General features: G+C 71.5%; 33 protein-coding genes, 1 pseudogene and 1 riboswitch (1 of these 35 only partly in view). Of the genes and pseudogenes, 9 read left to right on the forward strand and 25 right to left on the reverse strand.

Going from position 1 to position 40,943, the window contains the following annotated elements:
• The 5 genes from OP04_RS44495 to OP04_RS54175 form a co-directional block, all read right to left on the reverse strand.
• Positions 1-59, reverse strand: the beginning of a protein-coding gene (locus OP04_RS44495; RefSeq protein WP_063746885.1) for a MinD/ParA family ATP-binding protein. 1,654 nt of this gene lie to the left of the window's left edge; only the first 59 of its 1,713 coding nucleotides appear in the window; its start codon is at positions 57-59; the stop codon falls past the left edge of the window.
• A 285-nt stretch (positions 60-344) separates the two neighbouring features.
• Positions 345-1,190, reverse strand: coding sequence for a hypothetical protein (locus tag OP04_RS44500; RefSeq protein ID WP_051800011.1), 846 nt, complete (start codon positions 1,188-1,190; stop codon positions 345-347).
• Complete coding sequence (locus OP04_RS44505) at positions 1,187-2,128, reverse strand: RluA family pseudouridine synthase (protein WP_033346094.1); 942 nt, start codon at positions 2,126-2,128, stop codon at positions 1,187-1,189. The genes OP04_RS44500 and OP04_RS44505 overlap by 4 nt, the downstream gene beginning before the upstream one ends.
• Positions 2,125-2,886 carry a signal peptidase II gene (lspA, locus tag OP04_RS44510; protein WP_085067271.1) on the reverse strand — a complete coding sequence of 254 codons (762 nt, stop codon included), beginning with the start codon at positions 2,884-2,886 and terminating at the stop codon, positions 2,125-2,127. The genes OP04_RS44505 and lspA overlap by 4 nt, the downstream gene beginning before the upstream one ends.
• Positions 2,768-3,190: a TraR/DksA family transcriptional regulator gene (locus OP04_RS54175; protein ID WP_033346095.1), complete on the reverse strand. Its 423-nt coding sequence runs from the start codon at positions 3,188-3,190 to the stop codon at positions 2,768-2,770. The genes lspA and OP04_RS54175 overlap by 119 nt, the downstream gene beginning before the upstream one ends.
• Before the next feature lie 307 nt (positions 3,191-3,497).
• Between OP04_RS54175 and OP04_RS55120 the strand changes: the two genes are divergently transcribed.
• The gene (locus tag OP04_RS55120) at positions 3,498-4,541 is read left to right on the forward strand and encodes a hypothetical protein (protein ID WP_198154222.1); all 1,044 of its coding nucleotides are present in this window, start codon (positions 3,498-3,500) and stop codon (positions 4,539-4,541) included.
• Positions 4,542-4,660: 119 nt separating this feature from the next.
• Here the strand turns inward: OP04_RS55120 and OP04_RS44525 are convergent, their stop codons facing one another.
• The 19 genes and pseudogenes from OP04_RS44525 to OP04_RS50830 all read right to left on the reverse strand — a co-directional run bounded on the left by OP04_RS44525 (position 4,661) and on the right by OP04_RS50830 (position 24,614).
• Positions 4,661-6,202, reverse strand: coding sequence for a potassium/proton antiporter (locus OP04_RS44525; protein WP_033346097.1), 1,542 nt, complete (start codon positions 6,200-6,202; stop codon positions 4,661-4,663).
• A 22-nt stretch (positions 6,203-6,224) separates the two neighbouring features.
• A complete protein-coding gene (locus tag OP04_RS44530) occupies positions 6,225-6,515 on the reverse strand; it encodes a DUF167 domain-containing protein (protein WP_033346098.1) in 291 nt (96 codons plus the stop codon).
• A 78-nt stretch (positions 6,516-6,593) separates the two neighbouring features.
• Positions 6,594-7,244: a hypothetical protein gene (locus tag OP04_RS44535; protein ID WP_033346099.1), complete on the reverse strand. Its 651-nt coding sequence runs from the start codon at positions 7,242-7,244 to the stop codon at positions 6,594-6,596.
• A gap of 21 nt (positions 7,245-7,265) precedes the next feature.
• On the reverse strand, positions 7,266-8,090 hold the full coding sequence (locus OP04_RS44540; protein WP_033346100.1) for a DivIVA domain-containing protein: 825 nt from the start codon (positions 8,088-8,090) through the stop codon (positions 7,266-7,268).
• A 76-nt stretch (positions 8,091-8,166) separates the two neighbouring features.
• A complete protein-coding gene (locus OP04_RS44545; protein ID WP_033346129.1) occupies positions 8,167-8,460 on the reverse strand; it encodes a YggT family protein in 294 nt (97 codons plus the stop codon).
• A 45-nt stretch (positions 8,461-8,505) separates the two neighbouring features.
• Positions 8,506-9,255, reverse strand: a complete 750-nt coding sequence (locus tag OP04_RS44550; protein WP_033346101.1) for a cell division protein SepF — start codon at positions 9,253-9,255, stop codon at positions 8,506-8,508.
• A 300-nt stretch (positions 9,256-9,555) separates the two neighbouring features.
• On the reverse strand, positions 9,556-10,257 hold the full coding sequence (locus tag OP04_RS44555; protein WP_033346102.1) for a YggS family pyridoxal phosphate-dependent enzyme: 702 nt from the start codon (positions 10,255-10,257) through the stop codon (positions 9,556-9,558).
• 59 nt (positions 10,258-10,316) lie between these two features.
• Positions 10,317-11,420 (reverse strand): cell division protein FtsZ, encoded by a 1,104-nt coding sequence (gene ftsZ, locus OP04_RS44560; protein ID WP_033346103.1) that lies wholly within the window; start codon positions 11,418-11,420, stop codon positions 10,317-10,319.
• Between the two features lie 229 nt (positions 11,421-11,649).
• Positions 11,650-12,426: a cell division protein FtsQ/DivIB gene (locus tag OP04_RS44565; RefSeq protein ID WP_051800012.1), complete on the reverse strand. Its 777-nt coding sequence runs from the start codon at positions 12,424-12,426 to the stop codon at positions 11,650-11,652.
• On the reverse strand, positions 12,423-13,847 hold the full coding sequence (murC, locus tag OP04_RS50825; protein ID WP_051800013.1) for a UDP-N-acetylmuramate--L-alanine ligase: 1,425 nt from the start codon (positions 13,845-13,847) through the stop codon (positions 12,423-12,425). The genes OP04_RS44565 and murC overlap by 4 nt, the downstream gene beginning before the upstream one ends.
• Positions 13,848-13,887: 40 nt before the next feature.
• The gene (locus OP04_RS44570) at positions 13,888-15,363 is read right to left on the reverse strand and encodes an FtsW/RodA/SpoVE family cell cycle protein (RefSeq protein WP_051800014.1); all 1,476 of its coding nucleotides are present in this window, start codon (positions 15,361-15,363) and stop codon (positions 13,888-13,890) included.
• A 138-nt stretch (positions 15,364-15,501) separates the two neighbouring features.
• Entirely contained in the window at positions 15,502-16,635 is a 1,134-nt protein-coding gene (gene mraY / locus OP04_RS44575; protein ID WP_033346105.1) for a phospho-N-acetylmuramoyl-pentapeptide-transferase, read from the reverse strand.
• Positions 16,632-18,062 carry a UDP-N-acetylmuramoyl-tripeptide--D-alanyl-D-alanine ligase gene (locus OP04_RS44580; protein ID WP_033346106.1) on the reverse strand — a complete coding sequence of 477 codons (1,431 nt, stop codon included), beginning with the start codon at positions 18,060-18,062 and terminating at the stop codon, positions 16,632-16,634. The genes mraY and OP04_RS44580 overlap by 4 nt, the downstream gene beginning before the upstream one ends.
• Positions 18,059-18,406, reverse strand: coding sequence for a hypothetical protein (locus tag OP04_RS44585; protein WP_157241181.1), 348 nt, complete (start codon positions 18,404-18,406; stop codon positions 18,059-18,061). Before OP04_RS44585 ends, OP04_RS44580 begins: the two co-directional genes overlap by 4 nt.
• A gap of 94 nt (positions 18,407-18,500) precedes the next feature.
• Complete coding sequence (locus tag OP04_RS44590) at positions 18,501-20,699, reverse strand: peptidoglycan D,D-transpeptidase FtsI family protein (protein WP_085067272.1); 2,199 nt, start codon at positions 20,697-20,699, stop codon at positions 18,501-18,503.
• 5 nt (positions 20,700-20,704) lie between these two features.
• Positions 20,705-21,799, reverse strand: coding sequence for a hypothetical protein (locus tag OP04_RS56215; RefSeq protein ID WP_232323982.1), 1,095 nt, complete (start codon positions 21,797-21,799; stop codon positions 20,705-20,707).
• Positions 21,796-22,963 (reverse strand): annotated as a pseudogene (gene rsmH, locus OP04_RS48870) (16S rRNA (cytosine(1402)-N(4))-methyltransferase RsmH). The gene OP04_RS56215 and the pseudogene rsmH overlap by 4 nt, the downstream one beginning before the upstream one ends.
• A gap of 162 nt (positions 22,964-23,125) precedes the next feature.
• Positions 23,126-23,557, reverse strand: coding sequence for a division/cell wall cluster transcriptional repressor MraZ (mraZ, locus tag OP04_RS44605; RefSeq protein ID WP_033346108.1), 432 nt, complete (start codon positions 23,555-23,557; stop codon positions 23,126-23,128).
• Positions 23,558-24,020: 463 nt separating this feature from the next.
• Positions 24,021-24,614, reverse strand: a complete 594-nt coding sequence (locus tag OP04_RS50830) for a C40 family peptidase (protein ID WP_051800016.1) — start codon at positions 24,612-24,614, stop codon at positions 24,021-24,023.
• Between the two features lie 5 nt (positions 24,615-24,619).
• Positions 24,620-24,785: riboswitch (cyclic di-AMP (ydaO/yuaA leader) on the reverse strand.
• A 370-nt stretch (positions 24,786-25,155) separates the two neighbouring features.
• Between OP04_RS50830 and OP04_RS44615 the strand changes: the two genes are divergently transcribed.
• The 5 genes from OP04_RS44615 to OP04_RS44640 all read left to right on the forward strand — a co-directional run bounded on the left by OP04_RS44615 (position 25,156) and on the right by OP04_RS44640 (position 31,570).
• Positions 25,156-26,376, forward strand: coding sequence for a MurT ligase domain-containing protein (locus tag OP04_RS44615; protein ID WP_033346134.1), 1,221 nt, complete (start codon positions 25,156-25,158; stop codon positions 26,374-26,376).
• Between the two features lie 412 nt (positions 26,377-26,788).
• The gene (locus OP04_RS44620; RefSeq protein ID WP_033346109.1) at positions 26,789-27,496 is read left to right on the forward strand and encodes a type 1 glutamine amidotransferase; all 708 of its coding nucleotides are present in this window, start codon (positions 26,789-26,791) and stop codon (positions 27,494-27,496) included.
• A gap of 439 nt (positions 27,497-27,935) precedes the next feature.
• The gene (locus OP04_RS44630) at positions 27,936-28,571 is read left to right on the forward strand and encodes a TVP38/TMEM64 family protein (RefSeq protein WP_232323983.1); all 636 of its coding nucleotides are present in this window, start codon (positions 27,936-27,938) and stop codon (positions 28,569-28,571) included.
• 1,095 nt (positions 28,572-29,666) lie between these two features.
• Complete coding sequence (locus tag OP04_RS44635) at positions 29,667-30,248, forward strand: ArsR/SmtB family transcription factor (protein WP_033346112.1); 582 nt, start codon at positions 29,667-29,669, stop codon at positions 30,246-30,248.
• Positions 30,245-31,570, forward strand: a complete 1,326-nt coding sequence (locus OP04_RS44640) for an MFS transporter (protein WP_033346113.1) — start codon at positions 30,245-30,247, stop codon at positions 31,568-31,570. Before OP04_RS44635 ends, OP04_RS44640 begins: the two co-directional genes overlap by 4 nt.
• A gap of 1,048 nt (positions 31,571-32,618) precedes the next feature.
• Here OP04_RS44640 and leuS read toward each other — a convergent pair.
• Positions 32,619-35,462 carry a leucine--tRNA ligase gene (gene leuS, locus OP04_RS44645; RefSeq protein WP_033346114.1) on the reverse strand — a complete coding sequence of 948 codons (2,844 nt, stop codon included), beginning with the start codon at positions 35,460-35,462 and terminating at the stop codon, positions 32,619-32,621.
• A gap of 373 nt (positions 35,463-35,835) precedes the next feature.
• On the opposite strand from leuS, the gene OP04_RS44650 reads away from it, so the two are divergent.
• The 3 genes from OP04_RS44650 to OP04_RS44660 are packed head-to-tail and all read left to right on the forward strand — an operon-like array spanning position 35,836 to position 40,658.
• On the forward strand, positions 35,836-36,894 hold the full coding sequence (locus OP04_RS44650; protein ID WP_033346115.1) for an AAA family ATPase: 1,059 nt from the start codon (positions 35,836-35,838) through the stop codon (positions 36,892-36,894).
• A gap of 3 nt (positions 36,895-36,897) precedes the next feature.
• Positions 36,898-38,193 carry a DUF58 domain-containing protein gene (locus OP04_RS44655; RefSeq protein WP_033346116.1) on the forward strand — a complete coding sequence of 432 codons (1,296 nt, stop codon included), beginning with the start codon at positions 36,898-36,900 and terminating at the stop codon, positions 38,191-38,193.
• Entirely contained in the window at positions 38,190-40,658 is a 2,469-nt protein-coding gene (locus tag OP04_RS44660; protein ID WP_033346117.1) for a transglutaminaseTgpA domain-containing protein, read from the forward strand. Before OP04_RS44655 ends, OP04_RS44660 begins: the two co-directional genes overlap by 4 nt.
• Positions 40,659-40,943 lie beyond the last annotated feature (285 nt).

A 40,943-nucleotide genomic window follows, 5' to 3' on the forward strand; every position in this document is an offset into this window, starting at 1 on the left:
GCGCGCCAACGCGGCGGCGGTTCCTGCGCCCGACCCCAGTCGGTATCGGTGCCCTCCACGGATGCATCCTCCCAGCGCCAATGGTCTGTCTGACAGGCTACGAAGGAAACCCGCTTCAGGCCACACCCGCATCCTCATCCCAATCGCCCGGCCGACAACCGAAAACCGCCGGACTCCGCAGACCATAACGATGCGTGCCTGATCGTGCTGCCACCGCCCCGATCGCCGAACCACGCTGTCCGCGCTGTTGCTGTCACACGCCGTGACGTGGTCACGAGTGCTGAGGCTGCCGCGCCGCCGAAGGTTCAACGCGTGGAGCCGCGCCGGGATGCTGTCATTCTCCCCTATCGGCCGCTCGGCGTCACGGGTGCGCCTGCCGGAGCCATGGATTCTGTGAGACCGTCCACAGGAGGCCTGACCACGTCCGTCTGTTCCGGCAGCGGCGGCAGAAGCACGGCCCGGTCCAGGCGAACGAGCTCGGGAGCCGGGTCGACGACCCTGATCCCGGGCCGTTTGGCAAGCTCGGTCATCTCCACCGGCGTGGCCCGAATCACGGCCGCGTAGAAGCACGAACAGCCGTCACGGTACGCGGCCGCCTCGTCCGAGGACACTTTCGCGCCGCTGTCGTACACGGTGCGCAACTCCCGCTCCTGCGCCGAGTCACCGGTCAGCTTCGCGCTCAGCCGCCGGTAGTCGGCAGCCTCCTTGTCCTTGCGCTCCGCGATCACGGCCATGCCGCCCACCAGGTCCGCGGGCAGCCGCTGCACCGCGATCCGGACGATCTCCGTCTGGGTCCTGTCCAGCTGCACACGCCCGACCACCATGGCGACGACCCGGCCGTCCAGCGCGGTGGTCACCCGGTCCGGCGCGAGGTACCCGGTGAACGACACCAGCGCATACATCGCGGTCGGATCGACCAGCACGGCCAGCTCCGAGGCGGAGGCGGCCGCGTACCCCGGGATCGAATCGCCCTCGGCGACACCCACCCGGACCACGTCGCCCACGGTCTGATCGCCGGACGGCGGTCGCCGGTCCGCGGCCCAGACCGCGGTCAGCAGCACCGCCGTGGACGCCGCCACGGCGGCTCCGGTCAACACCTTCAACCGCGCGGGGGTACGCCCGAGGCGTGCCATCCCGCGGCCGAGCGGCGGCAGGAGCCGGTCGTCGAGCCGCCGCAGCAGACCGGTCAACTCGCCGCGCGCAGCACGTCGAGCGAGTTCTGCAGATCGTCCGGGTAAGGGCTGACGAACCGCACCGGCTCGTACGTCCCCGGGTGCACGAAACCCAGCTCGTGCGCGTGCAGCCACTGACGGCCCAGGCCGGCCCGCTGGGAGAGCGTCGGGTCCGCGCCGTAGGTGAGGTCGCCCACGCACGGATGCCGCATCGCGGACATGTGCACGCGGATCTGGTGGGTGCGGCCGGTCTCCAGCTTCACCTCGACCAGGCTCGCCGACCGGAACGCCTCGACCGTGTCGTAGTGCGTGATGCTCGGCTTGCCGCCGGTCATCACGGCCCACTTCCAGTCCGCGGACGGGTGCCGGTCGATCGGCGCGTCGATCGTGCCACGCAGCGGATCCAGGTGGCCCTGCACGACCGCGTGGTAGATCTTGTCCACCTCGCGCTCCTTGAACGCGCGCTTGAGCACCGTGTACGCGTGCTCGCTCTTCGCCACCACCATGAGGCCGGTGGTGCCGACGTCGAGCCGGTGCACCACGCCCTGACGCTCGGCGGCGCCGCTGGTCGCGATCGTGTGACCGAGGCCGGCCAGGCCGCCGATCACGGTCGGGCCGGTCCAGCCGGGGCTCGGGTGGGCCGCGACGCCGACCGGCTTGTCGACCACCACGATGTCGTCGTCGGAGTGGACGACCCGCAGGCCCTCCACGGTCTCCGCGACCACGGTGGGCGGCGCGACCGGGGCCGGCAGCGTCACCTCCAGCCAGGAGCCGCCGGAGACCTTGTCTGATTTGCCGCGCCGGGTGCCGTCGACAAACGCGTCGCCGGCCTCCACGATCGCGGCGGCTGCGGTGCGGGAGAGCCCGAACAGCCGGGAGACGGCCGCGTCGAGACGCAGTCCGTCGAGGCCGTCGGGTACGGGAAGAGATCGGGTGTCACCGGGGGGCTGGGTCACGCGCTCGAGCTGTCCTTTTCGTCACTGCTGCCGGGGGCCGGCTTCTTGCGGCCCTCAGAGGATATCCGGGACCCGTCCCGCTGCCGTCCGGTGAGCTCCAGCAGCACCGCCAGCACCACGCCGATGCTGAGCGAGCTGTCCGCCACGTTGAAGATCGGGAACGCGCCCGCGTTCGGCTGGAAGACGCTGATGAAGTCGACCACGTGGCCGAGGAACGGGCCCGGGTCGCGGAAGAGCCGGTCGCCCAGGTTGCCGAGCGCGCCGCCCAGCACCAGGCCGAGCGAGATCGCCCACGGGACCGACCGCAGGCGGGTCGCCATCCAGCCGATCCAGATCACCACCGCGATGGTGACCAGCGGGAAGATCCACGTGTAGTCGGAGCCGAGGCTGAACGCGGCCCCGCTGTTGCGGGTCAGGCTCCAGTAGAGCACGCCCGGGATCACCGTCACGTCGTCGCGATAGTTCAGCGTCGAGAGCGCCAGCTGCTTCGTCGCCAGGTCCGCCGCGACCATCACGGCCGCGACCGAGACCAGGACGGCGACCGCCCGCCGGACGCTGCCGTACCTGCTGGCCTCGGCCTCTGCGGGCGGCTGCTCAGCCTCCACCGTCACCGGTCCGTCCTCCCCGGCGGCGCCGGAATCAGCGCCGCTCCTCCAGTTGCTTGCACGCCACACACCGGGTGGCGGACGGGAACGCGGCGAGCCGCTCCACCGGGATCGGGTTACCGCACCGCTCGCACCAGCCGTAGTGTCCCTCATCGAGCCGCTCGAGCGCGCGCTCGACCTGGTTGATCCGCTCCAGGAGGTTGTTGGCGAGCGTGATCTCCTGCTCGCGTTCGAACGTCTTGGTGCCGGTGTCAGCCTGGTCGTCGCCCGCCGAGTCACCCAGCCTCTCACGCTGGAGACCGGCGATCTCGATCAGAGTGTGATCGTACTCGTGACGGAGCTCGTCCCGGCGGCCCGCGAGCGCGGCCCGGATCTTCTCGGTCTCGGCCTCGCTGCGGGAGCCCTTCGCGGGCGAGCTCTTGCGGGTCGGGGTCTTGGTCTCGGCTGCCTTCGCCATGGTGGTCGCTCCCTCGGCCGCGCTGTCGGCGGCGGTCGGCGGTGCCTTGTCAGCCCGCGCCGCGCGTGCGGCGGCCGGCCTGGCCCGGTTCGTCTCCGTGCCCTTCGTCCTGCTCCCGGCCCGGGTGGCGCGCTGTCCCTCGCCACTCGGTGCGGTATTACCTCGTGCAGTGCTGCCCTCTTCGGTGGTGCGGGGTGATGCTTTGGTCCTCGGTGCGGCTTTGGTCCTCGGTGCGGCTTTCGCGTCTGTGGCTTTCGCGTCTGTGGCTTTCGCGTCTGTGGCTTTCGCGTCTGTGGCTTTCGCGTCTGTGGCTTTCCTGCCCGGCGTCTTCGCGCGGGACCCGGCGGCGGTCTTCCGCGCCACGACCGGCGTGACCGGTGCTTCTGCGGCCTTGGACGTGACCCCCGGCCGCGTAGCCGTGCCGGCGACGGCGCTCTTCGCCTGCGACTTCGACGCTCGGGAGGTCGAGGGCTTCGCCGCGCCCTCGACATCGTTAACCGGGGTCCTGCCGGTCGCCTCGGCGGCCTTGGTCGCCGGCCTCGCAGTGGTCGTGCTCTTCTTGCCGCTCCCAGTTTTCCCACCGGGAGCAGAAGTCACACCCCTCGCGCCGCCCCCGGCCGCCGCAGCCTTCGCGCCGGTCACGGCCTTCACGCCTGCCGCAGCCTTGACGCCTGCCGCGGCCTTCGTGCCGGTCGCGGCCTTCGCGCTGGTCACGGCCCTCACGCCTGCCGCAGCCTTCGTGCCGGTGGCGGCCTTCGCGCTGGTCACGGCCTTCGCGCTGGCCACGGGCTTCACGCCTGCCGCGGCCTTCGTGCCGGTCGCGGCCTTCGTGCCGGTCGCGGCCTTCGCGCTGGTCACGGCCTTTGTGCCGGTCGCGGACGCTTTCGCGCCGGTTGCGATCTTCGCTGTGGTTTTCTTCGCTGCCGCGCCGGGCGCGGCCTTCGCCGTGCTGCGGCCGGCCGCGCTCGTGTTCCCCGAGCCCTTGCCGCTGCCCGTGACCGCGGCGCCCGCGCCTCCGCCACCCGCGCCCCCACCCGCGGCCGTCGCGCCCCGGGCCGGCCCTCGGCCCGAACCGCGGTCCGGCCCGCGGTTCGGCGAGGTGACCGTGCCCGTGGTGGCGGGTGCGGCCGGCTTCGTCGTGGCGCTCGTGCGCGCCCGGTTCGCGCCCTTGGCGGCAGCCGCCGCCGTGGTCGCGATCCGTCCCGACACCTTACGGCCAGTGGCAGCTTGGTCGCTAGTAGTCACTTTCTCGGCCACGTTCGCCCGCTTGGCCATGACGCCCCCCGCGTGCAAAACGGGTGCACGGCGGGCCGCCATGCACTCCAGAGGTTCGCAAGAATACGGACCGTAAGCGAATCCGACAACAGGGCGCACCGGCGTGAGCGGTTTTCACCACATATGGCCGATAAATTATCGCGATTCCGACAGATGCCTTCTCGAATGCCCTAGGGTCTGAATCGCCGCCTGTGATCACCGGTCCGGGGCGCCGCCGTCCGCGCCGTACTCGTTGAACCAGCGCGCCAGCCGGCCACGCCGGCTCACCGCGCGCAGCCGCCGTTCCGCGACCTCCCGGACGTCCGCGGTCGCCACGATCAGCAGGCTGTCCCCGACGCGCAGCCGCGTGTCCGGTGCCGGCACGAAACCGGCGCCGTTGCGCATCACCAGCGTCACGGACGCGCCGACCGGCAGCCGGAGCTCGTCCACGTGCACGCCGCGCAGCCGTGACTCCGGCGGGATGTCGAGCGTCAGCAGGTCCGCGTGCATCCGGTCCAGCGGCGCGGTCTCCACGGACAGCTCGGTCGGCTCCGGCTCACCCACCACGCCCAGGCGGCGGGCCAGCGGCGCCAGCGTGCCGCCCTGCACCAGCGTGAAGATCACCACGAGCACGAAGACCACGTCGAAGAGCCGGGACGCGCCGGGCAGCGACGCGGAGAGCGGGATCGTGGCCAGCACGATCGGCACCGCGCCGCGCAGCCCGGCCCAGGACAGGAACGTCTGCTCCCGCCAGCCCAGCCGGATCCGCCGGCGCAGCGGCGCGGCCAGCGTGTACGGCAACGCCGAGATCACCACGGACAGCGGCCGTGCCAGCAGCACCAGCGCCAGGCCCGCGACCAGCGCCTCCAGGATCGCGCCGGGCAGCCGGTCCGGCGTGGCCAGCAGCCCGAGCAGCACGAACAGGCCGATCTGCGCGGTCCAGGCCAGCCCGTCCGCGAACCCGAGGATCGCCTGCCGGTGCGGCAGCCGCGCGTTGCCGAGCAGCACACCGGCCACGTAGACCGCGAGGAAGCCGGACGCGTGCGCGACCGCGCCGGCCGCGTAGGCGAGCACGGTCAGCGCCACGGCCGCGATCGGGTAGAGCCCGGCGGACGGGAGCGCGGCGTGCCGGAGCAGCCAGCGGCCACCCGCGCCGACCGTGTAGCCGATCGCGGCGCCGGCGACCAGCTCGTACCCGATGATCGACAGCTCGTGCCACCACGGGTGGACGCCGAAGCCGGTCGTGGAGAGCAGGATCACGACGATGACCACCGGCGCGTCGTTCATGCCGGACTCGGCCTCCAGCGTGGCCACCAGCCGCGGTGGCAGGCGCAGACGGCGCAGCGTGGCGAAGACCGCGGCCGCGTCCGTGGAGGAGAGCACGGCGCCGTAGAGCAGCGCCAGCCGCCAGTCCAGGCCGAGCAGCAGGTGGACGACCACGCCGACGGTGACGATGCTGACCGCGACACCGACCGTGGAGAGCACGGCCGCGAGGCCGAGGACCGGGCGGAGCGTGCTGATCCGCGCGGTCAGGCCGCCCTCCGCGATGATCACGATGAGCGCGCAGAAGCCGAGGACGCGGGTCAGCTCAGCATCGTCGAAGCGGATGCCCAGCCCGTCCTCGCCGATCAGCAGCCCGATCCCGAGATAGGCCAGCAGGCTGGGGAAGCCGAAGCGGGTGGAGATGCGGACCGCCGCGACCGCGAGCAGCACGACCGCGGCGCCGAGCAACAGCGCCAGGTCTATGTTGCCGCTCACCGGCGGGAACCAGCAGCGGCCGTCACGGCGGGCCGTCCCGGAGGGTGTCGACGGTCTCCGCGAGCGCGTCGGGTGCGTCCGTGATGAGGAAGAGCTTGTCGCGGCTGGCGGCGCCGAGCTTGAGCGTGACGGACGCGGCGCGTACGCCGAGCGCGCCGGCCAGCGCCTTACGAGCCGCCTCGGTGGCGCGGCCGTCGACCGGTGGCGCGTTGACGGCGACGACGAGCGCGGGGCCGTGCGGGCCGTCGTGCCGACCGCCGACCCGCGCACGGGACGCACCGGGCTTCACCCGGACGGGCACGGAAAGGTCCATGCCGTCATTCTCCCGAACCGAGGTCCGGGCCGCCGATCACCCGGCTGTGAAGATCATGTCACGCGACGGAGTTCCGCGTCACACGCGGCGGGCGTCCGCGAGGAGCGCGCTGTCCGGCTCGCAGAGGCCGCAGGGGGTGAAGCCGAGTTCGGAGGCCTCGTTGACCGGGAGCGGCTCGGCCTCCTTGTCCATCAGATGGACGCAGCCGGCCAGGTGGTAGCGGGGACGGCCGTCCACCACGTAGACGTCGGCGGTCATCCGGGCGACGCGCGCGGTCTCGGCGGCCGTGACCGGCTGCGGCTCGGGCTCGTCCTCCGGGTCCTCGACCGGCTCGCGCTGCGGCGGCACCGGGTCGCGGTAGACCGGCTGCTCCGGCTCGGACGCGCCGTAGCCGGCGAACTCCTCGTCACGGAACTCCGTGGAGGTGACGGGCGAGGCGCCCTCGTGGCGCTGCCGCCGGCCCTCGTAGTCGCCGAACTCCTCGTCGAGGTACTCCTCGGCGGGGTCGCCGTACTCATCGCGCTTGGCGTCCGCCTCGGACAACACGTCGCGGTTGTCCACCATCTCGGCGCGTGCGGCCTCGGACTGGCGCATGCCCACCACGAGCGTCACCGCGGCCAGGAGGCTGCCCACGATCGAACCGATCAGGAGCAGACTCGATGCGCTCATCAACCCGAGCACGAGCAACGCGATCGCGACGAGGATGAGCAGAATACTGATGACGATCATGGCTCACCCCCGTCGCGTCGACTAACGGCCGGACTCGATCGAGGAGCCGCTGCGACCGCCGCCGTACGACGAGGCCAGCCCCGCCGCGGCGAGACCGCCGGATCCACCCACGGCACGGTTGCCCTCACTCCGGGTCAGTTCCGCCTCGAGGCCCTGGCCGCGACCGTCGAGGTCACGCAGCTGGCTCTCGAGATAGGCCTTCAGGCGGGTGCGGTACTCCCGCTCGAACTGCTTGAGCTCCTCGATGTGCTTCTGCAGCGCGGACCGCTTCGCGTCCAGGCCGCCCATGGCCTCCTGGTGACGCTGGCGGGCGTCGCGCTCGAGCGCGTCGGCCTTCGCCCGCGCCTCGCGGGTGACCTCCTCCGCCTTGGTGCGGGCGTCGGTCAGCAGCTTGTCGGCCTCGCGGCGCGCGTCGGCGACGTGGTCGTCGGCGGTGCGCTGGGCCATCATGAGCACGCGGAGAGCCTGCTGCTCCCCGTCCGGGTTGGCGACGCCGGCGCCGCCCACGGGCCCACCCTGCGCGCGGACCTGGTCGAGCTCGGCCTGCATGGCGCGAGCGGCCTGGTCGGCGGCGGCCTTGTCCCGCTGGACACGGTCCAGCTGTGCCTTGAGGTCGTTGAGCTCGGCGGCCATCCGCGGGTCGGCGCCCGGCCCGGCCGGGGCGACGGGGCGGCCTCCACCGCGCTCGACCTGAGCACGGAGCTCGTTGTTCTCTTCGATCAGACGGGCGAGCTCGCGCTCGACCTCGTCAAGGAAGGCGTCGACCTCCTCCTCGTCGTACCCCCGCTTGCCGATGGGGGGTTTTTTGAAGGCGACGTTGTGGACGTCGGCCGGGGTCAGCGGCATCGAAACTCCTCGGGTCAGTTGCGGCCGCGTGGCGCGCTGGTCGTCAGGTTCTCAACCCTTTGCTGGTTGTTCACCCTTAGATCAACCGCCGTACCACGAGTTCCATCAGCACGATCAGGATAACCAGCAGCACAAGGGAGGCCAGGTCGAAGCTCACGGTACCAATTCGCAGTGGTGGGATCACACGCCTCAACGCCTTGAGGGGTGGATCAGTGACGCTCCACACCGACTCCAGTGCCGCGGCCGCGCCACGACTCGGTTGCCACCGCCGGCCGTACTGCAGGACCGCGCCCAGGACGAACCGTGCCAGCAGTGTCAGGAAGAACACGTACAACAGCAGGTAGACGACTTGCATCACGATCGACAGCAACACGGTGAGCGAGGCCCCTAGTAACGTGGGTGAGACAGCGTCGGGTCAGGTCTGACTGAAAAACCCGCCCTCGGCGATCTTGGCCTTGTCCTCCGCGGTGACCTGAACGTTGGCCGGCGAGAGCAGGAAAACCCGGTTGGTCACTCGCTCGATCGTACCCCGAAGACCGAATGCAAGTCCGGCCGCGAAGTCAACCAGGCGGCGAGCGTCACCCTCATCCATCTCGGTGAGATTGATGATGACGGGGACACCGTCCCGGAAGTGCTCGCCGATCGTCCTGGCCTCGCGATACGTCGTGGGGTGCAGCGTGGTGATCTGGTACCGCTGCTCCTCCTCCGGCTTCGCCATCCGCGCCGGGGCGGGCAGCGGCGGCGCGAGCGCGAGGCTCTCCGACGTGGGGTAGGTCAGCGCGCCGGACACACCCGCACCCGTTCGGGTGATCGGGCGCACGGTCGCGCTCTGCTCCTCGTCCCGCTCGCGCTCGGCGCGCTCGGCCTCGATGCGCTCCATCTCCTCGCGCACGGAGGAGCGGGACGGCCGTTCGTGCCGTTCACGGTCGATCCGGGAGGTACGGTCGCGGAGGTCGGACCGGCCACGGGTGCGGGGCACCGCGGGCGGCTCCTCGATCTCCTCGTCCTCGTCCTCGAAGTCCTCGGAGTAGCGGCGGCGGTCGTGGTCACGCCCGCGGTAGTTCGCGCGGTAGCCGCCGTCGTTGTAGCGGTTGTCCTCGTAGCGGGGGTCGTCGTCCTCCTCCACCAGGCCGAGCCAGACGCCGGCCCTGCGGAGGGCGCTCATCGGGTCACCCCCGCACGCGGGCGGCGGACAGCGCGACGCGTTGCGACGAGCCTCACCGTCGTTCGCCGAGCGTGCTCGCCGAACCTTGTATCGTTACGCCCTCTCATGCCTGCCCCCACCTCGCCTCCGCCGTGACGGCACCGCCCCCTGCCGTGCCGTTGCCCTGCGGTGGAACCGTCGTCCATCAGCGACCGAACGTTCCGCCTCGGGCCGGCGAGGCCGAGTTATACCCCCGCGGAACACTCGTGAATCCGACCAGACGGTTGAATCACACTCATGTAGTTCGGTTCCGCGGTCAGGCTACCGCAGCGGTGCGCGCATACCGAGCAACGCGCCGCCCACCCTCACGTGTGTCGCGCCGTGCGCGATCGCGGCCTCCAGGTCACCGCTCATGCCGGCCGAGATCAGATCCGCGCCCGGGTGCTCCGCCCGCAGCCGCGCCGCCACGCCGGCCAGCCGTGCGAACGCGTCCTCCGGCGCCAGATCCTGCGGCGCGACCGCCATCACGCCGCGCAGCACGAGGCCGGGCAGCGCCGCGATGGAGTCGGCCAGCGCGGCGACGCCGTCCGCCGGCACGCCGCCCCGGTGCGGGTCGCCGTCGATGCTGATCTGCATCAGCACCTCGAGCGGGCGGTCCCGCAGCTTCGAGACCGCGGTGCCGAGCGCCTCGGCCAGCCGGAGGCTGTCCACGGAGTGCACGACGTCGGCGTACCCCACGACGGATCTTGCCTTGTTGCGTTGCAACTGCCCGATGTAGTGCCAGCGGACCGGCGCGGTGACCGCCGCCGCCTTCGGTGCGGCCTCCTGGTCGCGGTTCTCCCCCATGTCGGTGACGCCGAGCGCGGCCAGGTGGTCGACGTCCGACGCCGGGTAGGTCTTGGTGACCGCGATCAGCGTGACCCCGGCGCCGTCCCGCCCGGCCGCGGCGCAGGCGGCGTCGATCCTGGCCCGGACCGCGGTCAGGTTCCCGGCGATCTCGTCCCGCCGCACTGTTCTCCCCACACGGAAACGAAACGAACACCGGCCCGGGAGTGCTCCCGGGCCGGTCGGACAGCGATGGGTCAGGAGCCGTTCTTCAGGAAGTCCGGCACGTCGACGTCGTCGAAGAGCACCTTGCGGCGCTCCTGCGGCGGCGGCGGGAGCGGGTTGGACGGCGCGGCCAGCGGCGCCGCGGTCGGCTGCGGCTTGCGCACGGACTCGACCGGCTTGTACGCCGGCGCACCCCCGTCGAACCCGGCCGCGATCACGGTCACCCGCACCTCGTCGCCGAGCGCGTCGTCGATCACGGCGCCGAAGATGATGTTCGCGTCCGGGTGGGCCGCGTCCGTCACCAGCTGTGCCGCGTCGTTGATCTCGAACAGGCCCAGGTCCGAGCCGCCGGCGATGGAGAGCAGCACGCCGCGTGCGCCGTCCATGCTCTGCTCCAGCAGCGGGCTGCTGATCGCGGCCTCGGCGGCCTCGACCGCGCGGTTGTCGCCGCGCGCGCTGCCGATGCCCATGAGCGCGGAGCCGGCGCCGGACATGACACTCTTCACGTCCGCGAAGTCGAGGTTGATCAGACCCGGCGTGGTGATCAGGTCGGTGATGCCCTGGACACCGGAGAGCAGGACCTGGTCGGCCTGGCGGAACGCGTCCATCATGCTTATTCCGCGGTCGCCCAGCGCGAGGAGCCGGTCGTTCGGGATCACGATGAGCGTGTCGCACTGGTTGCGCAGCTCGTCGATGCCGGACTCGGCCTGCACCTGGCGGCGCTTGCCCTCGAACGAGAACGGCCGGGTGACCACGCCGATGGTGAGCGCGCCGAGCTTGCGGGCGATGTTCGCCACGACGGGCGCGCCGCCGGTGCCGGTGCCGCCGCCCTCGCCGCAGGTCACGAACACCATGTCCGCGCCCTTGAGCACCTCTTCGATCTCGTCGCGGTGGTCCTCGGCCGCGTTCTTGCCGACGTCGGGATTCGCTCCGGCGCCAAGACCACGAGTCAGCTCGCGGCCCACGTCGAGCTTCACGTCCGCGTCACTCATCAGAAGCGCCTGCGCGTCGGTATTGATCGCGATGAACTCGACACCCTTGAGCCCAACCTCGATCATTCGGTTGACGGCGTTCACGCCACCGCCACCGATACCGACGACCTTGATTACCGCCAGGTAGTTGTGCGGAGGTGTCATCGGTCTGCCTTCCCTTCTCCGAGGTTGCCGGGCACCGGCGACCAGCCCTGCTCAGGCCGTGTCGACTCATGCTCTGAAACGTTGGAGGTTGAGGCGGAATCCTCACCCTCTACTAGAGGTCGAGAGTTATGTCAACTACGCGACCTCTCCGGCAACGTAAACGGACGTGAGGCGACATCCAAGAACCGACGCGGCGTGTCGCCGGAGCGGGTTTCCGGGAAAGTCACCCCTATCTGAGCGACACGACCTCCGGCGCACTCACGTCGATCGTCTTCTCCTTGCGGTCCAACAAGGCCGTGGCCACGGAAGACTTGGTCTCGTTCGCCGACGAGTCGCCCCAGATGATGGTCCGTCCGCCGTCCAGATTCAGCCGGATCCGGGCCGGCGCCTCCACCGTGACGGAGATCAACTTTGTGGCCAGCTCCGTGCTGAGCGACGCCAGCACCTCCAGCCCGGCGCGCGTGTTCACGTCGTCCGGGCCGGGCGCGGCCACCTCCAGCAGCGGCAGGTCCGCCGGGCGCTTCGACTCGGTGCGGAAGACCACGCCCTCGTCGTCGACGACGGCGAACGACGTCTCGGCGCGGGGCACCACCGCGACCGCGGTGCGCTCCACCACCTCGATCACCAGCGTGCCGGGCCAGCGGCGGGAGACGACCGCGCGGTCCACCGGCGCCAGCGCCTCCACCCGGGCCGCGACCGCGCCGGTGTCCACCCGGGCCAGCGGCGTGAGGTCGGCCACCTCCGCGGCGGCGCGCACCTCGACCGGCGTGAGCAGCGTGGCGCCGGTCACCTCGATCCGGCGCACGCCGAGCACGCCGGTGCCGTAGACCATCCAGCCGATCGCGACCGCGACCGCGACGATCGCGGCGCCGAGCGCCCAGGGCAGCGCCGCGCGGATCCGGCGCTGGCGGGCGCGGCGCATGAACCGGCGCACGGACGGCGGGACCGCGTCCCGGTCCGCCCGCACCAGCCGCCACCGGCGCTGGCCGCCACCCGGGTCGGTCATTCCGCGGGCGAGGCCAGCGCGGTGAGGAGCTCGTCGCCCAGCATCGACGACGGCGGCGCGCCCATGGTGACCACCACGTCGCCCGGCCGGGCCCGGCGGACGACCTCCGCCGCCACGCCGTCCCACTCCGGCACGAAGACCTTCTGGGCCTCCGGCAGGTCGATCGCGGCGGTCAGCGACACGCCGCCCTCGCCCGGCAGCCGGGTCTCGCCCGGACCGAAGACCTCCATGATGATCGCCTCGTCCGCGAGCGACAGGCCGGCGGCGAGCTCCGCCTCCAGGTCGCGCGTGCGGTAGACGCGGTACGGCTGGAAGACCACGATCAGCCGGCCGTCGCCGGCCACCTCGCGCAGCGTCTCGATCGCGGCCTTCACGGACACCGGGTGGTACGCGTACTCGTCGTACACCAGGACGCCGTTGACCACGCCCTTGCGCTCGAAGCGGCGGCGCACGCCGGGGAACGAGGCCAGCGCCTCGACGACCTTCTCGATCGGCAGGCCCAGGCGCAGCGCGGTGAGCACGGCGGCGGAGCTGTTCAGGCCGAGCAGGCGGCCGGGCGTGGGGAGGAAGATCTCGCCGAGCGAGAGCCCGTCCAGTTCCGCGCGATAGCGCACGCCGGCCGCGGACGAGCTGATGTCGAAGATGCGCAGGTCGGCGTCGTCGGCCTCACCGTACGTATAGACGGTGTGCCCCTCCGCGCGCAGCGTCGTGGCCATCCGGCGGGTGCCCTCGTTGTCCGCGCAGGCGATCACGAAGCCGTCGCCGCGGCCGTTGACCGGCGAGTCGGCCAGCCGGGCGAACTCGCCGAACGCGGCCTCCACGCCGGCCAGGTCGCCGTACGTGTTCAGGTGGTCCGCGTCGATGTTGGTGATCAGCGCGACGTGCGGGCGGTAGCGCAGGAACGACCGGTCGCTCTCGTCCGCCTCGACCACGAAGTATTGCCCGGAGCCGTGGTGCGCGTTCGACCCGACCTCGGAGATCTCGCCGCCGATCACGAACGACGGGTCCTCGCCCGCGTGCTGCAGGATCAGCGTGACCATCGACGTGGTGGTGGTCTTGCCGTGCGTGCCCGCGATCGCGATCGCCTGGCGCCCGTTCATCGCCGCGGCCAGCGCCTCGGAGCGGTGCAGCACGCGCAGCCCGCGCCGGCGCGCCTCGGCCAGCTCCAGGTGGTCCTGCGGGATCGCGGTGGAGTAGACGACCGTGTCGACGCCGTCGAGGTTCGACTCGGTGTGCGTCATGTGGATCGTGCCGCCGAGCGCGCGGAGCGCGGCCAGGTAGGGCCACTCGCGCAGCTCGCTGCCGCTGGTCTTGATGCCGCGCGTGAGCAGCAGGCGGGCCAGGCCGCTCATGCCGACGCCGCCGACGCCGATGAGGTGGACCGATCCCAGCTGCTCGGCAGTGAGCTCCGCGGTGTTCATGTCTCGATCAACCCTCTCGCGCGCGGATCTTTGGTTCGCATCATCCTCTGCGGTCCGGGCCGCCGCGGAGGCGGGTGACCCGGTCCCGGGTGGCGGCGCGGGCCATCCTGGCCGCCTGTCGCTCCTGGCCGGCCGGCGCGCGGGCGGCCGCGCGGCGGGCCACCGGGGCGTCCGCCTTCCGGGTCGCGGGCGGCAGCGGCGGCAGCGGTGCCCAGAGCAGCCGGACCCAGCGGGCCGGTGGGCGGGCGTTGAGCGCGCGGGCCGCGTCCGGCTCCGCGCGGGCGAACGAGGCGAGCACGCCGATCGCGGCCAGCGTGACCACCAGCGCGGAGCCGCCGTCGGAGATGAACGGCAGCGGCAGGCCGGTGATCGGCAGCAGCCCGACCACGCCGCCGACGTTGACCATGGTCTGCACGACCAGCCAGGTGGTGATGGCCGCGGCCGCGAGCCTGCGGAACGGGTCCTGGACGCGGCGGGCGATCCGGTAGCCGGTGTAGGCGATCACGGCGAACAGCGCGAGCACCACGGCGCAGCCGACCACGCCCAGCTCCTCCGCGATGACCGCGAAGATGAAGTCGTTGTGCTCGGACGGCAGCCAGCCCCACTTCATGCTGCTCTTGCCGAGCCCGGCGCCGAACCAGCCGCCGTCCGCGATCGCGTACCGGGCCTGCATCGCCTGGTAGCAGCCGGACTGCGCGCAGTCCTCCGGCGAGCTGAGCCAGGACTCGAACCGGTCCGCCCGGTAGTTGGACGCGCCGGCCACGCCGGAGCCCGCGCCCTGGGACGCGGCCGCGATCAGCAGGCCGAGGCCGCTCAGCCCGACCAGGGAGAGCGCGGCGAACACGCGCAGCCGCACGCCGGCCGTCCAGAGCAGGCCGACCACGATGCCGAGCAGCGGCAGCATGGTGCCGGTGTCGTTGTAGCCGACCAGCACGAAGAGCAGGCCGACCGCGGGGCCGAGCGGCATGGACAGCTCGCGCCACCAGCCCATCGCCGCACCCTTGCGGGCGATCATGTCGGCACCCCAGAGCACCAGGCCGAACTTGGCCAGCTCGGACGGCTGGAACTGGATCGGGCCGATGTAGAGCCAGAGCAGGTTCGCCTCGACCGGGCCGATCTTCGGTTCCGCGATCACGCCGAAGCCGTCCAGCACCACGAGCAGGTCCAGCACCGCGAGCAGGATCAGCGACACCACCATCACCGGGAATCCCACCTGGCGCAGCGTGGTGGCGGGCAGCCGCTGGACCACCCAGAACGCGACCAGGCCGATCAGCGCGAACAACACCTGCTTGCTGATCATGGCGAACGCGTTGCCGTTCTCCGCGTACGCCCGCACGCTGGTGGCCGAGAAGACCATGGTCAGGCCGATCACCAGCAGCAGCCCGGAGCTCGCCAGCAGCAGATAGTAGGAGGCCAGCGGCCGGGCCAGCAGCCCGCGCAGCGCGGCCAGCCCGCCGCCGAAGTCCACCTGCGCCCGTGGTGCGGCCGGTGCCGTCTCGCTCGTACCCTCCGCCATGGCCCCATCATGTGCGCCGGACACGCCCGGAACGTGTTCTCTTCCGGGCGTGTCGACAAGCGAAAAGCTCACATTCCACAAAAACCATCAGGGGGTACGGGACGCAGCCCCGTACCCCCTGATGGGTTATCGCAGTTTCTAACTCGTGGCCGCCAGGAACTCCGTGTAGAAGATGCCCAGGCCGATGGCGACGCCGATGCCCGCGACGATCCAGAAGCGGACCACGATGTTCACCTCGGACCAGCCGGCCAACTCGAAGTGATGTTGGAGCGGTGACATCCGGAACACACGTTTACCCGTGGTCTTGAACGAGATGATCTGGATGACGACCGACATGGTGATGATCAGGAACAGGCCGCCCAGGATCAGCACCAGCAGCATGGTCCGGCTCGACATGGCCAGGCCGCCGATCAGGCCGCCCAGTCCGAGCGCGCCGGTGTCGCCCATGAAGATCCGGGCCGGCGAGGTGTTCCACCAGAGGAAGCCCACACAGGCCCCGGCCGCGGCTCCCGCGATCATCGAGATCTCCAGCGGATCTCGGACCGCGTAGCAGTAGACCTCGGGGCTGGTGTTGTAGGTCGGGTCCGCGCACCAGTGCCGGTACTGCCAGAAGCCGATGATCGAGTACGCACCGAGCACCATCACGGACGCGCCGGTGGCCAGGCCGTCGAGGCCGTCCGTGAGGTTCACCGCGTTCGACATCGACATGATCACGAAGATGAACAGGATGACGGAGCCGGCCTTGCCGATGTTGGCCCAGTCGATGTCCCGCACGAACGAGATGTACGTGCTGCCGACCGTCTCCGCGTTGGTCCGGTTGCCCTGCGGGTCGAACATCGTGCTCGGGAAGTAGAGCGCGACGATGCCGAAGATGCCACCGATGATGATCTGGCCGAGCAGCTTGCCCCGGGCGGACAGGCCCGCGCTGTTGCGCTTGCGGACCTTGATGAAGTCGTCCAGGAAGCCGACCGCGCCGCAGAACACGAACAGGCCGAGCAGCACCAGCGCGGTGATGGTCGGGTTGTCCTGCGCGATCTGCTGGTCGGGCAGCGTGCTCAGCGCGGCGTGACCGGCCACGTAGGCGATCACGGTGGCGAGGATGAAGACCACGCCGCCCATGGTCGGCGTGCCCTTCTTGCCCATGTGCGTCTGCGGGCCGATGGTGCGGATCGGCTGTCCGGCCTTCAGCGCGGTGAAGACGCGGATGCCGATCGGTGTGCAGAGCAGCGACACGATGAACGCGACGCCGATCGCGATGATGACCGCCCTCACGCGGCATCACCCGAGGTCAGCGGCACGCCCTCGGCGTCGGCCGCGCGCAGCGCGTCCGCCACCTTCCACGTCCGGTAGCGGGACGCCTTGACGAGCACCACGTCGCCGGGACGCAGCGCGCCCCGTAACGCCTCGATGGCCGCCTGCTGGTCGGCTAGGAGCACCGACTCTCCCTTCCACATCTGTTCGGATCGGGCGCCGTCGGCGATCGGCGCGGCCTCGGGGTCAACGACGAGCAGTTTCTCCACGCCCAGTTCGGCGGCGAGCCGGCCGACCTCCGCGTGGGCGTCGCGGGAGTGCTCGCCGAGCTCCCGCATCTGTCCGAGCACCGCGATCGCCCGGCGGCTGCCGTCGCCGGCCAGCGTGGCCAGCGCGCGCAGCGCCGCCGCGGTCGAGGAGGGGTTGGCGTTGTAGGAGTCGTCGATCACGGTCACGCCGTCCGCGCGATCGTAGACGTCCATCCGCCGGGTGGACACCGTGCGCATCTCGCCCAGCGCCTCGGCCAGCGCGGCGCCGGTCAGGCCCAGCTCACGCGCGACCGCGGCCGCGGCCAGCGAGTTGCCGACCATGTGCCGGCCGGTCATCCCGAGCGCGACCGGGAACCGGCCCTCCGGCGTGACCAGCGTGTACGACGCCCGGCCGCGCGCGTCCAGCGACACGTCCACGGCCCGCACGTCGGCCGTGTCCCGCTCGCCGAAGAACACCACGCGCGCGGTCGTCCGGGACGCCATCGCGGCCACCCGGTCGTCGTCCGCGTTCAGCACCGCGACGCCGTCGGCCGGGAGATCCTCGACCATCTCGCCCTTGGCCCGCGCGATGCCGTCGACCGAGCCGAAGCCGCCGACGTGCGAGATGCCGACGTTCAGCACCACGCCGATCCGCGGCTGGACAATCTCGTTCAGGTACCGGATGTGGCCGAGACCGCTCGCGCCCATCTCCAGCACCAGGTACTTCGTCTCCGCGGTCGACCGCAGCGCGGTCACCGGGAAGCCCAGCTCGTTGTTGAGCGACCCGGCCGTGGCCACGGTCGGCCCCAGCCGCGCGGTCAGCTGCGCGACCATGTCCTTGGTGGTGGTCTTGCCGGACGAGCCGGTCAGCCCCACCACGCTCAGGCCGGCCGCGATCAGCCGCTTCCCGACCAGGCGGGCCAGCGGGCCGAGCGCGTCCTGCGCGTCGTCCACCAGGATCGCCGGCACCTCCGGGCCCATGTCCCGCGTGGCCAGCACCACGGACGCGCCGGCGGCCACGGCACGTGTGCCGTAGTCGTGGCCGTCCACCTGCTCGCCGGGGAACGCCACGAAGAGCCCGCCCGCCGCGATCTCGCGGGAGTCGTACTCCGCCGGGCCGGTGACCAGCGCGGACGGGTCGGCGTGCACCAGACGGCCGCCCACCGCCTCGGCGATCTCGGCCAGGGTCAGCGGGATCATGCGACCGCCACCTTCCGCAGCGCGTCGGCAAGCACGGCCCGATCGTCGAACGGCAACACCTCGCCGTCCACCTCCTGCCCACGTTCGTGTCCCTTGCCGTGCGGCACGGCCGCGTCGCCCGGGGCGGCCCGCTGGGCCCTCCCGGCGATCGGGGTGCGCCGTCCGGCAACCTCGATGATCTTCACCCCGGCGGCCGCCCCGGCCGGGACGTGCGCGCGGAACACCGCGGGGTCTTCGTCGCGTGGATTATCGTGACGCGGCGGCGCCAGTGCCCCGCGCGGCATCGCCACCTGCGATGGGACCGGCACGAAAGGCCGTGGCGGCGAGGTCGGATTGCCGGGCACGGCGTCAGACCCTACCCGGTCGGCCGGGCCTGCCGACATCGGCCACAAGATTCACTAAAGCCATAACAGTGCGCACAGCAGTCATAACTCCGGTCTACGGAAAGACCTTGAACTCGGGCGCCTCCGTCGTGCTCGGCGGCACCTTGTAGTGGCGCAGCGCGAAGTTCATGATCTCCTTGAACGGCGGGCCCGCGGTCAGGCCGCCGGCACCGTCCGGCACGTGCGCGAGGACCGCCACCACGAACCGCGGGTCGTCCGCGGGCGCCATGCCGATGAACGACGTCACCTGGCCCTCCACGTACTTACCGCCCTCGAGCCGGCTGGACGTGCCGGTCTTGCCGGCCACCCGGTAGCCGTTCACCCGGGCGTTCGCGCCGCTGCCGTCCTTGATCACCATGACCGACTCGAGCTGGGTACGCAGCTGTTCCGCGTGCTCCTCGGTCAGCACCCGGTGCGACTCCACGTCCGTCGTGGCCGTTCTCGTCCCGTCCGGCGCGATCGTGTCCTTGAGCAGGTGCGGCTGCACGTACAGGCCGTCGTTCGCGATCGTGTTGTAGACCGCGGCCATCTGCATCAGCGTGGCGTCGACGCTGTGGCCGATCGGCACCGAGCCGTAGCTGGCGCCGTCCCACTCGTCCGCGTTCATGACCCGGCCGGACGCCTCGCCGGCCACGCCCTCGTTCACGGCCTTGCCGAGCCCGAACCGCCGCTGGTACTCGATCAGCTTCTCCGGGCCGAGCCGGTCCGCGACCTGGATCGCGGCCACGTTCGACGAGTACGCCAGCGCGCCCGCCATGGTGATCTTCGTGCCGTCCGGGTGCGGGTGGGTGTCGTGGTACGTCACGCCGCCCTTCCGCACCGACGGCCCGACCTCGAAGATCGTCTCGGGGGTGATTATCCCCTCCTCGAGCGCGGCGCCGTAGACGATCGCCTTGTGCACGGAACCGGGATCGACCACCACGCCGGACGCCACGTCCTGCCGAACCTCCGGCTTCACCTCGGAGAACTTCACCGGGTCGTACGTCGGGTAGCTGACCTGGGCCAGCACCTCGCCGGTCTTCACGTCCATGACCACGGCCGCGCCCAGACTCGCGCCGACCTTCTGCATGGCCTCGCCTATGATCCGCTGCGCCTCGTACTGCATGTCCCGGTCCAGGGTCAGCGTCAGCGAGGTGCCGTTCTCGGCCGGCGTCTCCTGCGAGTAGCCGCCCGGGATCTCCTTGGCCAGGTCCGTGCCGTCCACCTTCTTGCCGACCTCGTACCGGCGCTCGCCGTTCACACCGCGCAGCAGCTCGTCGTACTGGGCCTCCAGGCCCTCCAGCCCGTTCATGTCGCCGCCGGTGAAGCCGATCAGGTTCGCGGCCAGGTCCCGGCCCGGCCACTCGCGCCGCTCGTCCCGGTCGATCACGATCTCCGGCAGCTTCAGCGCCGCGATCTTCTTCGCGTCCGCCGTGCTCACCCCGCGCGCGATCCACTCGAACCGGGACGGCCGGCCGTCCGGCCGGATGCGCTTCTTCATCCGGTCCAGCAGCTGCGACTTCGGTATGCCGAGGATCTCCTGCAGCTGTGACGCGGTCTTCTCCGCGTCCTTGACGACCTCCGGGTCCACCGCGATGTACCGGGCCTCCACGCTGTGCGCCAGCACCGCGCCGTCCCGGTCGTAGATCGCACCACGTGCCGCGGGCAGCTGCACCACCTGCAGCCGGTCCTGCAGGCCCTGCCTGGCCCACTCCGGCGTGTCGCCGAACTGCATCACCACCAGCCGGACCCCGACCGTGGCCAGCATGACCAGCGCCAGCAGCGACGCCACCCGCAGCCGCCGGCCCGGATCGCCGAGCCTCGGCGGCCTCCTCGGGTGGCGCGGCTTGCGGATCGGGGCCGGCCGGCCCTTGGGCGGGGCCGGGTTCCGCCGGCGCGGTGCCGGGACCGTGTCGCGCGCCGGCCTTCCGGCCCGGCCGCGCTCGCCCTGCCGTCCGCCGTCGAGCAGCCGCAACGCGGGCCGGTCGCCCTTCGCGGTGGTTCCGGATCCAGATCCAGATCTCGCGGGGGTACGCCGTGCGCGCGCCTCGTCCGCGGCCGGGCGCGGCATCCCCTCCCGGACCGTGCGCCCACGCGGCGTGTAGGCCGCCGCGTCCGAGATCTTGCTGTGCGAACGCGACCTGGGGGACGACGGCACTCCGTCGTCCCCCAGGTCGCGATCCTGACGCCGGTCTCGCGCGCCGCCGCGGCCGGTGTCACGGTCGTCCCGTGATCCCCGGCCGCGGCGCGCGGGAGGCTGCTCCCGTGGCGGCACTCGGTCTACCGTCCGCTCTCCTGCTGGCTGCCGTTCTGCTGGCTGCTCAGTGCCGGCTCGCCGCCGGCCGGGGTCGGCACGCCGATCACCTTGCCGTCCGGGAGCGTGATGAAGGCCGGGTCCTCGGACTTGACCAGACCCAGCTTCTTCGCGTGGGCGATCAGGTAGTTCGGGGACTCGTACTCCTCGATCTGCTTCTCCAGCTCCTGCTGCTGCACGTCCAGCACGGCCTGCGTCTTCTGCAGCTCGTCCAGCCGGAACGCGTTCTTGTTCGTCTGCGTGTTGATCAGCAGGATGCCGACCACGCCCGCGACGACCACGACCAGGATCCCGGCGATGAACGGTGCGCGCGGCACCGACACCGGACGGGGCGGCGTGACGCGCAGCCGCGGCGCCGGCGGCTCCTCGTGGACCGGCAGGGACTCGGCCGGCTCCACCAGGACGTGGATCTCCTCCGGCGCGAGATCCAGGGCGGCGCTGCCCTCGGTCGCGTACCTGCGGCCCCGCGCCGCCGACAGGTCGACCGGCGAGGCCGACGACGTGCGGCGTGGGTCCCGCGTCCCGCGCGGGGACTGCGACCGCGTGCCGGAGGTGCGGGAGCCACCCGCGTTCCGGCTCGCGGGCCGCTCGGCCCGCTCGGTACGGCCCATGCGCTCAGCCCGCTCGGCCCGCTCCGCACGGTCGGCGGTGCCGGCCCGCTCGGACCGGTCGAGGCGCTGGACCCGCTCGGGCCGGTCGGCGCGCTCGACGCGCGGCTCGCGGTCCCGGCGGGTGGTGGCCCGCTCCTGCTCCGGCGCGATCCGGGCGGCAGCCGCCGCCCGCTCCCGGCGCTCGATGCGCTCCAGTGAGCTCAGTCGCTCGGCGCGCTGCGGGACCCCCTGGTCCGCAACGCGGTTGTCCGTCGTGGACGGCGTGGCGGCCCCCCGGCCGCGTGCCGCGTTCTGGCGCTCGGCGCGACGTCCGGCCATGCCCCGGACGATCGCCTCCGACCCCTCCGCCGGAGCCCACTGCGCCGCGGTCCGGCCCCCCGACCGCGGTGCGCGCTGCACCGTCTCGCGCCCGGCGCTGATGTCGCCCCGGTCGCGCTTGTTGACGCTCATGTTCCCTCCCCCTCAGTGTCTTCGTCCCGTCGTTCCCCACTGGACACTGCGGAGCCCCTGCCCGGCCCCCGCCTGCCCGCCGTCCTATCCGGACGACTCCGGCGCCCCCGCGCCGGACCGGCGGGACTTCCTGGACCGTTCGCGGGCGGTCCCGGTGTCCCCACCGGCAATGCGTTCCGCGGCGCGCAGCCGTACCGAGGCGGCCCGCGGGTTCTCCGCGACCTCCTCCTCGGTGGGCAGCTCCGCTCCCCGGGTGAGAAGTCGCAGCGTGGGCCCGGTACCGGGGAGTTCGACCGGAAGGTCGATCGGCCCGGTGCTGCGGGCTCGCGCCGCGAGCGCTTGCTTGGTGATGCGGTCCTCTAGCGACTGGTAGGACATGACGACCACCCGGCCGCCAGGTGCCAGCGCGTCGAGAGCCGCCGGTAACGCCGTTTCGAGGGCGGCGAGTTCGCCATTTACCTCGATACGCAACGCTTGAAACGTTCTTTTCGCAGGATTTCCGCCGGTACGCCGGGCTGCGGCCGGAATGGACTCTCTGACCAGGTCTGCGAGCCGACGTGTCGACGTGATCCGGGAGCGCCCCCGCTCCCGGACTATCGACGCCACGACGCGGGTCGCGAACTTCTCCTCGCCGTACACCCGCAACAGCCTGACCAGCGCGCCCGGCTCGTATTCATTGACCACGACCTCCGCGGTGACGCCGCCGCCCTGGTCCATCCGCATGTCCAGCGGAGCGTCCTGGGAGTAGGCGAACCCGCGGTCGGGCGCGTCGAGTTGCAACGAGGAGACGCCGAGATCGAACAGAGCGCCGTCGATCTGCTCGAATCCGAGCCGCGCCAGCACCTCGGGCAGCTCGGACGAGACCGCGTGCACCAGGTGGGTGCGGTCGGCGAACCGGTCCAGCCGGTGGCGCGAGTGCTCCAGCGCCTCCGTGTCCCGGTCCAGGCCGATCAGCGTCAGCCGTGGGTTCGCGGTCAGGATCGCCTCGGCGTGACCGCCGAGACCCAGGGTCGTGTCCACATAGACCGGTGATTCTCCGGTCAGCGCGGGGGCGAGCAGCGCCAGGCACCGCTCCAACAGCACGGGCACGTGCGTGCCCCGCGCCTGCCGGTCCAGGCCCTCGGCCACGAGCTCGTGCTCGGGCACCCCCATGTCGACCCCCATCTGTGACGATTCGTTTCACGCAATGCCCGCCAGCAGTGCGACGAAGACCGTACCGCCAGATCCCCATCCGCCCTCTTGGCGTCACCACCGTCGCGCCTGACACCGGGGAAGGGGCATCAGGAGCGCCGAGCGGCTGGAGATCTCGCAGTACGGGTCCGATCGCTACAGACCGCCGGGTAGCACCCCCTCCCCGATGTCCGCGAAGTCGTCCTCGCTCTCCGCGAGATACGTCTCCCAGGCCTGCTTGTCCCAGATCTCGACCCGGGTGCTGGCGCCGATCACGACCAGTTCGCGATCAAGCCCCGCGTACTCCCTCAGGAGCACGGGGATCGTCACGCGACCCTGCCGGTCCGGCACCTCGTCGTGGGCGCTGGCGAAGAAGACCCGGCTGTACGCCCGCGCCGCCTTGTGCGTCATCGGGGCGGACCGGAGCTCCTCGGAGATCCGCTGGAACTCGGGCATCGGGAAGACGTAGAGACAGCGCTCCTGCCCTTTTGTGATCACGACACCTCCCGCCAGCTCGTCCCTGAACTTCGCCGGGAGGATCAGCCGGCCCTTGTCGTCGAGGCGCGGGGTATGCGTGCCGAGAAACATCGCGGCGCACCCCCCTCGCCCTCGACGGCGGCATTCGCGGTGCCGCAGATCACTCGGGCCGGCGGGCTCTCCACGACCCCGCCATGTGGCCCCACTTTACTCCACTTCCCTCCACCCGCAACCAGAATCGGCGGCTAGTCAAGGGGCGCGGAGGTGCAAAACAGCACGTCACGGAGGGTTGCCGGAGGTGGAGGGAGTTGATCCAGTACGCCCGTCCGGTTTCCGACATGCGTTCGGTAAGGCGCTTTCGCCGCACCTTTTATGGGGATATTTCGGTCGGTTTTTCCGGGGTCTGCTGGGCTGCGGACGGTTGCGGGGAGGGAAGTGGAGGGATTTGTCGTACACCCACCGTCTCCATCCGTGATCACTGAGCGACGGCTGCGAACATCCTGTGAAACGACGCCGACCCCCGCCGGACTCGGCAGGGGTCGGTAGATGTCATCAAGATGTAAAGCGGTCCAAATCAGACGATTCTGCGGACCACGTAGTTCCGGGACCAGATCCGGTGCTTCCCCACGGTCATGCCGGGCTGAGGCGCGTCGTACATCCACCCACCGCCCGCGTAGATCGCGGTGTGGAACCCGTGCGCGCCGCTGCGGAACACCATCAGGTCACCGGGGCGGGCCTGCGACCTCGGCACCGCGGCGCCGTAGCGCTGCTGACGGTCCGCGCTGTGCGGGAGCGAGCGGCCGGCGGCCCTGCGGTAGACGTACTGCGTGTAGCCGGAGCAGTCGAAGCCGCTGGGGCTCGCACCGCCGGATCGGTAGCGCTTGCCGGACAGGCTCTTGGCGAGCGCGACGACCTTCTCCGCCCTCGCCGAGGAGGCGGCCTGCGCGGGGGCGATTCCGGTGAGCTGACCGGCCGCCACACAGAGCGCGATGAGGGCCGCGAGCAGGGCTGCGGACCTGGGCAGAGCCGTCTTGGGCAAGGCGTCGGTCGCGGGCAGGGCTGAGCGCCGGTCCCGCTGGAGCCGGAATGTGATGCCCGGTTGTGGCATCGCTTTCCGAGCGTCCTGGTTGTGGCCGAAATTCAGCAGGACCGGGGTGTGCGTCGACACGAAAGGAGTCCTTCCGGCGCGCCTGCGGGGTTAGCTGTCGGGTTCGGGCGCCGAAGATGCCCGGCCCGGCCGTGGCCGGACCTCACCCCAAGGCCCGCGATGCGAGCCGTCGTGGAACGGTGGTTCCCCCGTCCCTGCCCTTGAGTGCCATGTGTGCTGCGAGGGGATGTCGCGACGCCCGGGACGGGCAGGGTTCGGCGTGTCCCGCGGTCGGCGCGGCCGGCGGCACGACGCTCACCGGCTCGTCGTTTGTAGCGGACCACGGGAGCACTCCCGGAGGGCCTAATGATTACGGTCCGTGGTTGGCATGTCCGGCACGCGACCGGGCTCGCGCCGGGTGCCCGATATGCCGCCGCGGACCGGACACACTCCGTATATCGAACCCGGTGAAGCTTCCCACACAAATCCGGATCACACGGATGCGCTCCGACGTATCGCCAGCGTGATCAACTGGTACGTGCGGGCAGGCCGCAAGGGGCCGAACGAGCCGATCGTGCGGCGGCGCCGGTCCGGTAATCTCGCTCGGGTGACGCAAGGCAACCTGCCCCTCCGCGCCAAGGTCGCGACCCAGGTCTCCCGCACCGCCGCCGCGCTCTCCCGCGCGGCCGGGCGAGGTGACGGGTCCGTGATCGGTGGCTGGATCGGGCTCAAGATCGACCCTGACCTCCTCGAGCACCTCGCCGCCGGCCGCGCCATCGCGCTGGTCTCCGGCACCAACGGCAAGACCACCACCACCAGGCTGACCGCGGCCGCGCTGGGCGTTCTCGGCCCGGTGGCGACCAACTCCTTCGGTGCGAACATGCCCAGTGGGCACACGTCCGCGCTCGCCAAGGCCGGCTCCACGCCGTACGCGGTGCTGGAGGTGGACGAGCACTACCTCCCCCAGGTCATCGAGGAGACGCGGCCGCGCGTGATCGCGCTGCTCAACCTCTCCCGCGACCAGCTGGACCGGGCGAAGGAGGTGGCGATGATCGCCCAGCTCTGGCGCACCACGCTGGCCAAGCACCCGGAAATCATGATCGTCGCCAACTCGGACGACCCGATGATCGTCTGGGCGGCCGGCAACTCCCCCACCGTCACCTGGTTCAGCGCGGGACAGCGCTGGCAGGACGACTCGTGGGTGTGCCCGGAGTGCGGCTCCACCATCGAGCGCCAGGACGGCCAGTGGTGGTGCACCGGCTGCCCGCTGCGCCGCCCCCAGCCGCAGTGGGTGGTCGAGGACGACGGCGTGCTCGACCCCAGCGGCGCCTGGCACCTCGTCCGGCTGCAACTGCCCGGCCGGGTCAACCTCGGCAACGCGGCCACCGCGCTCGCGGTCGCGGCCGCGTTCGGCATCCGGCCGCTGCAGGCCGTGCCCACGCTCTCCTCGGTCGCGTCCGTGGCCGGGCGTTACGCGCAGGTCGACCGCGACGGGCGCAACATCCGGCTGCTGCTGGCGAAGAACCCGGCCAGTTGGCTGGAGGCGTTCGACATGGCGGACAACGCGCCCACGCTGCTCTCCATCAACTCCCGCGACCCCGACGGGCTGGACACCTCCTGGCTCTTCGACGTGGACTTCTCGCCACTGCGCGGCCGGCAGATCCTGATCACCGGCGAGCGGGCGTACGACCTGGCGGTCCGGCTCGAGGTGAACGATGTGCCCTTCCGGCACGTACAGACCTTCGGGGAGGCGATCGCCAGCGTGCCGCCGGGCCGGCTGGAGGTCATCGCGAACTACACCGCCTTCCAAGACATCCGAGCGGAGCTGGACCGTGTCAATTAACCCGGAATGGAGCACGCCCGGCCAGGCGGCCGGCGGCCAGAGCTGGGGCGAGCCCCCGGTCCACGGCCAGCAGCCGCCCGTCCAGTGGCAGCAGCCTCCGGTCTACGGTCAGCAGCAGCCGGCCTACGGTCAACAACCGCAGCCGGGGTACGAGCAGCAGCCGCCCGCCTACGGCCAGCCGCAGCAGCCTCCGGCCTATGGACAACCCCAGCCGGGGTACGGGCAGGAGCCTGGTCAGCCGCAGCCCGGATATGGACAGCAGCCGGGTTACGGGGAGCAGCAGCCCGCATACGGGCAGCCGGTCGCTCCGGCGCCCGGCTTCGGGCAGCAACCGCCGGCGGCGTACCCCCAAGGCGGTTTTGGTCCTGGATCTGCTCCGGCTCCGCAGCAGGGGACGCCGAGCGGGGACAGTGTGGTCCGGATCGTCTGGATCTATCCGGATCTGCTCTCCACCTACGGTGACCGCGGGAACATGCTGATCCTGGCCAAACGCGCCCGGCAACGCGGCATCGCGGTCGAGACGATCGAGGTCCGATCCGACCAGCCGCTGCCTTCGCAGGCCGACATCTACCTGATCGGCGGCGGCGAGGACGGCCCCCAGGCGCTCGCGGCCCAGCGGCTCCGCGTCGACGGCGGCCTGCACCGCGCCGTCAACCAGGGCTCCGCCGTGCTCGCGATCTGCGCCGGATATCAACTGCTCGGCACGTCGTTCTTCGCCAAGGGCGCGAAGTGCCAGGGGCTCGAGCTGATCGACATCTACTCGGACCGCGGCGAGACCCGCGCGGTCGGCGAACTGGCCGGCGAGGTGGACCCACGCCTGGGCCTGCCGCGCCTGACCGGCTTCGAGAACCACGGCGGGCGCACGCACCTCGGCCCGACCGTGTCGCCGCTGGCCCGGGTCAGCGTCGGCATCGGCAACGACGGCCAGACCGAGGGCGCCTGGCGCGGCAAGATCCTCGGGACGTACTCGCACGGCCCCGCGCTGGCCCGCAACCCCGCCATCGCCGACCTGATGCTGCGCTGGGCGACCGGCTACGACACGCTGCCGCCGGTCGACGACACCTGGTCCGAGGCGCTCCGCAACGAGCGCTTCGCCGCGACGAGGCCGAACCCGGCATGAGCCACCGTCCGCCGGCCGCGCTTCCGCTCAGGTCGCCCGGCCGGCGGACGATATGGTCCGGAACCGACGCCCCACCCAGCCCCCGCATCCACCGATCGGAGACTGCATGACGGACGCCGCGCTCAGCGCCCCGGCGCTGACGATCTGCCCCCGGACCGGCCGCCCCCTGGCGGTGCCGTTCGTCGCACCCAGGGCCGGCGCTCCCGCGCTCCCGGCCCCGGCGGCGGCCCCGGCCCCGGCGGTCTCCGCAGGCTCTGCGGCTCCCCTGTTCGCTGCGGTCTCCGGCTCCCCCGAGGCTTCCGCCGCCTCTCCGGCCACCGCGGCCCCTGCGGCTTCCATCCGCCCTGCGGCTTCCGCCGCCGCCTCCGCTTCCCCCGCCGCTGCGGCCCCCGTGGTGCCCGTGGTTCCCGGTGCGGCGCGAGCCAGCCGGAAGGCCCGTGTGCTGCGTGTTCTCGCGCTGGCCGCGGTCGTGGGCGGGCTCGGCGTCGCCGCCGCCACGCTGCCGATCCAGGAGATCCAGGAGACCGCGCGCTCGCTCGGCTGGGCCGCCGCATTCGTCATGGCCGGGGTCGGTGCGCTGCTGCTCACCGCGCTCGTCCCGCGTACCGCGATCTCGCTCGCGTCCGGCGCGCTCCTCGGCCCCGCGATCGGCTTCACCGCCGCGCTGACCGCCGCCATGCTGGCCGCCACGATCACCTACCTGGCCGGACGCTGGGCCGGACGCGGCCTGCTCTCGGCCCGCGCCGACAGCCGGATGCACCGCCTCGACGGCTGGCTGAACCGCCGTGGCTTCGCCGCGGTGCTGCTGGTCCGCATGCTGCCGCTGGCCCCGTTCGGCCTGATGGGCTACGCCTACGGCACCACGTCCGTACGCGCCCGCCACTACCTGCTGGGCACGCTGGTCGCCGCGATCCCGTCCACGTTCAGCTACTCGACCCTCGGCGCCGCCGCCATGACGCCCGGCAACGTCAACCCGCTCACCTTCGTCCCCGCCGTCTGCGGCATCATCCTCACCTCCACCATCGTCTACCGCTGGCGCCGCTCCTCCCGCCACGCCGCAGCCACATCCGCCTGACATGCGCCGTACTGCAACCACGGCACATCCGCCGCACCGCAGCCACAGCGCATCCGCCGCACCGCAGCCACGGCACATCCGCTGCACCGCAGCCACATCCGCCTGACATGCGCCGCACCGCAGCCACGGCACATCCGCCGCACCTCAGCCACGGCACATCCGCTGCACCGCAGCCACAGCCGCCTGACATCCGGCTGCACCGCAACCACGGCCGCCTGACATCCGCCGCACCGCAGCCATGACCGTCCGCGGGCGGCCGAGGCTGCTTGGCGCGCCGCACCATTACATGCCACACCGCGGCCGTCCGCGGGCGGCCATCCGCGCTTACCGCCGTGCCGCGGCTGCTTGACGCGCCGCACCATCGTGGCCAGCCCAGCAGACCGCAGGCGACGTCTGTGGGAGGCAGCAAGCTGCGGCTCCCTGTTCACCACCACCGTCGCGGTCATCGCCAGACCTGCCACCGCCGGGCACATGATCCCCGGCATGTCGCCGTCCAGCGGCAGCAAGACCGGCATCGAGGCCGCAGGCTCGCGGAAGCAGAGGCTGATCCCGGCCCTCGCGCGTCGCAGACGGCGTTTCAAGGCAGTTCGGGCGCCGCGCACCCGAAATATCATGATAAAGCTGGTTGGTCGCACAGCGGTCGCGAGACGAGGACCAGCTCTCAAGGCGCTGCCTTCGCTAAAGGATCATTGAGTGCCGCAAAAACCAGGTCAACTACGCCCGGAGACCTGGTTTTTGCGGCACTCAATGATCCTTTAGCCCGAACAGGGCCATCGCCACTGCTGCAGCTCCGCTGTGGTCGTGGCGGAATCAGATCTTATATATCGAAATTTCGGACACGCGGCGACCGGACCACTCACGGCGGTACGGGCGCCGCGACCAGAACCATCGCAGACCGGGCCAAAGCAGACCGGGCCGAAGCAGACCGAGCCGAACGCGCAGACCGAGCCGAATGCGAACCGGAACACACCAGGCGCAAGATCAAGCACCGCCTCGTCAACCAGCGGTGAGACGAGGACCGACGACGGGCCCCGGGCCTCGTGAATTACACAAGAACTGTTGCACAATAACTCTTGTGCATGGCAGAGTGATGGCATGACGATCGATGGTGTGCGGCAGGTTGACGACCCACGGGTGCTGGCGGCGCTCTCCCATCCGCTCCGGCGGCGGCTGATGGACGTGCTCAAGGTTGACGGGCCGGCCACGGCCAGCGTGCTCGCAGCCGCCACCGGCCAGGCCGTGGGAAACGTCAGCCACCACCTGAAGGTCCTCGGCGAGTGCAATCTGATCGAGGAGGCGCCGGAGCTGGCCCGGGACCGGCGGGAGCGCTGGTGGCGGCTGGTGAGTCGCGGGCTGAGATGGACCACGGCGGACTTCCGCGACGATCCGGCCACCGAGGCGGTCGCCGAGGCCGCGCAGTCGATGAACCTGGACTATCACATGTCCCGCGTCCGGGCCTGGTACGCAGCCGGCGACGAGGAGCGTGAGCACTGGCGCAACACCCCGTTCAGCGGTGACCAGTGGCTGAAGCTGACGCCCGACGAACTGGCCGAGCTGGAGGCGGACCTGCTGGCGCTGATCGACCGCTGGCGGACCCGCGAGATCCCGGACGACGGTGCCGAACGCCGGCCGGTCTACGTGTTCACCTACGGCGTGCCGGGAAGGCCGGGCCAGTGAGCAGGGACTTCACGCTGTACTGGATAGGCCAGACGACGAGCAGGTTCGGCGGTTCGATCACCACGGTGGCGCTGCCGCTGGCCGCGATCACGGTGCTGCAGGCCAGCACGTTCCAGGTGACGGTGCTCGCGGCCGCAGTGTGGCTACCGTGGCTGCTGGCCGGGCTGCCGGCCGGCGTGCTGGTGGATCGGTCCCGGTCCCGGCGGCACATCATGATCGGGTGTGACGTGGTGGCCGCCGTGCTGTTCGTGAGCGTGCCGGTCGCCGCATGGCTGGGCGTGCTGACGTTCGCCCACCTGCTGGCCGTGGCGCTGCTGACCGGCCTGGTGTCGGTGTTCTTCGAGACCGCCGGCCAGGTCTACCTGGCCGAGCTGCTGCCCGCCGCGCAGCTGTCCACCGGCAACGCGCGGCTGATCGGCGCGGACTCGGCCGCGAAGGTCGCCGGACCCGGCGTCGGCGGCCTGATCGCCCAGCTCTTCGGCGCCGTGACCGGCCTGCTCGCCGACGCGGTCACGTTCGTCGTCTCCGCCGCCTGCATGATCGCCGTCCGCCACCGCGAGCCCGGCACCCCGCCCGACGGTCACCGCGAGACGACCGGCACCCACGAGATCCGCGCTCCTCACGACGACCGCGGCACGACCAGCAGCCGCCGCACGACGGTCACCACCGCACCCGGTGGAACGGCCGCGATCGCGGAGGGCATGCGGTTCGTGGTGCGGGATCCGTTCCTCCGCGTACTGACCGTGTTCGGGGCGGCCTGCAACCTGGCCCTGAACGGCTACTCCGCGATCCTCGTCCTGTTCCTGGTGCGCGAGAACGGCGCGGACCCGGGTGTGGTCGGTCTGCTGATGGCCGGCATCTCCGCGGGTGGCATCGCCGGGGCCGCGCTGTCCGGTCCGCTCGCGCGCCGGATCGGTACCGCGCGCGCCATGCTCGCCTGCCACCTGTGCACCGCGCCGTTCGCGCTGCTGGTGCCGCTGGCCACCGCGGGCGCCGGACTGGTCCTGGTAGTGGCCGGCGGCGTCGTGGTGACCGCCGGCATCGTGGCGGACAACGTGATCAAGGGCGCGTTCCGGCAGACCTACGTGCCCCGCCACCTGCTCGGCCGCGTCACGAACAGCATGCAGATGCTCAACTACGGCGCGATCCCGATCGGCGCGCTGCTCGGCGGCACCCTCGGCACCGCGCTGGGTCTGCGCCCCACCATGTGGATCATGGCAGCAATGATCGTCGCCGCGAACGCCCTCCTCCTGATCGGCCCGATCAAACACCTCCGCGACCTGCCCTCCGCCCCCGCCAAGCACGAACTCACGCTCGCCTGACCACTCCGGGAACAGATCAAGATCCAATTCATTTTCCCGCTCCCAGCGTGGCCCAGCAGCGTTGCTCCCGCGGGCAAACCTCGCTGCCCGCCAAGACTCCGCTGGCGCTCCGCTTGCCGCTTCGCATCGGAGCCGGTCCCGCGCGGCGCAGGAAAGAGCACGCGATTCCCGCCGCCCCTCGCGCCGGCCGGCGCGCGTCCCTTACCGCCGGCCGGGGCTGCTGCCGCCGCGGAAAGTGAATTCGGAGCCCGACTCCGCGCGGCACGGAAGGTGGAACACGTGATTCCCTGTCACATTCGCGCCTGTCACATTCGCGGCGACCGAGGCGCGGGCCGGTCGGTCGCCGCCTCGGGAATGGCTTCGGAACCGGTGCCGCGCGGCGCGGAGAACGCGGATCACGGCGGTATCCCAAGGGGGCATGGCTCCGGAGCCGGATCCGCGCGACGGCGCAAGAGCGCAGAACACGGCGGCACCGCAAGGAGGCGTGACTCCGGAACCGGATCCATGCGACACCACGAGAACGCAGAACACGGCGGCACCGCAAAGAGGCGTGACTCCGGAACCGAATCCACGCGACAGCGCAAGAACGCGGAAGCACCGCAAAGAGGCGTAGCTCCGGAGCCGGATCCGCGCGACGGCGCGGAGCACGGCGGCATCGCAAGGAGGCGTAACTCGGGAACCGGATCCACGCGACACCACGAGAGCGCAGGGCACGGCGGCGGTCGCGGGGGATGGCGTCGGAGCCGGATCCGCGATGCGGGAGGGGAACACGTGATTCCCTGTCACATTCGTGGCGAGTGGGGGCGCGTTCCGTGGTGTCGGCCGGGGTGGTTACCGGTTGGGGTTGTGGCTCTGGACCGGTGTCACGCGGCACCGGCAGGGAGGAGCGCCAGCGACGACCGGTGCCCGCGGGAGCAACGCTGCCGGACCACGCCGGAAGCGGGAACATGAACTGGATCTTGAATTGGATCTTGAATTGGCTCTTGAGCTGGGAAAAGGCGCGGTGCCCGCGCCGGGAATCGACGCGGGCACCGTGGGGAGAGGCGAGCTACAGGACGACGCTGACCATGCGGCCCTTGACCACGATGACCTTGCGGGGCTCGCGGCCGGCCAGGTGGTCGGCGATCTCGGACAGGGCGGCGGCCCGGACCGTGGGCTCGTCGGCGTCGGCGGGGACCTCGATCTTGCCGCGGACCTTGCCGTTGATCTGGATGGGGTAGGTGACCGTGTCCGCGACCAGCAGCGCCGGGTCGGCGACCGGAAAGTCGGCGTAGGTCAGCGTGCCGGTGTGGCCCAGTTTGGACCACAGTTCCTCGGCCAGGTGCGGCGCGAACGGGGCCATCATCAGGATCAGCGGCTCGACGGCCTCGCGCGGCGGCTCGGCCAGGCCGGTCAGGCCGTTGGTCAGCTCGATCAGCTTGGCGATGGCGGTGTTGAAGCGCAGCTCCTCCATGTCGCCGCGGACGCCGTCGATCACCTTGTGCAGCAGCCGGCGCGTCTTCTCGTCGGCGGCGTCGTCGCTGATCCGGACCGCGCCGGTCTCCTCGTCGACGACCAGGCGCCAGGCGCGCTGCAGGAAGCGCTGGGAGCCGACGACCGCGCGCGTGTCCCAGGGGCGGGACACGTCCAGCGGGCCCATCGCCATCTCGTAGACGCGGAACGTGTCGGCGCCGTAGGTCTCGCACATCTCGTCCGGCGTGACGACGTTCTTCAGCGACTTGCCCATCTTGCCGTACTCGCGGGTGACCTTCTCACCGTCGTGGTACCAGGCGCCGTCGCGCTCGACGACCTCCTCCGCGGGCACGGCGATGCCACGGGCGTCCCGGAACGCGTACGCCTGGATGTAGCCCTGGTTGAACAGCTTCCGGAACGGCTCGACCGAGGAGACGTGCCCCAGATCGAACAGCACCTTGTGCCAGAAGCGGGCGTACAGCAGGTGCAGCACCGCGTGCTCGACGCCGCCGACGTACAGGTCCACACCGCCGGTGTCACCGGGGCGCTGCGGACCCATCCAGTAGGCCTCGTTGGCCGCGTCGACCAGGACCTTGTCGTTCTTCGGGTCCAGGTAGCGCAGCTCGTACCAGCAGGAGCCGGCCCACTGCGGCATCGTGTTGGTCTCGCGGGTGTAGCGCTTGGGACCGTCGCCCAGGTCCAGCTCGACCTCGACCCACTCCTTGGCGCGGGACAGCGGCGTCTCCGGCTCGCTGTCCGCGTCGTCCGGGTCGAACGTGCGCGGCGCGAAGTCCGCTACCTCCGGCAGCGCGACCGGCAGCATCGAGTCCGGCAGCGGGACGGGCAGGCCGGTCTCGTCGTAGACGATCGGGAACGGCTCGCCCCAGTAGCGCTGGCGGCTGAACAGCCAGTCACGCAGGCGGTAGGTGGTCGCGCCGGTGCCGTGCCCCCGGGCCTCCAGCCAGGAGATCATGCGGGCCTTGGCGTCCGCGACGCCCAGGCCGTTCAGGTCCAGATCGCCGTCGGTACGGGCCGAGTTGATCGCCGGTCCGTCGCCGGTGAACGCGCCCCCGTCCCAACCGTCCGTCGGCTGCACGGTCCGGATGATCTCCAGGTCGAACGCCTCGGCGAACTCCCAGTCGCGGGTGTCCTGCGCCGGCACCGCCATGATCGCGCCGGTGCCGTAGCCGGCCAGCACGTAGTCCGCGATGAAGACCGGGACGCGCACGCCGTTGACCGGGTTGACCGCGAACGCGCCGGTGAAGACGCCGGTCTTCTCCTTCGCGTCGGCCTGGCGCTCCTCGTCGGTCTTCGCGGCGGCCTTGGCCCGGTAGTCCGCGACGGCCTCGGCGGGCGTCGCGTGCCCGCCGGTCCACGAGTCCTTGGTCCCGGAGGGCCAGGTCGGGGCCGTCAGCGTGGCGACCAGCTCGTGCTCCGGTGCCAGGACCATGTAGGTGGCACCGAACAGCGTGTCCGGCCGGGTGGTGAAGACGGTGATCGTGCCGCCGCCGGTCTCGGTCGCGAAGTCGACGTGCGCGCCCTGCGAGCGGCCGATCCAGTTGCGCTGCATCAGCTTGACCGGCTCGGGCCAGTCCAGCGCGTCCAGGTCCTCGATCAGGCGGTCGCCGTACGCGGTGATCCGCATCATCCACTGCTTCAGGCTGCGCTTGAAGACCGGGTAGTTGCCGCGCTCACTGCGCCCGTCCGGCGTGACCTCCTCGTTGGCCAGCACGGTGCCCAGGCCGGGACACCAGTTGACCGGCGCCTCGGAGACGTACGCCAGGCGGTGATCGTCGATGATCTTCCGCTTCTCGACCGGGGTCGCGGTGGCCCAGGCCGGATTCACCCGCGCCCCGGACTCGAACGCGGAGATCAGCTCGTCGATCGGCCGGGCCTTGCGCTGCTCCGGGTCGTACCACGAGTTGAAGACCTGCAGGAAGATCCACTGGGTCCAGCGGTAGTAGTCCTCGTCCGTGGTCGAGAACGTGCGGCGGTTGTCGTAGGCCAGGCCCAGGCGGCGCAGCTGCGCGCGGTAACGCTCGACGTTCGCCTCGGTGGTGACGCGCGGGTGCGTGCCGGTCTGCACCGCGTACTGCTCCGCGGGCAGGCCGAACGCGTCGAAGCCCATCGGGTGCAGCACGTTGAAGCCGGTCATCCGCTTGTATCGGGTGTAGCTGTCCGTCCCGATGTAGCCCAGCGGGTGGCCGACGTGCAGGCCGGACCCGGACGGGTACGGGAACATGTCCTGCACGTGCAGCTTGGGCGCCCCGGCCCGCGGGTGCGAGGCATCGGCCAGTTCGCCCACCGGGTTCGGCGCGTCGAACGTCCCCTCGGTTTCCCAGAAGTCCTGCCACCGCCGCTCGATGTCACCGGCCAGCGCGGCCGTGTAGCGGAACCGGGGGGTGTCTGCCGCCGTCGTCGTCTCGGCTGGCTCACTCATCGTCAGTCACCTCAGAAGTCACAGAATGTCGGGAGTCATCTTCCTCGGGGCATAAAAAAGCCCCTCACGCAGGAGGGGTGGCCGTGCGATCGCGAGTGCGCGAATCAGCACGGCTAGGTAAGGAGCAGGAAGGTCCCGGTCATATCCCGGAGTATAGACCCCCGCCAAGAGATAGCGCGCTGTAGTTACGGTGTCAGCTGGGAGTCCGGTCACGGGGAGGTCTCGGCGAACCTCATCGACCGGGCTAGCCTGTGTGAAGCGGGTGGGCCGTTCTTCGCCTCCGCGAACCGAAATTCGTTCGCGCCTGCGAACCATATTGCGGGTCCGGTGACTCTTAGGGGTCAAACGCGACCTGTCAGGAGGAGGATTGCCCGTGTCCGCACCTACCTGGGACGAGCTCGGTGGTCCGCTGCCGAAGAATGAATTCAAGATCGCCAGCGAGGCCATCGTCTCGAACATCGAGCAGGTGATCGAGGGCAAGACCGCCACCGTGCGGCTCGCGTTCGCGGTGCTGCTCGCCGAGGGGCACCTCCTCATCGAGGACGTGCCCGGCGTCGGCAAGACGAAGCTGGCGAAGACGCTCGCCCGGACGATCGACTCCTCGGTGCGCCGCATCCAGTTCACGCCGGACCTGTTGCCCAGCGACGTCACCGGCGTGAGCATCTACAACCAGGAGACGCACGACTTCGAGTTCAAACCGGGCGCGGTCTTCGCGAACCTGGTGGTCGGCGACGAGATCAACCGCGCCTCGCCGAAGACGCAGTCGGCGCTGCTGGAGTGCATGGAGGAGCACCAGGTCACGGTCGACGGCGTGACGTACGAGCTGCAGACGCCGTTCATGGTCATCGCCACGCAGAACCCGATCGAGATGGAGGGCACCTACCCCCTCCCCGAGGCGCAGCGTGACCGGTTCACCGCCCGGATCGCCATGGGCTACCCGAGCGCGCAGGCCGAGCTGGCCATGCTCGACGGCCACGGCGCCCGCGACCCGCTGACCGGGCTGAAGCCGGTCGCGGACGCGAACATGATCCGCCGCATGATCGCCGCGGTCCGGAACATCCACGTGGCCGACGCCGTCAAGCAGTACGCGGTCGACCTGGTCAACGCCACGCGCGAGGCCCCGGACATCCGGCTCGGCGCCTCGCCGCGCGCCACGCTCCAGCTGCTGCGCACCGCGCGTGCCGTGGCCGCGCTGGACGGCCGCGACTTCGTGCTGCCGGACGATCTGCAGGTGCTGGCCGTGCCGGTGCTGGCCCACCGCATCATCCCGACCGCGGATGCGCAGCTGGCGCGGCGTACCACGGACGCGATCCTGGCCGAGCTGATCCGCCGGCTGCCGCTGCCGCACGACCGGGGCCGCTCGCCGTACGACACCCGTCCTCCGGTCCCCGGCGACGACCGCAGCCGCTACGAACAACCGCGGGGGATGTAACGCATGCGCGAAGCTCTGCGCGGACTGACGACGCGAGGCCGTTCCTTCCTGGCCGCCGGCCTGGCCGCGGCGCTCTCCGCCGTGATCCTGGGCGAGCGCGACCTGCTCCGGGTGGCGATCCTGCTGATCGCGCTGCCGCTGATAGCCGCGGTGTACGTCGGCCGGAACCGCTACCGGCTGGCGTGCACGCGCTCGCTCGACCCGCAGCGCACGCCGGTCGGCGGCAACGCCCGGGTCATCCTGCGCCTGCAGAACATGTCCCGGCTGCCCACCGGCACGCTGCTGCTGGAGGACCGGTTGCCGTACGCGCTGGGCAGTCGCCCCCGCGTGGTCCTGGAGCGACTGGCGGCCGGCCAGGCCAGCTCCGTCGGCTACACGGTCCGCGCGGACCTGCGCGGGCGCTACCAGGTCGGCCCGCTGATCGTGCGGCTCACCGACCCGTTCGGGCTGTGCGAGCTGACCCGCGCGTTCCCGAGCACCGACCGGCTGACCGTCATCCCGCAGGTCGTACCGCTGCCGTCGGTGCGCCTGACCGGGGAGTACGCGGGCACCGGCGAGAGCCGCGCCAAGTCCGTCGCCGTGCACGGCGAGGACGACGCCGCCACCCGGGAGTACCGGCGCGGCGACGACCTGCGCCGCGTGCACTGGCGCTCCACCGCACGCAAGGGCGAGCTGATGGTCCGCCGCGAGGAGCAGCCCTGGGACAGCCGGGCCACCGTCGTGCTGGACACGCGCGCGAGCGCGTACCGGGGCGAGGGCCCGACCGCGAGCTTCGAGTTCGCCGTGTCCGCGGCCGCCAGCATCGCGCTGCACCTGCGCCAGGCCGGCTACAAGCTGCGGCTGGTGACCGGCGCGGGCGTGGACATCGACGCGTCCGAGGCGGCCGGCGACGGCGTGATGATGGACCACCTGGCCGAGGTGCGCCCGCAGGCCGGCGACGTCGCGTCGCTGATCGAGCACGTGCGCGGCCGCTCCGACGGCGGCCTGGTGATCGCGCTGCTCGGCTCGCTGACGTCCGGTGAGGCGGAGGTGCTGGCGCGGCTGCGCGGCAACAACGCCACCTGCATCGGCCTGCTGGTGGACAGCTCCACCTGGGTGAACCTGCCGGCCGAGGCGCGCGCCGAGGCGGACGCGGCCCAGTCCGCGGCCGCGCTGAGCCTGACCCGCAGCGGCTGGCGCGTGGTCGGCGTCCACCACGGCGCGAAGCTCGCCGGGCTGTGGCCGCAGATAGGGCGCGGCACGCAGGGCTTCGCGTACCGGGCCACGATGGCCGAGACCGTGTCGGGGGGACGACGATGAGCGGCAGGCGACGGCTCGGTCTGGTGGCCGCCGCGGCCACGCTGATGGCCGCGGCGCCGATCTCGACGATCTACGACCGGTGGACCTGGCTGATCCAGTGCGTCATCGCGGTCGGCGTGGTGTGCGGCGCGGCCACGCTGTCCCGCTCGCTGCGCGCACCGGTCTGGGCGCAGGCGCTGGCCATGGTGGCCGGGCTGCTGCTGATCACCACCTGGATCTTCCGCAGCGGCGAGGAGATCCTCGGGGTGCTGCCCGGCCCGGAGACGTTCACGCACTTCGCGGACCTGGCCACCAAGGCGATGGAGGACATGCGGTCGTACGCGATCCCGGTCCCGGACCGCGACGGCCTGCTCTTCCTCACCGTGGTCGGCGTCGGCGGCGTCGCGATCGTGGTCGACCTGCTCACGGTCGGCCTGCGCCGGCCCGCGCTGGCCGGCCTGCCGATGCTGGCGATCTACTCGGTGCCGGTCGCGATCTACCCGGAGAGCGTCCCGATGCTCCCGTTCGTGATCGGCGCCGTCGGCTACCTGTGGCTGCTGGTGGCGGACAACGTCGAGCGCGTGCGCCGGTTCGGCCGCCGCTTCACCGGCGACGGCCGGGACGTGGACGTCTGGGCGCCCTCCCCGCTGGCCGCGGCCGGTCGCCGGCTCGCGGTGGTGGGCGTGGTCGCGGCCGTGGCCATCCCGCTGGCCGTGCCCACGTTCAGCAGCGGCCTGCTGACCCGGATCACCCAGGGCGCGGGCGGCGAGGGCACCGGTCCCGGCGGGGGCGGCACGGCCGGCAAGGTCGACCTGTTCGCGTCGCTGAGCGGTCAGCTGCGCAACACCGAGACCGTGCAGTACCTGACCGTCACCACGAACAACCCGCAGCCGTACTACCTGCGCTTCGGCGTGGCGGACACGCTCACGCCCGAGGGCTTCCGCAACCAGGCGCCGAACGGGCGGCCGGTCACCACGGAGATCCAGCCGCCCGAGGTGGCGAGCTCGTCGCTGCCCCAGCAGGGCTACTCCGCGACCGTGTCGATCACGGACCGGTTCGACATGCCGATGCTGCCGGTCTACGCGAACACCACCGGCACCGAGGGCCTGACCTCGGGCTGGTTCTACGACGACTCGCTGCAGATCGTCTACTCGAACCGGCACCGGTCGCGGAGCGCGCAGTACTCGTTCTCCTACGTCGCGCCCGAGTACACGGCCGACGCGCTGCGCCTGGCCCGTGAGCTGGAGCCGGAGAGCACGATCCGTCAGCAGTACACGCAGCTGCCGGAGCTGACCGAGCAGCAGCAGGCCGAGGTGACCCGAATCGTCACCCAGGAGATCAACGGCGCCACCACGCAGTACGACAAGGCCCGCGCGCTGTACGACTTCTTCTCCCGGGACAACGGCTTCACGTACAGCCTGCAGACCGAGAGCGGCTCCTCCGGCTCCGACCTGCTGGACTTCCTGGACAACAAGGTCGGCTACTGCCAGCAGTACGCCACCGCGCTGGCCTGGCTGCTGCGCGAGGCGGACATCCCGGCCCGGGTCGCGTTCGGCTTCACCCGGGGCTCCGCCACCGGTGCGCCGAACTCCTACGCGATCACGAACCAGAACGCGCACGCCTGGACCGAGGTCTACTTCGACGGCTTCGGCTGGGTCCCGTTCGACGCCACGCCGGCCCAGTCGGTGCCCGGTTCCGCACGCGGCGAGTGGGCCCCCGACGTCGACGCAAGCCCGGCGCCGAGCACGTCCGCCGCACCGACCACCAGCGTCGCCCCCGGTGCGACGTCGAGCGTGGCCCCCGGCCAGCGCCCCGAGCGCGACGTCGACGAGACCACGCCCGGCGCCGGCGGCCCGGTCACCCCGCAGGGCCCACGCTGGCCCTGGTACCTGGCCGCCTCCGTGATCGTGCTGCTGGCACTGCTCGCCGTGCCCGCGCTGCTGCGCTCGTCGGCCCGGCGCCGGCGTACCGCCCCGATCACCGCCGTCACGGCCGCCGCGGCGGAACAGGAACCGGGCCGGATGTCGATCATGGAACCGTCGCCGGAGCTGGAGAAATCCCGCTCCTACGCCCACGCCGCCTGGGCCGAGATGCTGGACACCATGGTCGACTTCCGCGTCGAGGTGAACCCGGCCGAGACCCCCCGGACCACCGTCCAACGGCTGGCCAAGTCGGAGTCACTGACTCCCGAGGCCACCGCCGCCGCCACGCTGCTCGGCAGCGCCGAGGAGCACGCCCGCTACGCCCGCACCCCGCTGGACGGCGCCGGCGACCTCGGCAACGCCCTGTCGCAACTGCGCCAGGGCCTGTCCGTACACGCCACCCGCTCGGTCCGGACCCGAGCACTGCTCATGCCCCCATCCGTCCTCCGCCGCTGGAAAACCACGATCGGCGACCGCTACGCCTCGGTCATCGCCATCTTCGGCCGCTGGCGCGACACCGCACTGCGACTCAGCCCACGACGGCTGCTGGCCCGCTCCCGCTGATCGCACACTCAGGGCCCGGCTCTCCCCGCGAGAGCCGGGCCCCGTTTCGTCCCCGGAACTTCAGCCCTCCGTCAGCCGCAGGCCGCCCTTTCCCCCAGAACCACCCCCACAATCAACCCCATCCAGCGGTACGCCCGCCCCGCCCGACCCCCGCTCCGAGCCCGACTCCCCGGCAGCTCACCCGCGGCCCACACACCACGCATCCCGCCCGGCGGCAGACGGCCCGGGATGGCACCCCCCCCCCCCCCCCCCCCCCCCCCCCCCCCCCCCCCCTCCCCCCCCCCC

It is taken from the genome of Catenuloplanes japonicus (assembly GCF_000717135.1).
GTDB lineage: Bacteria > Actinomycetota > Actinomycetes > Mycobacteriales > Micromonosporaceae > Catenuloplanes > Catenuloplanes japonicus.

Bases quoted from the DNA above. Each gene is read 5' to 3' on its own strand.
- OP04_RS44550 (WP_033346101.1), bottom strand. From the start codon at position 9,255: ATGAGCGCCCTCCGCAGGGCCGGCGTCTGGCTCGGCCTGGTGGAGGAG.
- leuS (WP_033346114.1), bottom strand. From the start codon at position 35,462: ATGAGTGAGCCAGCCGAGACGACGACGGCGGCAGACACCCCCCGGTTC.
- murC (WP_051800013.1), bottom strand. From the start codon at position 13,847: ATGAACACCGCGGAGCTCACTGCCGAGCAGCTGGGATCGGTCCACCTC.
- OP04_RS44580 (WP_033346106.1), bottom strand. From the start codon at position 18,062: ATGATCCCGCTGACCCTGGCCGAGATCGCCGAGGCGGTGGGCGGCCGT.
- OP04_RS44565 (WP_051800012.1), bottom strand. From the start codon at position 12,426: ATGACCGACCCGGGTGGCGGCCAGCGCCGGTGGCGGCTGGTGCGGGCG.
- OP04_RS44530 (WP_033346098.1), bottom strand. From the start codon at position 6,515: ATGGACCTTTCCGTGCCCGTCCGGGTGAAGCCCGGTGCGTCCCGTGCG.
- OP04_RS44660 (WP_033346117.1), top strand. From the start codon at position 38,190: ATGAGCGGCAGGCGACGGCTCGGTCTGGTGGCCGCCGCGGCCACGCTG.
- ftsZ (WP_033346103.1), bottom strand. From the start codon at position 11,420: ATGACACCTCCGCACAACTACCTGGCGGTAATCAAGGTCGTCGGTATC.
- OP04_RS44540 (WP_033346100.1), bottom strand. From the start codon at position 8,090: ATGCCGCTGACCCCGGCCGACGTCCACAACGTCGCCTTCAAAAAACCC.
- OP04_RS44535 (WP_033346099.1), bottom strand. From the start codon at position 7,244: ATGATCGTCATCAGTATTCTGCTCATCCTCGTCGCGATCGCGTTGCTC.
- OP04_RS56215 (WP_232323982.1), bottom strand. From the start codon at position 21,799: ATGAGCGTCAACAAGCGCGACCGGGGCGACATCAGCGCCGGGCGCGAG.
- OP04_RS44570 (WP_051800014.1), bottom strand. From the start codon at position 15,363: ATGGCGGAGGGTACGAGCGAGACGGCACCGGCCGCACCACGGGCGCAG.
- OP04_RS54175 (WP_033346095.1), bottom strand. From the start codon at position 3,190: ATGGCGAAGGCAGCCGAGACCAAGACCCCGACCCGCAAGAGCTCGCCC.
- OP04_RS44635 (WP_033346112.1), top strand. From the start codon at position 29,667: ATGACGATCGATGGTGTGCGGCAGGTTGACGACCCACGGGTGCTGGCG.
- lspA (WP_085067271.1), bottom strand. From the start codon at position 2,886: ATGAGGGACACTACGGCTGGTGCGAGCGGTGCGGTAACCCGATCCCGG.
- OP04_RS44655 (WP_033346116.1), top strand. From the start codon at position 36,898: ATGCGCGAAGCTCTGCGCGGACTGACGACGCGAGGCCGTTCCTTCCTG.
- mraZ (WP_033346108.1), bottom strand. From the start codon at position 23,557: ATGTTTCTCGGCACGCATACCCCGCGCCTCGACGACAAGGGCCGGCTG.